We start from the raw sequence: 56,019 nt of genomic DNA, 5'->3' as shown, positions 1-56,019 counted from the left end.
AATTCCAATGTCGGCATGGCAAGCTTGCGCGCCCGCGCATGGCAATTCGGTCCTCCCACCCTGGAACCTTCATGAGCGCCCTGTTCTCTCCCTTCAAGCTGCGCGACCTCACGCTGCCGAACCGCATCGTCATTGCGCCGATGTGCCAGTATTCTGCCGAAGATGGCCGCGCCACCGACTGGCACATGATCCATCTCGGCAATATGGCCCTGTCGGGCGCCGCGATGCTGGTGATCGAAGCGACCGCCGTGGAAGCCATCGGCCGCATCACACCCGGCGATCTCGGCCTCTATAATGACGCGACCGAAGCCGCGTTGAAGCCTGTGCTGGCGGCGATACGCAAACATTCGAACATTGCCGTTGGCATGCAGATCGCCCATGCAGGCCGAAAGGCGTCGAGTCACGCCCCATGGGATGGCGGCCAGCAGGTCCCGCTCGACAAAGGCGGCTGGGTCGCCCAGGCGCCGTCCGCCATTCCGCAGAAGTCCGGCGAATTGCCGCCGCAGGAGATCGATGCCGCGGGCCTCGTGCGCATCCGCGACGCCTTTGTCGCGACCGCGAAGCGGGCTGAACGGCTTGGTATCGATGCGCTTGAGATCCACGCGGCGCACGGCTATCTGCTGCACGAATTCCTGTCGCCGATCTCCAACCAGCGCACCGACAATTATGGCGGCTCCCTGGAGAACCGGATCCGGTTTCCAATCGAAGTGTTCGACGCGGTACGCGCGGCTTTTCCCGCGCACAAGCCTGTGGGCGTCCGCGTATCGGCCTCGGACTGGGTCGAGGGCGGCTGGGATGTCGCGCAGACCATCGTGTTCGCCAATGAGTTGAAGAAGCGCGGCGTCGATTGGATGGATGTTTCGTCCGGCGGTGTCTCGCCGCAGCAGAAGATCGCGCTCGGGCCGGGTTATCAGGTGCCGTTCGCCGAAGCCGTGAAAGCGGCGACGGGACTGCCGACAATTGCGGTAGGGTTGATCACCGACGCGCAGCAGGCTGAAGATATCGTGGCCTCCGGCAAGGCCGATCTGGTCGCCATCGCACGTGGCATTCTCTACGACCCGCGCTGGCCGTGGCACGCGGCGGCGCAGCTCGGCGGCCAGGTGCAGGCGCCGCCGCAATACTGGCGCTCGCAGCCATCGACCCAAAAGGCGCTGTTCGGCGATACGACGTTCGGCGGCCGCTAAACCACTTCAAGACGCCTCACTTTCAACACCCACACATTGTCCCGCAAGGCCGGTGCGATGTGTGGGTGTTTGTCGTTGCTGCGCGTCCACTCCGCGAATGGCAGCCCTGCGGCAGCATCGTGTTTACATGACAGAATGTCGCACCTACACAGCGCGAAATTCTGCGCCGTAAAATAATCGTGGCATCCGGCGCTGCCCGCCTATCGAGAGGAGCCCCGCCATGGCCCGCCATTTCCTATGGCTTCTGCTGATCCCCTTCGTCGGCCTGCTCTGGGTCCCGTTCTACAACTTTCATGATCCGGTGCTGTTCGGCTTTCCGTTCTTCTACTGGTACCAGCTCGCCTGGGTGCCGATGACCGCCTTTCTGACCTGGCTCGCTTACCGGACCTACCCCAATGAAGACTGAGCTCGATATTCCCGCCGTTGCGGTCTTTCTGTTTTTCTTCGCGCTCGTCACCGTGATGGGCTTCGTCGCCTCGCGTTGGCGCCGCCCGAAAACGCTGGCCAGCCTCGACGAATGGGGCCTCGGTGGCCGCCAGTTCGGCACCTGGATCACCTGGTTTCTGGTCGGCGGCGATTTCTATACCGCCTATACTGTGATCGCCGTGCCGGCACTGGTCTATTCGGTCGGTGCTTATGGTTTCTTCGCGCTGCCTTACACGATCCTGGTCTATCCCATCGTGTTCATGGTGATGCCAAGGCTGTGGCAGGTCGCCAAGGACAACGGCTATGTCACTGCCGCCGACGTTGTGCATGGCCGCTATGGTTCGCGCATGCTGGAAGCAGCGGTCGCCATCACCGGTGTCGTCGCCACGATGCCCTATATCGCGCTGCAGCTGATCGGTATGGCCACGGCTGTGAAGGCGCTTGGTTTCGAAGGCGAACTGCCGCTGATCGCGGCCTTTGTCGTGCTGGCGCTCTACACCTACTCGTCGGGCCTGCGTGCCCCAGCGCTGATCGCTTTCGTCAAGGATATCATGATCTATATCGCCGTCATCGCGGCAGTGTCGGTGATCCCCGGCAAGCTCGGCGGCTATGCCGCAGTGTTCGACGCCGCCGATCAGGCATTCAAGGCCAAGGGCTCGGGGAGCATCTTGCTGCAACCCGGTCAATATGTAGCCTATGCCACCCTGGCGCTCGGTTCGGCGCTCGCGGCCTTCATGTATCCGCATACGCTCACGGGCATTTTTGCCAGCAAGAGCGCCACGACCATCCGCAAGAATGCGGTGCTGTTGCCGGCCTATACGCTGATGCTCGGCCTGTTGGCGCTGCTCGGCTATATGGGCCACGCGGCCAAGTTGAAGCTTGCCAGCAATAATGACGTGGTGCCGGCGCTGTTCCAGACGCTGTTTCCGAGCTGGTTCGCTGGCTTCGCCTTTGCGGCGATCGCCATCGGCGCGCTGGTCCCTGCGGCCGTGATGAGCATTGGTGCTGCCAATCTCTTCACCCGCAATTTCTGGAAGGCCTATGTCAATCCGCAGGTCGATTCAGCGGGCGAAGCCGCGGTGGCAAAGATCGCGTCGCTGGTGGTCAAGGTCGGTGCGCTGCTGGTGATCATCTATCTGCCCACGCAGTTCGCGCTCGATCTTCAGCTTCTCGGAGGCCTGTGGATTCTGCAGACGCTGCCGGCTCTGATCTTCGGCCTGTTCACCCGCTGGTTCACCGCGCCGGCATTGCTGACCGGATGGGTGGTCGGCCTGTTCGGCGGCACATATCTGGCCTGGACGGACGGCCTCAAGCCGCTGCACATGCTGTCGATCGGTAGCTTCCAGGCGACGGTCTATGTCGGCCTGATTGCCCTCGTCGCGAATATTGTGGTCGCAATGCTGGTCAATCTCGTGGTGCCGAAGCCGGTGGTAACGGCCGAGGCGGCGGGCACTTAACGGCCTCCTTGTAAAGCCCGCGCGCGCATTGTTTCCGGCGCGCGCTGGCTTTATTGTCCGCGCCAATGCCCGCCATCCCTGTGCGGGACCGCCGGATGGAGCTTGCCTGAGTGACTGAATCGATGCGCATCGGCACGCGCAAAAGCACAATGGCGCTGGCCCAGACCGAAGAGATCGCGCGCCGGTTGGCGGTGGTCGCGCCGGAACTGGCCGTCGAGATCGTGAAATTCGAGCCGGTCGGCGACCGTGACCAGACCAGCAATCTCCTGAAGCATGGCGGCAAGGGCGGCGCCTTTGTCGGCGAAATTCGCGCGGCCGTGCTCAAGGGCACGCTGCATGCGGCGATGCATTCGCTGAAGGATATGCCGGGCAACGAGGACACGCCGGGTCTCGTGATCGCCGCCACGCTGGTGCGCGATCCGCCGACCGATGCACTGGTACTGCGCGAAGGCGTCAGCCTCGACGATCTCAAGCGCACCCATGGCAAGGGCTTCAAGATCGGCACCAATGCGGTACGCCGTGCCGCCTATATCCGCCGGCTGTTTCCCGAGATTGAGGTGATCCACTTTCGCGGGGCCGCCGATACGCGCGTGCGCAAACTCGACAATGGTGAGATGCAGCGGCTGCCTGATGGCGGCGAGGTCGGCCCCGCCGATGCGCTGATCATGGCGCGCTCGGGGCTGGAGCGCGTTGGACTGGCCAATCGCATTGCCCGTGATTTCACGCCGCACGAGATGCTGCCGGCCGTGGGGCAGGGCATCGTCGCTGTCGAATGCGCGGCGCATGACTGGGTCTCGCGGCGTTATCTCTCGCTGATCGACGACCCCGCCGCGCATCTGTCCTGCGATGCCGAGCGCGAGGTGCTTTGGGTGCTGAACGGCCACTGCAATTCGCCGATCGCCGGTTATTCGGTGATCTCAGGACACGAGATGTCGCTGACCGCATCGGTGCTGGATGAAGCCGGCGGGCAGTTCATCGAAGTGACGCGCGTCGGGCCGGCAGATCGGCCGCGCGAGCTGGGGCGCGCTGTCGGGCTGGAGCTGCTCGACAAGGGCGCCGGCGCGCTGATCGAGGCCAATCGGCCGGAGCACTAGACCATTCGATACGACACTTTGCCCTCTCCACGTCATGCCCGGGCTTGACCCGGGCATCCATCTTTGGATGTACGACAGTGAAGTTGGATGGCCGCGTCAGGCCCGGTCATGACGGAGTGTGTGGCAACTACCCCTCCGCCATCCCCACCGACCATAGTGCGAACGCATAGACGATCGCGATTTCATCCAGTCGGTTGAATCGTCCGGACGCGCCGCCATGGCCGGCACCCATGTTGGTGCGTAACAGCACCGGGCCTCCACCCGTCATCGTCGCGCGCAGCCGTGCGATCCATTTCGCCGGCTCCCAATAGGTGACACGCGGATCGGTGAGGCCGCCCATCGCGAGGATCTTCGGATAGTTCCTGGCGGCGACCTGATCGTAAGGCGAATAGGACAGGATGGTCTTGAAATCCGCGGCGCTTTCAATCGGATTGCCCCATTCCGGCCATTCGGGCGGCGTCAACGGCAGCGTGTCGTCGAGCATGGTGTTGAGCACATCGACGAATGGCACTTCGGCAACGATGCCCGAGAACAATTCCCCAGAGCGGTTGGCGACCGCGCCCATCAACATGCCGCCGGCGCTGCCACCGTGGCCGACGATGTTTTTCTCCGAGGTATATTTCGCGGCGATCAGCGCCCGGGCACTCGCGGCAAAGTCGTCGAATGAGTTGGTCTTCTTGTCGCGCTTGCCGTCGAGATACCAGCCCCAGCCCTTGTCGGCGCCGCCGCGGATATGCGCGATGGCATAGACGAAGCCGCGATCGACCAGTGACAGCCGGTTCGCAGAGAACGACGCAGGCATCGCCATCCCATAGGAGCCGTAGCCATAGAGCAGCAGCGGCGCCTTGCCGTCCTGTTTGAGATCTTTGCGATGCAGGATCGACACCGGCACTTCGGCGCCGTCATGGGCCTTGGCCATGATGCGCGTGGTGACATAGTCGGCGGGGTTGTGGCCGGACGGGATCTCCTGACGCTTGCGCAAGGTCCGCTCGCGCGTCGCCATGTCGTAATCATAGACTTCCGACGGCGTCGTCATCGAGGAATAGGCGAAGCGAAGCGTGGTCGTGTCGAATTCGTAGCCGCCCATGGTGTCGAGCGAATAGGCGGCTTCGTCGAAGGCGATGGCGTGTTCTTCCCTGTTGGTGAGATCGCAGATGATGATCGAGGGCAGCGCGTTGGCGCGTTCCAGACGGACGAGGTGACCGGCCGTGAGGTCCATGTCGATGACATAGATACCCTCGCGATAGGGGATCAGGTCGGTCCAGTTGGCGCGCTCAGGCGCGGCCAGCGGCGCGGTGACGATCTTGAAGTCGATGGCGCGGTCGGCATTGGTCAGGATGAACAATTCATCGCCGCGATCGGCCAGCGAATACTGCACACCGTTTTCACGCCTTGCCACCAGGCGAGGCGGCGCGTCTGGCGTGGCGAGGTCGATCAACTGCTGTTCGGAGGTCTCATGATCGCCGCCGGCGATGACGCAGAAGCGGCCGCTGGCGCTTTCATGGATATGGGTGAACCAGCCGGAATCCTGCTCCTCGAAGATCAACCTGTCGTCGGCCTGCTTGCTGCCGAGCCTGTGTAGCCAGACCTGCATCGGGCGATGGTTGTCGTCGAGCTTCACATAGAAGAAGGCCTTGCAGTCGAGCGTCCACACCACGCCGCCATCGGTCTCCTCGACCACGTCGTCGAGATCGTTGCCGGTGGCCCAGTCACGCACACGAATGGTGAAATATTCCGAACCCTTGACGTCGGCGCTCCAGGCTTCCAGCGCGTGATCGGGCGAGTGGCGGGCGCCGCCAAATTTGAAATATTTGTGATCGGCGGCGAGCTTGTCGCCGTCGAGAATGATGGTGGCCTCGCCGCCGTCCCGCGGCATGCGGCCGAACAATTCGTGCTGGCCGCCCTCGCGGAATTTCCGCAAGTAAGCATAGGGACCGTCCGGCGACGGCACGCTGGAATCGTCTTCCTTGATGCGACCGCGCATTTCCGCAACCAGCTTGGTTTGCAGCGCCGCCGTTCCGCCAAGCAGGCTCTCGGTATAGGCGTTCTCGGCCTCGAGATAGGTGCGGATCTCCGGCTCCAGCACGCTCGGGTCGCGCAGCACCTCCTGCCATTTGGCGTCTTTCAACCAGGCGTAATCATCTGACACGGTGATGCCGTGGGTCGTGAAGGAATGCGGATGACGCGGCGCAACCGGCGCGGGCATGGAGGATGTCTGCTTTGTCATGAACGCTCTTTTCGCGGAAGCCTGATCGGATATGATTGCGTTACACGCGCGTATCGGCGCCCGCCCCGCATATTGGATATTCCATGGATATAGAGATTATCGACCGCCTTGCCATCCGCGATCTCATTGAAAACTGGGTAGTCTGGCGCGATGCTGGCGATTGGGACCGCTTCCGTACCGTCTGGTTCGACGATGGCCGCATGGTGGCGACCTGGACCCAGGGCACCGCGGACGAATTCATCGCCATGAGCAAGGCCGGCTGGGCCAAGGGCGTCTCGATCATGCATTTCCTCGGCGCGCAGTCGATCGATCTCGCAGGCACCCGCGCAATTTCGCAGACCAAGATGACCATCGCCCAGCGCGCGCTGGTGCACGGCGTCAATGTCGACGTAATGCTGACCGGGCGGTTCTATGATTTCCTCGAAAAGCGCGACGGAAAATGGGGCATGGTCCTGCGCCAGCCGATCTACGAGAAGGATCGCATGGATCCCGTGGTGCCCGGCGCGCCGCTGAAGCTTGACGCGGATCTGCTCGCCAGCTTCCCGGAAGGCTATCGCCATCTTGCTTATCTGCAGAGCCAGATCGGCTATCAGATCAAGCCCGATATGCCGGGGTTGCGCGGCGATGCGGTGGAGGCGCTTTATGCCAGCGGCAAGAAGTGGCTGAACGGCGAAGAGCTGGACCGGTAGCTCTCTGACCTCCCCTGAAGAGGGGAGGTCAAGCAAAGATAATCAAGTAAGAACAAAAAGAGGAAACGCATGCCCGACTTCATCACCCTCGATGCTTTGGTCCATAACACGGCCGTGTCGAAGCCTGACAAGATCGCCGTGATCGATGCCGATCGCCAGATCGACTACGCCGCCTTCGACGCACTGATCGACCGTATCGCCGCGTCATTGCAGGCCAGCGGTCTCAAGCCGCGCGATGCGATTTCGATCTGCGCGCTGTCGTCGATCGAATATGCCGCCGTGTTTCTCGGTGCGCTGCGCGTCGGCGTGGCGGTGGCGCCGCTGGCGCCGTCATCGACGCCGACGGATTTCGCCGCAATGGTGAAGGATGCAGCGGCAAAAATCCTGTTCATGGATGATGCGACGGCGGCCTCCTTTGCGGATGCTGCGATCGATCCCTCGGTCCAGCGCATTGCGCTCGATGGCGGCAAGGCCGGGAAACCGTTTGCGCAATGGCTGGCGCCGGAAGGCGTGAAGCCCACGCCGGTGGCAATCGATCCGGAATGGGTCTTCAACATTATCTATTCCTCGGGAACGACCGGTACGCCGAAAGGCATCATCCACACCTGCTGGATGCGCTGGCGGCAATATGGTCAGCTCGATCCGCTCGGCTACGGGCCGGACGCCATCACCGTGCTGTCGACGCCGCTTTATTCCAACACCACGCTGGTCTGTTTCAATCCGACCCTCGCCGGCGGTGGCACGCTGGTGCTGATGAAGAAGTTCGATGCGCGAGGATTTCTTGAACTGAGCGCAAAGCATCGTGCGACCCACGCGATGCTGGTGCCGGTGCAGTATCGTCGCATTATGGCCGTTGAGGATTTCGACAGTTTCGATCTCAGGTCTTTCGTGATGAAGTTCTCGACCTCGGCGCCATTCGGCGGCGCGCTGAAGGCCGATGTGTTGAAACGCTGGCCGGGCGGGCTGACCGAATATTACGGGATGACCGAGGGTGGCGGCACCTGCGTGTTGCTTGCGCATGAACACCCGACCAAGCTGCACACGGTCGGCCAGCCGGCGCCGGATCACGACATTCGCCTGATCGACGAGGATGGCAATTTCGTAGCTCAGGGCGAAATCGGCGAAGTGGTTGGGCATTCGCCCGTCATCATGCAGGGCTATCTCAATCAACCCGGCAAGACCGCGGAGACGTTCTGGCACGACGCTTCCGGAAAGCGCTATGTCCGGACCGGCGATGTCGGGCGCTTTGATGAAGACGGCTTTCTGCAGCTGATGGACCGCAAGAAGGACATGATCATTTCCGGCGGTTTCAACATCTATCCGAGCGATCTGGAAGCGGTGCTGACGAAACACGACGACGTGCTTGAAGCCGCTGTCGTGGCCATGCCGTCGGAAGAGTGGGGTGAGACACCGGTTGCCTTCGTGGTGATGAAAGCGGGTGCCTCAGTCGATGCGCCGGGGCTGAAGGCCTGGACGAATGAGCGTGTCGGCAAGTTCCAGCGACTTAATGATGTCGTGCTGGTCGATGTGTTGCCGCGTAGCGCCATCGGCAAGGTGCTGAAGCGCGAGTTGCGAGACCGGAAATTGGCGGCGGATTTGTCGGCTTAGGCTGCTTGTGTTCCCCTCTCCCCTTGTGGGAGAGGGTGGATCGACCGCGGAGCGGTCGAGACGGGTGAGGGGTACCGCAAGCTCCGAGCCCGCTGTACTCCTCATCCGGCTTCGCTGCGCGAAGCCACCTTCTCCCACAAGGGGAGAAGGAAGAATGCCCTCAATAATGCGGCGGAGGTTCATTCCGCGGCGCACCGCTGTTGCTTTCGGCTTCCTGCAGCCGCTCGCCGAGCGTGGCGACCTGCCGCGTCAGCATGTCGATCTGTTTCCACTGGGCGGTGATCGTCGCATTCAGCGTCTCGATCGTGTCGTCCTGATAGGCGACGCGGGTTTCGAGTGCGTCGATACGTTCGCGCAAGCCTGTCAGGTCTTTTGCGGTCTCACTCATCGGATGCGCGCTCCCGCAGCATCGCAAAATCTTCCGAATTGATCGGCAAGTCAGGCTTGATCGACCGGCTTTCGACGAGGCCATGACCGAGCGCGACGCGCTGGTCGAACACGAAGCATTCGCCGCGCCAGCGGCTCGCGGCCTCAGGGATCTCCTCGAGATATTTCAGGATGCCACCCTTGAGGTGATAGACGTCGGCGAAGCCGCGCGACAACAGATACGAACTCGCCTTCTCGCAGCGGATGCCGCCGGTGCAGAACATTGCGATCTTCTTGTGCTTCTCGGGATCGAGCGTGCGTGCGACGAAATCCTTGAACTGGCCGAAGCTTGCGATCTCCGGATCGACCGCGCCCTCGAACGTGCCCATCGCCACTTCGAAAGCGTTGCGCGTGTCGAGCACCAGTGTGTTCTCGTCGGCGATCAGCTCGTTCCAGTCGGCGGCATCCACATAGGTGCCGACGGTCTTGGTCGGATCGGTCCGGGGATCGCCGAGGGTGACGATCTCCTTCTTCAGCCGCACCTTCATGTGCAGGAACGGCATCAGGCTGGCGCGGGAAAATTTCAACTCGAGATGGTTCAGCCGGTCGCTGAACATCACGCCGGTTTCAAGTTCGCGCACCAGCGTGTCGATGGCAGCGTCGGTGCCTGCCACGGTTCCGTTGATGCCTTCCTCGGCGAGCAGGATCGAGCCTTTGATGCCGAGATTGACGCAGAATGCGCGCAGCGGCTCGCGCAATTGCCGGAAATCCGGCAGCGCGGCGAATTGATAGAGGGCGGCGACCTTGAACATGGCGGGGGTTTACCAGCCGGACCAGCCAGGGGGAAGTCCGGGAACTCGCCGAAATATCGTGCCCTCAGGGCTTGCGGCCGGATGCTCGCCTGCGCAGGTATTGACCTATGTCATTACCGGGCCTGTTGGCGTAACGAGCCGACTGACAGCAAAAACCGGCCCCTCTTGGGACCGGCTTCTTTTGCAGCGTCACCTGCGACCGACGGAGGAGTCAAAACTCCGCCGGTTGGAATTGGTTAAAGTTTGCGGTGTGCTAAGTCCGACGCCTTGTCGGCGGCGTCCTTGGCGGCCTGCTTGGCATCGCCGACGGCCTTCTGCGCGTGGCCCTTGCCTTCCTGGATCAGACCTTCGCCCTGCAGGCGGTCGGAGCCGGTCGCTTCACCGATGCCCTGCTTGGCCTTGCCGATGGCTTCGTTCGCGGTTCCCTTGATCTTGTCTGCGGTGGCACCCATGGGATACTCCTGTCATGTTGCAGACGCAGTTCCGAGACCATTCTCGATATGCGCTGCTTGAGCTTCGCAGGGATAATTGCCAGCTCAATTGAATGTTCCTCACTCCCGGGGGCGTGATGCCGCATGCGGTGGCAGCATTTCTTCGGAACCCAAGAAGGCATTGAAATGTCCGGTCACGGCCACGATCACACTCATCCGCACGATCATGATCCAGATCGCTGGAAGCACGACGGCATTCGCGTCATTCCCGCCGACAACCTCGATACCAACGTGCCATCGACCAAAGGCATGGACCGCGCGGCGGCCATCAATTTCGCGCGCGTGGGTGCGCAGAAACTTTGGGCTGGCACCGTGTCGATCCAGCCGGATGCCAAGACCGGTGCGCATCATCACGGCCATCTCGAAAGCGTCATCTATGTGGTGAAGGGCAAGGCTCGGATGCGGTGGGGCGATCGCCTGCAATTTACCGCGGAGGCCGGTCCTGGCGATTTCATCTTCGTGCCGCCTTACGTGCCTCATCAGGAGATCAACGCCAGCGCTGACGAAGTGCTCGAATGCGTGCTGGTGCGCAGCGACGGCGAAGCGGTCGCTATCAATATCGATATCGAACCGGTGGAGAAGCCGGAGACGGTGCTGTGGGTCGATCCCACACATCCTGATGGCGCGGTGAAGAAGTAAACATCGAGCTGAGGCCCTCGCCCGAGATTGGGCGAGGGCCTTCTGCTATTTGATCTCGGGCAATCCCGGCGAGAACGCCAGCGCGCTCTCGATCCACTTCGCAACACGCAGTGTGCGCAAGTCGTTCAGATAGGGGCCGACCACCTGCAGGCCGAGCGGCAGATGGTTCTTGCCGAATCCGGCGGGCAGCGACAGCGCGGGCACGCCGATCAGGGTCCATGGCGCGCAATATTCGGCGTCGCCAGTGTAGCTCAGCCCTTCCGGTGCTTCGCCATAGGCCGGCAGTGTCAGCACAGCGTCGTAGTTCGCCATCTGCGCCGTGAAGTCCGCGCGCAGCTTCGTCTGCAACGCCTTGGCTTTGAGATAGGCAGTGGCGCTGACGGCGCTGCCGGTTTCCACCAGATTCTTCAGGTGATCGCTGGTCTTGTCGGGATAGCGCGCGACGAGTTCGCCGAAGATCACCGCGCCTTCGGCCGCGAGAATCGTATTGATCGCGTCCCAGTTGCTGCGATCCAGTTCGGGCAGTTCAAGTTCCTCGATCGACGCGCCGGCGCTGCGAAGTCGCGCGACAGAGGCCTCGAACAGCTGTTGCTGTTCGCTCTCCGCCTTGGCGAATTTGGCAAAGCGCACCACCGCAAGACGCGGCGACGGCAGCGGTGGCACGCCGCGCTCAACGGAGATTTCAAAGGCCGGCACCGGCGCGCCATGCGGATCGCTGTTGCTGGTGCCGGCAATGAGTGACAGCGCATAGGCCACGTCGTCGACCTTGCGCGCGAAGAAGCCGATGTGGTCGAGCGACTGGCTGAGATGATGCGCGCCGGTGCGGGGGATAGCGCCGAAGCTCGGCTTGAAGCCGACGACGCCGTTGAAGGCGGCGGGACGGATGATGGAGCCCAGCGTCTGCGTTCCCAGCGCCAGCGGTACGATGCCGGCGGCCACGGACGCCGCCGAGCCGGAAGACGAGCCGCCCGGCGTGTGCTTGCAGTTCCATGGATTGGTGGTTGGGCCGGGATGCCGCCAGGCGAATTCGGTGGAGACCGTCTTGCCGAAAATGGTGGCGCCGAGATTGCGCAACCGTTCGACGACCCATGCATCGGCCGATGGCACGTGATCGGCATACACGGCAGAGCCGTTGGTAGTCGGCATGTCGGTGGTGGCGATGATGTCCTTGACGGCGACGGGAATGCCGGAGAGCGGCCCCGGCTTGCGCACGGTGTCGGTGGGGAGGACCTCAAAGGCCTTCAGTATGGGCTCGGCAGCCTTGGCCTGTGCGAGCCGCTCCGATGCGTAATGGTCCGCCGCAGATGTGTTGCCCTTGAACAGCCGCAGCAGGTCCAGAACCCCCGCGCCAGATGTTGCAGTGCGCGCGGTTGCATTCGTCATGTCGTGTCGTCCTGAACGTTTCTTCTGGGATCAAGAGAGGTGCGCAGCCGCGAGGCTGCGCACCTTCTATATTACTTCATCGCCAATGCGGGCTCGATATATTTCTTCACGACAAACTTGTCATAGTCGGGCTGGGCCGCGAGATTGCCGAGCGCGATCTGGGTGTCCATGGAGATTTTCAGCGAGGGCGCAGAAATATCGACGCTGTCGGGATAGACGCCGTCGGCCAACATGCGCTTGACGGCGGATTCGATCACGGCCGGATCCAGCGTTGGAAATTCCTTCTGCGCAATGGCCACGGTCTTGGCAGGATCTTTCTTCATGAAGCGCATCGCCATTTCCATGCCGTTGGTGACGCGCTGCGCCAGATCCGGATTGACGTCGTTGCGTGCGGTCACCGACGAAAATGCGTAGGCGCCGTAGCTCTTCGGGAAGCCGTAGACCACCTTCATGCCCTTGGCGACGACCTGATCCAGGCCAGGTTCATACATCACGGCGACGTCAGCCTGCTTGGCGAGGAACGGACCCGGTTCGCTGCCGATTGCGACGGGGATCATCTCCACATCGGTCTTGCCGTCCATGCCGTTCTCCTTCAGCAGCTTCAGGAACAGCGACGTGCTGGTGGTTGGCATGGTGCCGACGACCACTTTCTGGCCCTTCAGGCTCTTGACGTCGGTGAAATTGAAATCCGGCGCGGTGGCGATCCACACCGCGGCGCCGTTGACGACATTGGCGATGATGCCGACCGGCGCGCCCTTGGAGGCCGCAATGGCAGTCCATTCCGGGCCATGGATCGAGAACTGTGCGCTGCCGGAGATCACCGCCGAGAGTGCGACCGTGGGCGAGCCTGCGGTTTCCTTAGTGAGGTCGAGGCCCTGCGCGGTGAAGAAGCCCTCATTGATGGCGACATAGAGCGGCAAATACAGCATCGACTGGAAGGCCTGCGACAACACCACCTTCTTGTTCTGCGCCATCGCTGGCGTGGCGAGCAGGACTCCAGCCAGCGCGACCGCGCCGGTGATACGCTTCAACAACGACATAGAACGTCTCCGTTATGGTGGAAAGAGAGGGATTAAACTTGGACCTGATGTGAGATGGTCGCCTGCTTCCACGGCAGCGAGGTGCGCTCGATGATGTCGATGACGTAATAGAGCACGAAGCCGAGAATCATCAGCGTGAACAGCCCGACCCAGACTGAGTTGAGGTCGTACAGGCTGGAGGCCAGGAAGATCATGTGGCCGAGGCCGCGCTGCGACGAGATGAACTCGCCGACAACGGCGCCGACCAGGCCGAAACCGATATTGATGCGGAAGGTGGCGATGATCGACGGCAGTGTGGATGGCACCACGGCCTTCCAGAACACCTGATGCTTGTCGGCGCCCATGGAGATCATCAGCGACTGCAGATCGACGTCGGCATCCTTGGCCGCCTGATAAGCGGCGATCAGCGCTACCAGTGCAGTGAGTGAAACGGCGAGTGCGACCTTCGATATCAGGCCGGTGCCGAACCACAGCACCACGATGGGCGCGAGCGCGATCTTCGGCACGGAATTGATGGCAACGATGAAGGGCTCGACCAGCTTCGCGACGAACACCGAATACCACAGCGCCAGACCGAACAGCGACCCGAAGATGGTGCCGATGATGAAGCCCAAAATAGCCTCGAACAGCGTGTACCAGGAATCCGACAGCAGTTCGCCGCTCAGGACCAGCTTGTAGAACGTGGCGAAGATGCCAGATGGCGACCCCATCAAAAATGCCGAGATATAGCCGGCATGGACGCCGAGCTCCCATAGCGCGAAGAACACTGCGACGGCGAGCAATTGCAACACGGCGCGGCCGAGCGTGGTGTCGAAGGTCGATCGCTTTTTGCGGGACTTGCGTGGTGCGGTCTTCTTGCGCGCGGATGTGCCGGACATCACGAGGCTCATGACGTTGTCTCCGTCTGGATATCGAGTTCGGCGCAAAGCGTCTTGAAGTAAGTCGAGAATTTCACGTCGTTGCGCGCGGTGATGGGTGAGGTTGCCTCGATGTCGATCTCATGCACGACCTTCACCCGTGCCGGGCGGCCGGACAGCACGACGACGCGCTTCGACAGCGCCACGGCTTCGTCGATATCGTGGGTCACGAGGATAACGGTCTTGTTGAATTTCTGGACGGCGTCCTTCAGCACGCCTTCGAGATAGAGCCGTGTCTGGTAATCAAGCGCCGAGAACGGCTCGTCGAGCAGCAGGATGTCAGGATCCATGATCAGCGTACGGATCAGCGCCACGCGCTGGCGCATGCCGCCGGACAGGGTCTTGGGATAGGCATTCTCGAAGCCGGCGAGACCGAACTGCTTGAGATATTCGCGCGCCTTCTCCTCGGCCTCCTTCTGGTCGACGCCGCGCGTCTCCAGCCCGAGCAACACATTGCCCATCACCGTGCGCCACGGAAACAGCAGGTCTTTCTGCATCATGTAACCGACGCGGCCGCGCAGGCTTTCGATTTCCTTGCCGCGATAGGTGATAGTGCCGCCATCGGGCTCCAGCAGGCCGGCGATGATGTTGAAGATGGTCGTCTTGCCGCAGCCGCTGGGGCCAATAATGCTGACGAAATCGCGCTCGTTGATGGTGAAGGAGAGGTCGTCGAGCACATTGACGTCGCCGCCCTTGCCGGCAAACGACTTGCTGATGTTCTGGACGGTGAGCTGAACTTGTTTCGGCGGCATGATGCGGTTTCCTGGGTACCGCACATACGCAAGCTGCGTGCCACCTTGAGCGCGAAAAAGCCTCAAGCAATCGCGCAGGTTTTCTGCGGATAGCTTGAGGCTTGAAGTGTTTTGCCCCGGCTTTGGGCAGGCTGGATTATTCTCGGCGAGAAATTGAGCAGAGCCGCGGAAGTGTATTTTTACCGAACACTTTGTGCCTCAGCCCGTGACGGCCATCACCGCTTCCCTGATCTTCGCCAGCGCGTAGTTGCCAACCATGGCGGCGTCGATATGCGGCAGGTTCGGGATCTCGTCAGCGGCGACCACGCAATCGACAATTGCCGGCCCGTCGCAGGCCAGTGCATCGGCGATGGCCTTTTCGAGGTCACCCGGCTGCTTGGCCGTGAAGCCCTGCGCGCCGCAGGCGCGCGCCAGCGCGGCGAAATCCGGATTGGGAAATTCGATGGCCTCGCGGAACGGCGCCAAGCCGATGCTTTCTGCTTCCAGCGTGATCAGGCCCAGGGCCGAATTGTTGTAGACGATCACCTTGATGGGCAGTTTGTGCTGCACGGCCGTCATGAACTCGCCCATCAGCATGTTGAAGCCGCCATCGCCGGTCAGCACGATGACCTGCTTGCTGCGATCGAGGATCTGCACGCCGTTGCCCTGGCCGACGGACGTGCCGACCGCGGCATTGTTGAACGAGCCGATGATGCGCTGGGTGCCGTTCTGGCGGATCCAGTTGGCCGACCACAGCGTGTTCAGACCGGTGTCGAACACGAAGATTGCATCGGGACGTGCGAGGTCGCTGGCGATGCGTGCGACGGCCTGCGGGTGGATCTTGTTCTTGCTGCGGGCCGGGTCGGCCTGCTTGTCGAGCATCTCGTCCCACTTCTTGCGGGCATGGCTGGTTGTCTCGAAGAACTTGCCGTCGGTCTTGGTCTGCACTTTGTCGAGCAGCATCTTCAGAGCGGGGCGTGCCGAGCCGATCACACCAAGGCTCGTCGGCGTGCGCCGTCCGAGCGCTTCGGCGCGCACATCGATCTGGATGACATTGCCCTTGCGTGGCAGAAAGTTCGAATAGGGATAGTCGGTGCCGACCATCACCAGAAGGTCGCAATCATGCACGGCATTGTAGACGGCCTTGGTGCCGATCATGCCGAGACCGCCCATCCAGCGTGGATCGTCGAATGCCATGATTTCCTTGCCGCGCACCGAATGCATGAGCGGTGCTTTCAGCTTGTCGCTCAAGGCTCGTAGCAATTCGGCGGTGCCGATGGCGCCATGGCCGCACATGATGACAACGCTGCCGGCTTCGTCGATGCGGCGGGCGGCTTCCTGTATGGCGGCATCATTCGGCAGAATCTCGCCGCGCGGCACCAGCGTGGCAAGGCTCGCCGTCGCCCCTTCGGCTTTCGACGACAGCACGTCGACAGGCAGCGTCAGATGCGCGACGCCAGGGCCGGCATAGGCGGTGGAGATCGCCTGATGGATCACACCGGGCGCCTGCGCCGCGGTGGTGATGGTCTGGGTGTAGAGCGCGACGTCGCGAAACAGCAGGTCCGGTTCGGTGGTCTGGAAGAAGTCGACGCCTTTTGCTGCCCGCGCCATTTCGCCCGAGAGTGCCAGCACCGGGGCGTGATCGCGCGCCGCTTCATAGAGGCCGGCGACGAGATGCGTGCTGCCGGGCCCGGTGGAGCCGGCGCAAACGCCGAGCTTGCCGGTGAGCTTGGCCTGGCCCGCGGCAGCGAGTGCCGCGCCTTCCTCATGACGGACGCCGACCCATTCGATCTTACTGCGCCGGACCGAGTCCGCCAAAGGATTAAGCGAGTCGGCGATCAGGCCGAAAATCTGCTGTACGCCAATCGTCTCAAGCACATGGACAATCTCATCCGCGACAGTTTTCGACATGGGAGCTCCGATTTCTAGAATTGGCTCTCCGCCGGGAGGCGGGCTGATGCAGCGATGCTTTCGGTCCAACTGTGATTGGAACCGAATGGTCGCACTGCAGCAATAGCTGAACCGCGAAACGGTTTCATGATGGTCAATTATGTTTGCGCAATGCTTGGAGAAATGCGCGATGTGTTGAACGTTTGTTACCTGTATCGGAAGATCGGATCGCCATAGTCGATGGTCGGAAATACGTCCTTGTCGCTCCAGTAGTCTTGGTTGTGCTGCCACTCCTGCTTGTCGCCGCGCTTCGGCAGCAGATGCATGCCGCGCATGATGTAGCCGGGGTTGAAATCCTCGGGGTCGATCCACGGTAGCAACGGCATGTCGAGGTCTTCCGGCCGCAGTTGTGGCGTGACGGTCGCGGCGCCGGTCGCTTCCATATGCTTCAACAGCCCGCAGACGAAGTCGGCGACGAGGTCGACACGCAATGTCCAGCTGGCACGGAGATAGCCGAAGATCCACACCATGTTCGGCACGCCGGTGAACATCATGCCGCGATAGGTCACGGTATCCGAGAAATTCAGCGGTGCGTCATCGATGGAGAACGTGATATCGCCGAGCACATTGAGATTGAAGCCGGTGGCGGTGACGACGACGTCGGCGTCGATCGTCCTGCCTGATTTCAGCGTGATCCCGCCTTCGGTGAAAGTCTCGATCTCGTTGGTGACCACGGTCGCCCTGCCGGCCTTGATGCTCTGGAACAGGTCGCCGTCGGGAATGAAGGCGATGCGCTGCCGCCACGGCCGGTAGCGGGGCGTGAAATGTGTGGCGATGTCGTAGTCCTTGCCGAGATAGGCCTGGACGCCCTTCAGCAGTTCCTCTTTTACCACCTCCGGTTCACTGTTGGTGCGTTTGGTGAAGGCCTGCTGATCGAACAGGATCTTGCGGCGGACGATCTCGTGGACCCATTCTTCGTCGACATCCAGCTCGCGGAGCGTCTCTGCCAGAGCGTTGGCATTGCGGCCGGTGATGAAGAAGGTCGGCGAGCGCTGCAGCATGGTGACTTCGGCGCATTTGTCGGCAATGGCCGGCACCAAGGTCGCCGCGGTGGCACCGGAGCCGATCACGACGACTTTCTTGCCGGTGACATCGAGATCCTCCGGCCAGGTCTGCGGATGCACCAGGCGGCCCTTGAACCGGGTCATGCCCGGCCACTGCGGTGTGTATCCCTGATTGTGATTGTAATAGCCCTGACACATCCAGAGAAAACGCGTGGTGAAGAACAGCGTTTCGCCGGTGTCGTGGCGGACGACAGTCAGCGTCCAGAGCTTGTCGTCATTCGACCAGTTGGCGGATAGGATCTTGTGCTTGTAGCGGATATGCGCGTCGAGGCCGTTCTCCGTGATGACGTCGCCCATATAGCGCAGGATTTCCGCGGCGGTGGCGATGGGTGCCGAGGTCCATGGCTTGAAGCGATAACCGAACGTATGCAGGTCGCTGTCGGAGCGAATGCCGGGATAGCGATGGGTGTGCCAGGTGCCGCCGAAACTGTCCTGGGTTTCCAGAATCAGAAAACGCGTATCCGGATTCTGCTTTGTGAGATGATAGGCGGCGCCGATACCGGAGATGCCGGCGCCGACGACGATGACATCGACATGTTCGGCAGCGTTTTCGACGGATGGATCTGTGGCGATCTTTCCCTGGACGTTCATGGGCTCCCGATCTTTTTTGGCTCTCGCGCTTGGTGCGCGGATGCTTTTATGCGGCGATCCCCGGCCTTAGGCCGGGGATCGCCGCGATCGGTATCATTGACGATCGCAGGGAATGCGCAAGCGGGAATTGCGCCGGGGCGGCGTCAGGTTTCCGTTGCAGGGGCCGCCGCGGGTGGCTGTGTGCGTCTCGAGAACAGGATACGCTGATACAGCCAGCCGATGGCTACCAGCACGAGGCCGAGGCACATGAAGGACAGTGCGCGGTAGACGCCGGTGAGCGACGACATGTCGACCAGGAACGCCTTGAGGATCGTCAATGCGATGACCACGGCCGAGGCGAGGCGTGCGCGCTGCGAGTTGAACAGGATGCCGATGCCGAGCAGCACGACGCCAAAGCCGAGCCACGCGATCGACAGCGTATATTGCTCGGCATCGGTGATCGAGGCGTTGTAGAAAATCGGGCCGTGATAGATGCGGCGGATTTCCAGCGTCACATACATCAGGGCCAGCACCAGCGCTCCACCGGCGATGGTGTTGCCATAGGCCGGCTTGCGACGGCCGGCTACGGCGTAGGACAGCAACAGGGCGAGCACGGCGGGCAGGGCGTAACCGAGCAGCAGCAGGTTGAAGATCACGCCGCCAACGTCGATGCGCCAGATCGCCGGGTTGGTGAGGAATAGCAATCCGCCGAGCGTCGCAATGCCTGCGAACAGCGTGAGGAGCACCGCACTGACATTATGCACGATACTGCCGCTGCGGATGCGCAGCCGTTCCAACCCGATGGCCATGGCGAGCGCGACGCAGACCTGCAATGCGACTTCTGTGAGGTCCGACGACGACCGATAGACGTTGCCGCCATTGACGAGGTGACGAATTTCCATGAAGGCCAGCAGCACCGTGAACAGGATCGCGGCGGATTCCACCATGCGCAGCGGCGCATCATCGCCGCGGCGGCGCATCAGGATGCTGGCGGCCCAGAACGAGGCAGCCGGCACGCCGTAACCCCACAGCAGCCAGTTGAAGATCGGCGTGGTGCCGACGAGATCTCCGACCACGCGCGGCTCCCAGCCCATCCGGGCGACGACAATGCCGGCGAGGATGGCCGCGAGCCAGCGCAGGAACGGGATCGGCCGCTGCATGGAGATCCAGGCGGTGCCCAGCGCCATCAGCGACAGTGCGATGGTGAGCCAGCCTTTCTCCAGTGCAAAGGTCAGCCCCAACGCCAGCGCACCGAGCGTGCCGGTGGCGAACAGCGCGGTGGAGATCGCGAGACCCGGACGTGGCTCGCGCTTGCCGAGTAGTTCGGTGGCGGCCGCGAAGGCTGCGCCGATGATGACGGCGAGAATGGCGAAGGGGATCGAGCGATCGAGATGCGCGATGCGGGCATAGAGTGCAATCAACAGTGCCAGCGGCGTGAACACCGCGGCGCCCGACCAGATCAACGGAATAACAGCGCTGACGGAGCGGCCCTGGGCGAGGAAGCCGAGCGCGCCGAAGCCGAGCGCGAAAATCGCCGCGGATACGAGATGCAGCGTCACCGAGCTTTCAACCGGGCTGGCACCGATGCCGGCCAGCGGCCCGCCGGGCAGTACCAGCATGTCCAAATTGCCCTGGATGGCCCATTCCAGAAAAACGACTGCGACGAAGCCAGCGGCCACGGCAACCGCCGCGGTGGCCGCCTGTGCGTACCAGGCGACGAACAGCGTGCCGGCGACGACGAGCGCGAATGTCACCATGGCCATGTCGGCATGGAAGCTGGAGAGCACGACCAGCGTCGCGCTGAGCAAGCTCGCACTGAGTGCGCCCGATGAGATGCCTTCGATGCGGCCTTCTTCAGCCGGCGGGCCGTACAGGAAGCCGCATACGACCAGCAGCGAGGCAAGCAGGAAGCCGGCGAGGACGTGGAATGTATGCGGTGCTAGGGATGGCGTGCCAGCGTCGAGGCCCGGCAGGGTCCACAGCGTGGCGAAGGCGATGGTGGTTAGCGCCAGCCAGCGCCACAGCCGGATACGCGCGAGGCTGAAGGCGGCCGCCATAACGATAGCGAGATAGATATACAGCGCCCAGTAATCCGGCTTGCCGGACGACACCAAAACCGGCGTGACGAAGGCGGCGGCAATGCCGAGGCCCGCGAGCGCCGGGCCGTGCAGCAATGCCGCGGCCATGGTGCACATGGCGACGATGCCGAGCAGGGCGAAGGCCGTGCCGGGGACGAGGAAGTTATACAGCGCATAGGCGGCATAGACTGTCGCAAAGGCGACGGCAGTGCCGGCCGCTGTGAGAATCGCCGGAATATTGGCGATGGGCAGCGGTGCAATCGCAGACAGGCTTTCCTTGCGGCGCGCAAATTCGCCGACGGCGAGCAGTGCCAGGGCGAACAGGCCGCCGAGCAGCACGCGGACTTCGGGGCCGAGCAGGCCGGCCTCGATGGAATAGCGCACCATGAAGAAGCCGCCGAGTGCCAGCGTGAGGCCGCCGACCCAGACCACCCAGCGCGTGCCGATGCGTTCCTCGAAGCCGGGGCCAGCCGCAGGGGCTTCCATAGGCGCGGCGGGTTCGGGCGCAGTGTGAGCAGGGACATCCGGCTGGATCGAGGGTGCGGCTTCGCGGATTACCTCGGTCGATGTCTCTGAGAGAGCAGGTGCGGATGCAATGTCCGGTGCGGTCGCTGTGAGGTCCGGTGTTGCTGCGGCGGTCGTGGTGGCCACACGCGGTGTCGCCTCATAGGCGTCGAGTCGGGCGCGAAGCACCTTCACCTCATTGCGCGCCTTGCGCGCGAAGATGAAGGCAACGATAGCAATCACCAGCGTGACGAAACCGAAATCATCGAACATCGACTATCAAACCTTCAGGACACAGGGCACACGCCAATCATGCCCCGGAACAGCGCCCGGGGACATGGCCATCGGTATGTGTTGTCGTGGAGAACTTTAGTTCACGCGCCGCGTGCAATTGCTGGAATTAATCCAGATCGAGGCGAAACGGCTTGCCGATCACGGTCAGATTGCCGGGGCCCATCTCGTCGAGCGCGCGGACCATGCGGCCGCCGCGGCCCAGCGCCTTGTCGGCGAGGGTCACGAGCAGGCGGTTGGGGGATGCGATCGGGGAGGCCGCGCGGATGCGCAGCGCAATGTCGCGCTCGTCGCGGTCCGGATTGAGCATGCAGGCGGCGGCAAAGGCGCTGGCGGTGGAGCGGGAGATGCCGGCATAGCAATGGATCACCAGCGGCGAGGCGCGGTCCCAGCCGCGGACGAAGTCCAGCACCTGCGCGATGTGGCCCTCGTTCGGCGCGACAAATCCGTCCATGGCCTCGGTGATGTCGTCGACCTGAACCCTGAGATGATTGACCTCGCTGATCGACGGCGGCCGCTGCACCTGCGCGACATTGGCCATGATGGTGAGCACGTGGCTCGCGGCCGTGTCCTTCACGGTGGGATGCAGATCGGCGAGCGAGCAGACGTGGATCATCGGGGAACCTTTTGTTGAGCGTCGTTATAACGCTCCGTTCTCTCCACGTCATGCCCGGGCATGACCGAGTTTAAATTACGCCAGCAGCGCCTCAAACCTTGCCAGATACCGCTTCTCAGCCTTCCCCGCCGACCACGGCGTCAGGTAATCTTCCACCATGGCTTCCGAGAGGCCGGGATCCTTGCCGAACAGTCGCTTGGCCTCGGCTTCCTTGAAACCCGCAAGCCGTGTGGCTTCCAGATAGGCGGCGCCCATATCGGCGGCCTTGATCTGCTTGGTGATCCCGGGCTCCAGCACCGGCGGCAGGCCGAAGCGGATGTGGATGGCGCCGAGCAGGCGATTCTCGATCACCTTGTAGTCGCCGCCGATCACCGCCTTGAACGGCGAGATCATATCGCCGATGACATATTCCGGCGCGTCATGCAGCAGGGCCGCGAGCCGTACGCGCTCATCAGCGCGCGGCATTTGCTCGCGCAACACAGCTTCCACGAGAAGCGTGTGCTGTGCCACCGAGAAAATATGTGTGCCATGGGTCTGCCCGTTCCAGCGCGCTACGCGCGCGAGCCCGTGGGCAATATCGGCAATTTCGATATCCAGCGGCGAGGGATCGAGCAGATCAAGCCGCCGGCCCGACAGCATGCGTTGCCAGGCGCGGGTGGCGACGTCAGTGGAGAATTTCGATTTGGCCATCGGTTCTTGTTCTTGAGTTTCTTGCTGCTACTTCGCCTTGAGGCGCGGCTTGCGCTTCAGGCCCATGCAGGCCTCGTGGCAAAAGCAGGTCACGAGATGATCGTTGACCATGCCTGTGGCCTCCATAAAGGCATAGACGATGGTCGGGCCGACGAATTTGAAGCCGCGCCCCTGCAGATCCTTGGAGATCTTGGCCGATAGCGGTGTCGAGGCAGGCACGCTGCCATGGGTCTTGAAATTATTGACCAGTGGCTTGCCGTCCACGAAGTCCCACAGATATTTCGAGAAGCCGGCGCCTTCTTCCATGATTTTCAGATAGCCTTTGGCGCTGAGGATCGCGCCTTCTATCTTGGCGCGGTTGCGCACGATGCCGGCATCGTTCATCAGCGCGTGAACTTTTTTCTCGCTGTAGCGCGCGATTTTTTCCGGCTGAAAGTCATCGAATGCTTTGCGGAAATTGTCGCGCTTGCGCAAGATGGTGATCCAGGAGAGGCCGGCCTGGAAGCCATCGAGGATCAGCTTCTCGTAGAGCGCGCGGTCGTCATATTCCGGAACGCCCCATTCGGTGTCGTGATAGGCGACATAGAATGGATCTTCGCCCGGCCACGGGCAGCGCGTCCTGCCGTCGGCATGCGTGATCGCGGGCTTGTTCATGCGGGGGTCTTCTTCGTGGCCAGCGCGCGTACGGCAGCGGCGTCGGCGAGATGAATGGCGATGTCGCCGGCCAGGAAAGCGGCATCGGCATCGAGCGCATCACTGGCGCGGTCGGTGCGGATCATGGCGAGGCCACGGCCATCGGCAGACGAGCCCATGGTGCCGATCGGCTTGTCCGCAGCGCGGATTTCGGTGCCGGCGGCCGGCGCCGGGCCATCCAGCGTGATGCCGACGATGCGCGTGCGCGCCGTACCGCGATGCTGCATGCGGGAGACGACCTCCTGGCCGATGTAACAACCCTTGTCGAAGTCGACGCCGGCGAGCTTGTCCATATTGGCTTCGTGCGGGAACGCATCGCCATAGGCGAAATCAGCTCCGCCGCGTGGCACGCCGAGCCTGATGCGGTGCGCTTCATAGGCTGATGCATCGACCAGTTCGGCACCGACCAGCGCGGCCGTCTTCGGGACCAGATCGGGCGGCACGAGGATGCGATAGCCGAGCGCGCCGTCGCGCGGGTCGGCGAAGGCGAGGTCCGGTTTCATGCCGGGCTCGCCGTCCCACGCCGCGAGTACGCCGAGCGCATCGGAGAGATTTTCCACCGTCACTTTGGCGCGCAGCTTGTAGAAGCCTAGCTTGGTGGCCAGCGGTTGTGCCAGTTCGCGCGGGCAGTCGATCAGCAGCCCGCCGCCATGGCCGGCCGGTGCTTCGGTGATGAGGAAGTCGGCGATGATCTTGCCCTGCGGCGTCAGCAGCGCGGCGAACCGCGCGGTGCCCGGCGTCACCACCTCAAGCTCGGAAGTCACGAGGTTGTTGAGGAAACCGCGGGCGTCGTTGCCGGCGATTTTCACCACACCCCGATTGGGGAGAAGCGCTGCTTTCATTGGGAAAATCTCGAAAAATCCAATAAACGAGCCAGGAAACGAGGGTGAATCACGGCTGGCGGATATGACAGCTAAAGTTAAGCCGCTAAGATGCCGACAACAAGGCCCGCGCTCATCCTGCGCGGCATTCACAGGCTGTGACAAGACCAGATGACCCAGACATTCGATACGATTTTGAAGAACGGCACCGTCGTCAATCAGGACGGCGAGGGCGCGCGCGATATCGGCATCCGCAATGGCCGAATCGCCGCCATCGGATCGCTCGGCGCGGCCTCGGCCGCGGAGGTGATCGACTGCAAGGGGCTGCACATCCTGCCCGGCGTGATCGACACCCAGGTGCATTTCCGCGAGCCGGGTCTGGAACAGAAGGAAGATCTGGAGACCGGATCGAAGAGTGCCGTGATGGGCGGCGTCACCGGCGTGTTCGAAATGCCGAATACCAATCCGCTGACCATCGACGAAGCCACTTTCACCGACAAGGTGAAGCGCGGCCATCATCGCATGCATTGCGATTACGCCTTCTTCATCGGCGGGACCCGCGAGAACGTGCAGGACCTGCCGGAGCTCGAACGCGCGCCCGGCTGCGCCGGCGTGAAAGTATTCATCGGCTCATCCACCGGCGCGCTGCTGGTCGAGGATGACGACAGTCTCCGCCGCATCTTCCAGGTCATCAAGCGCCGCGCCGCCTTCCATGCCGAGGACGAATATCGCCTCAACGAGCGCAAGAACCTGCGCATTGAAGGCGACACCCGTTCGCACCCGGTGTGGCGGGACGAGACTGCGGCGCTGATGGCGACGCAGCGGCTGGTCAACCTTGCGCGCGAGACCGGCAAGCGCATCCATGTGCTGCATATCTCGACGAAAGAAGAGATCGAATATTTGCGCGACCACAAGGACGTCGCGTCCTGCGAGGCGACACCGCATCACCTGACCATGGCGGCGCCGGAATGCTATGAGCGCCTCGGCACGCTGGCGCAGATGAATCCGCCGGTGCGCGATGCCAGCCATCGCGACGGCATCTGGAACGGCATCAGTCAGGGCATCATTGATGTGCTCGGCTCCGACCACGCGCCGCACACGCTCGAGGAAAAGAAGAAAATCTATCCGGCGTCGCCCTCGGGAATGACCGGCGTGCAGACGCTGGTGCCGATCATGCTGGATCACGTCAATGCCGGCCGCCTGTCGCTGGCACGCTTCGTCGATCTGTCGAGTGCAGGTCCCGCGCGGCTCTACAACATCGCCATGAAGGGCCGCATCGCGGCGGGCTATGACGCCGACTTCACCATCGTGGATCTGAAACGCACCGAGACCATCACCAATGACTGGGTAGCCTCGAAGGCGGGCTGGACGCCCTATGACGGTGTGAAAGTCACCGGCTGGCCCGTGGGCACATTCGTGCGCGGCAACCGCGTGATGTGGCAGGGCGAGCTTGTCACGCCGTCACAGGGCGAGACGGTGAAGTTCCTGGAGACGTTGAAAGCGTAAGGTATCTCAGGCTGGATCGCCCGCGGAAGCGGGCGACGACAGTCAGAGCTATGTGACTACTGCCGTGCCAGTGTCAGCGAGAACTCGCCATTGCGCACGCGGCCCGGAAGACCCTCGACAAACTTCGCCACGGCGTCCTCGCCATAGGTGCCGACGAGTTCGGCAAAGGCTGCGAACAGGCTGGCCTGCGCGAGGCAATCGCCATCGACGCCGTCATGTCGTGCTTCCGCCCAGGCTTCGTTGAGATAGCTCAGCGCGGCCTGCTTCTGTTCCTGATCCGGTAGCGGATCGCGGGCGGGGCGGTACGACAATGATCTCGCTCATGAAATTCCCAAAACGGTCTTCGGCGCTCATCAAAGCGAAGCGCGCCTCGCAAGTTCGAATCGAGATTTACCACGCGGAGCAGGTTCCGCGAGCGACATCTTTAAGAAAGGTTAACGACAGTGACTCACATTGTCCGACATTATGTTAACAGCGGGAACCGGCCATCTTGACCGGTTGAGGAAGCCTATGGACGCAAACAGTTTTTCGTCTTTCGCGAGTCCCGGCGACGCTGCGCGCGCAGCAGAGCTGCGACGCGTGAAGGCGATCGCCGCACTGGTGCTGGCGAGCTGTCTGGTGGTGTTCATAGCGGCAAAAATCCTGCTGCCGATTCATCCCGTGTTCGGATTCGTTGCGGCCTTCGCGGAAGCGGCCACCATTGGCGGATTGGCGGACTGGTACGCCGTTGTCGCGCTGTTCCGTCGGCCGCTGGGTCTGCCGATTCCGCACACCGCGATCATCCAGGCGAATCAAAATCGCATTGCCGACAAGCTGGGTGAATTCATCGAGGTGCATTTCCTCGAAGCCGGGCCGGTCGAGGCCAAATTACGTGAGGTGGATTTTGCGAGTTTCGTTGCAGACTGGCTGAGCGACAAGAAGCGTAGCGCCGATCTCGCGAGTTTCTTGCTGCGGCTGTTGCCGGAGGTGATGTCGGCGACGGAAACGTCTGGTCTCAAAACCTTCATCACACGCCGTGTGATGACCCAGCTGCAGTCGGTTGATCTCGCGCCCATCGCTGCCGGCACCATGCGGGGCTTCATCAGGGATGGTCGCCATCAGGGCCTGCTCGACAATCTGCTCGGCGCCATGCATGGCGCGCTGACCGAGCCGGACACGCTAGCCGTCATCAAGAACAAGATTCGCGACGAGCTGCCGACGTTGCTCAAACTCTACCGCGCCGATGCGTTCCTGCTGAAGCGCATCGTCGCGTCGGCCACGACCTTCTTCGACGATGTACGCAAGGATCCTGCGCATCCGTTCCGTGGCGAGTTCGACCGCATGCTGCTGTCCTTCGTCGATCGGCTGGAGACCGAGCCCGGCTTCACCGGCCGTATCGATGGGTTGAAGCGCGATCTGCTGGCGCGCTCCGAGCTTGCCGAACTAGGACGTAATCTCTGGAACAATGCGCGCAGCTTCATCGAGCGCAGTGCATCAGGTGAAAGCAATGTACTGGCACATCATCTGGCCAATGTATTCGTCGAGGCCGGCGCAGCGCTGCGCGCGGATGCCGAGATGCGCGGCGAGATCAACCAGGGCATCGTCGTGGTGTTGCGCACGTTCATCGCCGATCAGAAAAGCGGCGTGTCGAGTTTTATCGCCGACCAGGTGAAGGGCTGGGACATGCAGCAGCTGATCGGTGTCATCGAAGTCAATATAGGCCGCGATCTGCAATATATCCGCTTCAACGGTTCGCTGATCGGCGGGCTCGCCGGGCTGGCGCTCTACACGATCGAATATCTGTTGCGACTGCTGTGAGAGCAGTTCCGCATTGCGGAAAAGTGAGGCGCCGGGGGTATCGGGATGCGCTTGAACTGCCACAAACCCGACCTTAACTTGAGTGAACTGATAGTTGCTTCGGTGCGTTGTGTGATTCCCTCCTGTGAGGCTGCTTTCAAATCAATCGATATGACCGGCCAACGCGCCGGCGAGAGGAAATCAGATGTCGGCTACGGCCCAGGCGCAGCGTCCCCCATCGAAAACCCTGATGTTTCTTGAAGGCCGTGCGGTCCACGAATTCGGCGCGTTTCTGGGTGCGCTGCCGCTGCTGAATCTCGCGCCGCGTGGCGATGGTCATCCGGTACTGGTACTGCCGGGCCTTGTGGCCTCTGATGTTTCGACAGGTCCGCTCCGCACCTTCCTCAAGGGCCGCGGCTATGCCGTCAGCGGCTGGAAGCAGGGCCGCAATCTCGGTTTGCGCGACGGTGTGCAGGGCAGCATGGTCGAATTGCTGAAAGAGATGAACGAGACCCACGGCCGCAAGGTGAGTCTGGTCGGCTGGAGTCTCGGCGGCCTTTACGCACGCCAGCTCGCCAAGATGATGCCGGACCGCGTCCGTTCGGTGATCACGCTGGGCAGCCCGTTTGCCGGCCATCCGAAATCCACCAATGCCTGGCGTGTCTATGAATTCGCCAGCGGCAAACGCGCCGACGACACCGACGACGATTTCGGTGGCTCGCTCGCCGATACGCCGCCGGTCCCGACCACCGCGATCTACAGCCGCACCGACGGCGTCTGTGCCTGGCAGGGCTGCGTAGAGAAGCCGTCGGCGATGTCGGAGAGCATCGAGGTCGAGAGCAGCCATTGCGGGATGGGGCATCACCCCGCTGTCGTCTATGCAGTGGCGGAGCGTCTCGCGCAGAAGGAAGGCGCGTGGGCGCCGTTCGATCGCTCTGGCTGGCGCAGCCTGGTCTATCCGGACCCTAATAGGTAAAGGCGCGTCAGCGACACGCTTACTCTGCTGCTGTCGTCACGATCCTGATCTCAGATGTTAGTGTCCGGTGTACCGGGCACTTGTCAGCGATCTCCATGAGCTTTGCGCGCTGCTCGGCGTTGAGTTTGCCGTCGATCGTGATGACGCGCTCGATCTGATCGAGCATGCCGTCCTTGGTCTCGCATTCCTCGCAATCCCTGGCGTAGATCTTCTTGTGGTTCAGCGTCACCGTGACGTGGTCCATCGGTAATGTCTTGCGTTCGGCATAGAGCCGCATGGTCATCGCGGTGCAGGCGCCGAGCGCGCTGAGCAGCAGATCATATGGACCGGGTCCGGTGTCCTCGCCTCCGGCGGCGATCGGCTCGTCGGCGAGTATCTGATGCGGGCCGACAGTGATGACCTGCTGGAATTTGCTGGCGCGCGTCTCGCTCACCACCACCTTGCGTGGCTCATCGGGCAGGCTCGCTACGGGCGCGATGGCGACCGCATTGAGATAGCGCCCGGCCCAGGCCGCGATGACATCGGCGACATAGATCGCGTCATGCTTTTGCGTGAGCAGGTGATCGGCACCGGCCAGCGAGACGAAGCTCTTGGGATGTTTGGCAGCGACGAAAATCCTTGTGGCGTTGTCAATGCCCACTGTGTCGTCGGTGGGCGCATGCATGATCAGCAGCGCCTTGTGGAGCCTGGTCACCTTGGCCATCAGATTGTGCTCGGCGATATCGTCGAGGAACTCACGCTTGATGCTGAATGGCCGACCGGCGAGCTTGACCTCGACCTCGCCTTTTTCGCGGATCGCGTCGACATGTTCGGAGAACATGTCGGTGACATGCGCGGGATCGGAGGGCGCCGCGATGGTGACAACGGCCTTGGCTTCCGGCACCTGTTCAGCGGCGGAGAGGATCGCTGCGCCGCCGAGGCTGTGGCCGATCAGGATTGCCGGTGCCTGGCGTATTTCCCGCAAATGGTCGGCGGCTTTTACGAGATCGGCGACATTCGACGAGAAGGTGCTATTGGCGAAATCGCCCTCGCTGGAGCCGAGGCCAGTGAAGTCGAAGCGCAGAACGGCGATGCCCTTGAGCGTCAGCGCCGCGGAGATACGCCGCGCCGCGAGCACATCCTTGCCGCAAGTGAAGCAATGCGCGAACAGCGCGTACGCGTGGACATCGCCATCGGGCAGGTCGAGCGCCGCCGCCAGCATATGGCCGGCCGCGCCGGGGAATTGAAAGCGTTCAGTTGGCACGGTGGGCTCCTGTCGTGACAGATGTCTCTCTCTACACCGATTCCAACCAATCAATCAGCGGGTACCCAACACCCCTGCGAAAATGAGGCCGAGATGCCGCTCTCTTCGCGCTGCACCTCGGGTTGAACTTTAGTTCTGCGCGGCCGCTCGAGCACGCGCTTGCCGGCCTCCGATGTCGGTGCTAGATGTCGGGTCATCGTACAACTTTTGGGGTGCGCTGCCGATACAAGCTGATGGACGGCGGGCCGGCACGCTTCTAGAATTGTGACAAGATCGACCCCGCAAAGGGGCGAACCAGAATAATGGCCAACGCGCCGCATCGGGAAATTCACAGGGAGGATTTCGTCCATGAAGAGAAGAGATGTCGTCAAAGGCGGACTGGCCGCGCTCGCGGTTGGCGCTACCGGTCTCGGGCGGTTCACGCCTGCGCAGGCGCAGGCCAAGATGGTCCTCAAGGCCTCTGACGTCCACCCGCTCGGCTACCCCACGGTCGAATCCGTGGTCCGCATGGGCAAGAAGCTGGATGCCGCCACAAGCGGCCGGCTCACCATCCAGATGTTTCCCTCCATGCAGCTTGGCGGCGAGAAGGAAGCCATCGAGCAGGCCCAGGTCGGCGCTCTGCAGATCGCCCGTATCTCTGTCGGTGCGGTCGGCCCCGTGGTCGATGACGTCAACGTCTTCAACATGCCGTTCGTGTTTCGCGATTCCAAGCACATGGAAGCGGTCCTCGATGGCGAGATCGGCACCGAGCTGCTGAACAAGATCACGACTAATGAAAAAACCGGTCTGGTCGCGCTTGGCTGGATGAATGCCGGCTCGCGCAACATCTACAACAGCAAACGCCCGATCAAGACGCTCGCCGATCTCAAGGGTCTCAAGATCCGGATGATCGGTAATCCCTTGTTTATCGACACCATGAATGCGCTAGGTGGCAACGGCGTCGCCATGGGCTTCGATCAGGTGTTTAGTGCCATGCAGACCGGCGTCGTCGATGGGGCCGAGAACAATCTGCCATCCTTCGTGGCGCAGAACCATTTCCAGGTCGCCAAGTATTTCTCGATGACTGAGCATCTGATCATTCCGGAATTGCTGGTGTTCTCGAAAGCGTCATGGGCGAAGCTCACGCCGGACGATCAGGCGCTGCTGAAGAAATTCGGCCGGGAAGCGCAGCTCGAGCAGCGCGTGCTCTGGTATGAGGCGGAGAAGACCGCGCTGGACAAGATGAAGGAAGTCGGCACCGACATCGTCACGTCCATCGACAAACAGCCGTTCCGCGATGCCGTGAAGCCGGTGTGGGACAAATACGGTGCGAAATACGCCGAGATGACCAAGCGCATTGCTGCGGTGAGCTAGCGGCATGCTCTCAATGTGTCGTCCCCGCCTTCGCGGGGACGACAGGATAGGCCAGCGCTTCCGTTGCGTTACCTGAGGTCTTCATGTCTGACGTTATTTCCAAACTGCCGGCTGCATCCAATCATCACGCAGATACGGCCAGCCATGGTGCGGCTTACGCGTTCCGCCGCGCCATGAACGCACTGTACTGGTCCGGTGCCGTGTTTTCTTGCCTGGCGCTTGTGCTGATCTCCGCAATTATCCCTTGGGCTGTTTACACCCGTTACATTTTGAACAGCGCGGCGTCGTGGCCAGAGCCGCTGGCGGTGTTGCTGACCATCGCGGTGACGTTTATTGGCGCTGCCAACTGCTATCGCCAACGCATCCACATGAACATGACAGTAGGGACCAACCTGCTGCCGCCTCACGCGCGTGTCGTAGCTGCTTTCATCAGCGAGTTGCTGATGGCTGCGGTGGCACTGTTCATGGTGATCTGGGGCATGAAGCTGGTGATGACCACCTGGGGCAATTCGGTGGATGAATTTCCCTGGTTGTCCGTCGGGATCACCTACATGCCGATCCCCGTTTCCGGCGCGATGATGTTTCTCTTTGTCGTCGAACGACTGACCATCGGTCCGCCGCCGCAGGATGGCAGCGACGCACACATACCTCTCGACTAGCTTCGCCGATCAGCTCCAGCCATAACAAAGAAAATCCGACATGGACATCGCCGTTCTTCTGCTCAGCATGTGTCTGTTCTTCGCCGTCGGCATGCCGATCGCCTTCGCGCTGGCGCTTTCCGCGCTGGTCGGCGCACTGTGGATCGATCTGCCCGTTGCAGCTGTGATGCAGCAACTCTCCAGCGGCGTTGGCAAGGTGTCGATGCTGACCGTGCCGTTCTTCGTGCTGGCCGGCGCCATCATGGCAGAAGGCGGCATGGCGCGAAGGCTGGTGGATTTTGCAGCCGTCGTGGTCGGCTTCACGCGCATCCGCGGCGGCCTCTCCCAGGTCAATATTTTGGCTACGACTATCATGTCCGGGATCTCCGGCTCGTCGGTCGCGGATACGTCGGCGATTGGCTCGGTAATGATCCCGCAGATGGCTGCGAAAGGCTATCCACGTGTGTTCGCCACCAATGTGACGATCTCCGCTTCGGTCCAGGCGATCCTGGTGCCGCCGAGCCACAATGCGGTGATCTATTCGCTGGCGACCGGCGGCGTAGTCTCGATCACCAGCCTGTTCCTGGCAGGTATCGTGCCCGGGCTACTGCTTGGCTTCGCGATCATGCTGTTGTGTCTCTACTTTGCCTATCGCGATGGTCATCCGAAGGGCGAGCCGGTGCCAGTGAAGCAGGCGCTGAAGATGCTGGGGGATGCCACCTGGGGCATCGTCACGCTGGTGATCGTGCTCGGTGGCATTCTTACAGGCGTGTTCACGCCGATCGAGGCTGGCGCTGTGGCGTGCGTCTGGGCCTTCTTCGTCACGATGTTTATCTATCGCGATTACAAATGGTCCGAGCTGCCGATGCTGACCTACCGGACGCTCCAGACGGTAGCGATGGTGCTGACGCTGGTCGCGACCGCGTCATGCTTCGGCTATGTCGCTGCGATGATGCGGATGCCGGCGCATATGACCGAGTTCTTCGTCGCGATCTCGTCGAACAAATATGTGCTGCTGATGTGGCTCAATATCATGCTGCTGATCCTCGGCACGGCGCTCGATCTCGCGCCACTGCTGCTGATCTGCACGCCGATCCTGCTGCCGGTGGTGAAGAGTTTCGGGATCGACCCCGTGCATTTCGGCATCGTGATGCTGCTCAATCTCGGCATCGGCCTGCTGACGCCGCCGGTCGGTACCACGCTGTTCGTCGGCTGTGCCATCGGCAAGGTCTCGGTGGACGAGGTGATGCGCGGGATCTGGCCGTTTTACTGGGTGATGTTCGCCGTGTTGATGCTGGTGACTTACGTGCCGTGGTTCTCGATGGCACTGCCGCACGCATTCGGCTTCAGGTGAGCTACTGGACCGGATCGACTGACAGCTGCTTGTAGCGTTCCTTGCCGTTCAGCAAATGCCGGCGCATCGCATCGCGAGCCTTGCGCGGCGAACGGGCGCTGATCGCATTGACGATGACTTGGTGCTCCTTCTCGATGCTCTCGAGATAGCGCTTCTGCAATTCGACCTTGCCATCGAAGGTGCGGATGCTCTGGCGCGGGATGATGAGGCCGCCGAGGAATTCCAGAAAACCGACGAAGCGCGCATTCTGCGTGGCGACAGCAATGGCGAAGTGGAAGTCGAAATCCTCCTTCACCGCACGGTCGCCATTGGCGATCGCGCGGCTGAAGGTAGCCGCGGCTTTGGCAATGGCTCGGATCTGGGCAGCGGTGGCGCGCTCGCTGGCTATAGCCGCGGCCTCCATCTCGACGGCCGTGCGCAGTTCAAGAATTTCGATCACGCTGCCAAGTGAGCCCAGGCCGTCGGGGTCGATGGCATAAGGCTGCTGATCGGGCTCGCTGTTGACGAAGGCACCGGCGCCTTGCCGGGTGGTTACAAGACCCCGGGCGCGGAGTGCCGCAATCGCCTCTCGAACGACTGTGCGGCTGACGCCCATGGCCGCCATCATGGCCTGCTCGGTCGGCAGGCGCGCGCCTGCGGGCAAGCGGCCTTCGATGATCTGGGCAGCGATGCGCTCGACGACTTCCTCAGTACGGCGGCGCACGGGATTGAGCGGTCGCAGCAAAGGCGTGCCTGCGGCCCCATTGGTTGTCTTGCGCCTGGTGCGTGGCTTAGCTTGTCCGGTCATCGTACAACCGGGCTATCATTGCCGATGTCGCTGCGCAAGCTTGCGGCACGCGTCATTGCGCTGCACGCTCTTACATTGTTTCGAGTTCGGGCAGCCTGAGATCGCATTCGACCCAGGCGCCGTTAATGGTGAAGCGCTGGAACGGCGAGTTGGGCACCGGAGCCTGCAATGGGGCGAGGAATTGCGCGTCGGCGGGGCTGCGGAGGTGAAACTGGATATGGCTGGCGGAAAGGGCGTTGCGCGACAGCCAGATCATGCCGGAAAACAGCTCGATCAGCAGTTGTCCGTATTTATCGAGACCGGCACTCCCGAAGTCGTAGGTCGGCGACACGGTCATGAAACGGCAACGCAGCACGGGACCTTCGAATTTGGGCATCAGAAGTTTGCTGACCTGACAGAAGGCCTGCGGAACGGTGCCGTCGTAGAGACCGTACAACCCACCCTTGCCGCCCTGCATGACAGGGTCCAAAGCCGCGAAAATACCTTGGGTGTAAGTGGAGAAGTCTTCCTCGGCTGCCTCGGCAGCCTTACGCCACTGTGACTTCAGCGAAGCCCAGCTTCTGTCGGCGTCGGTGATCGGCACGAGCCGCATCTCGAGGTCCCCCCGCCGATTTACACACGGCCGGATGCAACCCTAGCTATATACCCTCAAGATTTTGATAACGCGGGAACTTGGCGCCAGCGGCGTTTGCTCGCCAGCGGACGGCTACAGCGCTCGTTCAGGCGCCAGCGGACTGTAGTCCGGCTGCAGCTGCGGCCACGATCGACGCCACCACCTGCTTCCAGGTCTTCGACGACTGCGGGCGATGAGACGGGGCTTTGAAGCGCATGGTCCTTGTCCGGTTGGGCCGCACATATTGCTGCGCAGCCGAGCGTCCTCAGGGACGACACCCGGAAAATCGTGCCTTGCGCGGGGGAAGTCGATCCCCCGACAAAAATAGCAATACCCGCACTGCTCTCGCGCCGGACGGCGGTTGGCTTATTCTCTGCCGGCATTGAACGGCAGTGAATTATTCTCGCTGCCTCAACCCCTCGCGGGAGCTTGCTCCTGCACTGCTGCCGGCTCCTGGCAAACATCGACCCAGCTGGCCCCAGTCAGTTCGGCCATCCGTGCCGGGGACATCCGTATCGAACTGTTGACCGAGCCCGCCGCCGGCCATACCTCGGCGAATTCCTTCAGCGACACGTCGCAGTAGACTTGCAATGGCGTTGCCAGGCCGAACGGGCAGACGCCGCCGACCGGATGGCCGGTGAGAGCAACGACCTCGTCGGCCCCCAGCATGCGGGGCTTGCCGCCAAGTGCATCGCGTGCCTTCTTATTGTCGAGCCGCGCTGTACCCTTGGTCACCACCAGCACCACCCGGTCGCCGACCCGCACCGACAGCGTCTTGGCGATTTGGCCGGGTTCGACGCCCAACGCCTCGGCGGCGAGAAGGACCGTGGCCGAGCTTTTGTCGGTAACGGTGACGGATAATTCGGGGGCGTGGGCGGTGAGAAAGGCGCGGACGGACTCAAGGCTCATGATGCGGTCTCGGTGACATACCGCCACGCCCTCTCACATGTCGCCGGCAAAGTGAAGTCACATCCGTGCATTGGGGAACTGGGGCGGCGCTGCCGCGCCATTCCCTCACGCCGGTTTTGACCTTATACGGGCTCTTGTCTGGCTGACCGTGCCGGGCGATGTTCTGGAGCCTACCCCTCGATGCTGCCGGCCTATGTGATCCATGCCAAGTCGTTGCCCGAGCGCACGGAGCATATCCAGCGCGAGCTCGACCGTGCGGGCATCAAGTTCGAGTGGGTGCTGGATTTCGATGCCGACGAGATCACCTCCGATGTCGATCGGGCTTATTTCGCCGAAGGCGCTGACCTAACGTTGAGGCAGAAATCCTGTTCCTTGAAGCACATCGTCGCCATGCAGCGCATCCGCGAGCGCGGCCAGGATCTGGCGCTGATCTTCGAGGATGACGCATTGCTGGTGACGGATTTCTGCGACCAGTTGAAGCGCGTGCTCGACGAAGCCGAAAAGTGGCCGCGGCCGCGCATTCTGCATCTTGGCGCAGCGACCAATTTTTACACACCGGCGTCGGAGTTGCGCCCGGGCCAAATCGTCTATCCCGGCAATCGCGTGCGCAATATGGAAGCCTATGTGCTGGGTGCGCCCGAGGCCTCGGCGCGACTTGACTGGATCGCGCGGCATCCGATGCATGAGCCTATCGACATCGCCTTCAACACCGGCGATCCCGCCATGGGCATCCCGTTCCTGTGGCCAGAACCGCCGCTGGCGGAGCAAGGCTCGCTCAACGGCGTGTTCAAGAGCTCGCTCGATCGCAAAGGGCATGCGCAATTGCAGCTGCGCATACAGTTTGCCGTGCAGAAATTCAGGCGGCGTTATTTGAAGCGGTGGCTGAAGCTGAAGTAGTTATCGCTTTCCGGCCGGCCATTCCGAATGCGCATTGCGCACCAACGCGCCCAGCAATCCCACTGCCAGACAGTACAGCATCCCTTGCGTCACCGCCGAGATGTGGCTGTTGAATAGAGAGCCAATCACGTTCTGCAACACGACCGCTTGGCCGAGGATGCTCGCATAATCGCGCGCGAGAAAAAGCCGTGCATGCGCGATCCACATGGCCCATAGCAGCAGCCCGCCGATCAGGCCGACCTGCAGCACGGTATGAAGCGTTTGATTGTGCGGGTCGGGCGTGGCGTGGCCGTAAGGCGACGGCTTCGTCGCCTCCATGCTCTGATACAGCGGCTTGATGCTCCCGGTGCCGTGACCGACGATGGGCGAGGCCTTCACGAAGCCGACTGCCTTGCTCCAGAAATCCAGCCGCGATGCCGTCGAAACTGTTTCGCCGCCAGCGGTCTGGCCGCTATTGGCGTTGATGTCCGAATTGATCTCTGCAATCCGGCGCTGGGCTTGTGGCGAGGTCAGCAGTGCGATGCCGATCACGATCATGGCTGCGACCGCGACTATGGAAGAGCGCCGCCAGCCGCCGGCATGGATGACGAACAAACCGAGCAATGCGGTGGCCATGATTGCGCCGGTCTTCGACACATAGATCAGGAAAATGTCGGCAAAGAACAGAAGCGCGAGCACGATCATCGCAATGGCGCGGCGGGTGTCCTGCACCCAGATACGCATCGCGCCGATCGCCAGAGCGAAGGCACAAAGTGCGAAGCAGCCGGATTGAACCGCATTGTCCTTGAAGGGCACACCGGGCGCCTTGAACCAGCCCCACGGTCCCGTGGGCCACAGGAACGCAGCCCATGACAGGGCGAGAAGACATATACAGGCGGCAAGAAAGCCATAAGCGATTTGTAACGCCTGTTTGGGCGTAAATGCCGTTGCCATCACCAATGGGATCAGCAGCAGCTTGGCGTAGGGACCAACCCATCTGATCGCGCCGCTGAGCGGCTGCATCGACCAGATTACGCCGACCAGGATCAGCGCGAACAGCGCGACCGGCAGATAGGCCGCCGGCCTCCGCAACGTGGCGATGAAACGATCGCGGTCGAGTGTCAGCAGCGCGAGCACTGCAAAGATCGACACCGCGATAGCCTGACCGCTGGTCGAGAACGGCAGCGAGAAGCCGGTGGCAATGGCAGCGATCTGCCGGGCATCCGCAAGTTTGCGCGGCAGATCGTTGTTCGTCATATGCCCAGGAGTTTCCGTGCGTTGTTCTTCAGGACCTTCGGACGCACCTCGTCGCGAATGTCGAGCTTGGCGAAATCGGCCATCCAGCGATCCGGCATGATCACCGGCCAGTCGGAGCCGAACAGCATCTTATCCTGCAGGATCGAATTGATGTAGCGCACCAGGATCGGCGGGAAGTATTTCGGCGACCAGCCGGACAGGTCGATATACACGTTGGGCTTGTGGGTCGCGACCGACAGCGCCTCTTCCTGCCAGGGGAAGGAGGGATGCGCCAGAATGATCTTCATGTCGGGGAAATCGACCGCAACATCGTCCATATACATCGGGTTGGAATATTTCAGCCGCATCCCCATGCCGCCCGGCATACCGGAGCCGACGCCGGTTTGGCCGGTATGGAACAGCGCGATCGCGCCGCCTTCCTGGATCGCCTCATAGAGCGGATAGGCCATGCGGTCATTGGCGTAGAAGCCCTGCATGGTCGGGTGGAACTTGAAACCCTTCACACCGTATTCGGAGATCAGCTTGCGCGCCTCGCGCACGCCGAGCTTGCCCTTGTGCGGATCGATCGACGCGAACGGGATCAGTACGTCGGCGTTTTCTTTGGCGATCTCCAGCATCTCGTAATTGTTGTAGCGGCGGAAGCCGGTCTCGCGCTCGGCGTCGACCGGGAAGATCACCGCGGCGATCTTCTTGTCGCGGTAATAGGCGGCGGTTTCCTCGACGGTCGGCGGATGCTTGTGCGGCGACTTGAAATACTCGGCCATGCGGGCCTGGAAATCATCATAGCCGTCGTCGGCGTGGCAGCCGCATGGCTCTTCCGCATGGGTGTGGATGTCGATGGCGACCAGGTCGTCCGGATTGAGCAATTTCATGTCCCGCGTCTCCCGCACTTTCATCATTATCGTTGGCGGTTGCTCTAGCAAACCGGCCTGCTGAATGAAAGGCGCGGAACGCTGCCGACCTAGCCGGTGGAGAAGGACTGTGTCCGGATATCCTGCGCGGTGCGGCGGAGTGGGATCAGGTATTTCTCCTTTGCCGTCGCCTCGTCCATTGTGCCCGAGATGGCATTCACGCTGATCGCCGCGACGACCCGGCCGCCGTGGTCGCGGACGGGGACGGCGATACCGCAGATGGCTGGATCGAGCTCGCCATCGACCCAGCCATAGCCTTCGGCCTCGACGCGTTCGAGCTCGCGTTCCAGCAGCACGGGATCGGTGATGGTGCGTGGGGTGATCTGCTTGAATTCGGTGGTGGCGAGATAGTGCGCGCGCTGGTCCGGCGGCTGGGCCGCCAGCAGGACGCGGCCGAGTGACACCACATGGGCGGGCAGGCGGCTGCCGACGGCGAGGTTGGCCGAGAGAATGCGCTGCGCCGGCAATCGCAGCGCATAGACGATCTCGGTCTCGTCCAGCACGGCCAGCGAGCAGGATTCGCCGATTTCGTTGCGCAGGTCTTCCAAAGCGCGTTGCGCATAGCCCCAGTAAGGCAGTGCATTGAGGTAGGAAAGGCCAAGCCCCAGCGCCCGCGGGCGTAGGCTGAAATAGCGGCCATCGGCTTCGCAATATTTCATCACGATCAATGTCGCGAGCATGCGGCGCGCCGTCGCGCGGCTGAGGCCCGCGATCGCGGCGACTTCCGAGAGCGTGTGCCGGCCCGGTGGGCGACCCAGCGCTTCGACGGCCGCAAAACCACGGGCGATCGCCCGAACGAAACCGTCACTGTCTTTGGCCATGCACCATCCTACCGGTTCGGACTTGTCAGTCTCGGGAAACCGCGCCTATAGTTGTTCGTAAGGCGGCCATAAAGTTCGCCTGGTGAACGTTAGTGGAGAAGGCGCTATGGCGCAAGCGGAAGTTTTTGAAACCGATTTCTGGAAGGACGCGAACCTGCGCAAGGTCTGGGACGAGATCGTCCCCGGCGAGCCACGCAAGACGCTGCCTTATGTCCTGACGAGGGAGGCGATCCAGCTCTATTGCCGCTCGGTTGGCGAGAACCACCCATTGTATTTCGATGAGGCTTACGCGAAGGCGTCGCCCTATGGCGGTCTGATCGCGCCGCCATCGATCCACATCCTGCTGATGTTCTCCTGCACGCCGGCCGACGACTGGATGCGCACACCTGGCACCGTCAATGCTGGCCAGTCCTGGAGCTACAACATCCCGGCACGGCCCGGAGACACCATCACCCTGCAGGCCCGCGCGCTCGACAAGTTCATCAAGCGTGAGCGGCTGTTCGTGATCCACGACAACGTGTTCTTCAACCAGCGCGGCGACGTCATCTGTTCTGGCCGCGGCCAGACCATCCGCCCGATGTGAGTGTGGCAAGGAGATCAATCATGACAACCAGCTTTGACAAACTCTCCACCGGCGACACCATCGACGGTCCGAGCTTCGCAGTGTCGCGCGAATCGATCCGGCTCTTCTGCGACGGATCGCTCGACTACAATCCGCTGCATCTCGACGACAACTACATGAAGAACTCGTTCGGCAAGACCAATTTCGGCGGCATCATCATGCATGGCATGAATAATTTCGGACTGATCACCCGGATGCTGACCGACTGGGCCTATCCTGCGGGTGCAATCCATCGCCGTCTCGAAACGCGATGGGTCAAGCCAGTGAAGCCCGGCGACACGATCCAGCCGGTTGGCATCATCAAGGCCAAGCAGACCACCGAAAAGTCGCGCTGGGTGCTGATCGACGTGCTGGTGAAGAACCAGAACGACGAGAAGGTCGCTGTCGGCGAGGCGATGGTTGAATTTCCGCTGACAGCCTAGTGGCTCAATACAACGGCGTGCGGCATAGTCCGCACGCCGGACAAGAACGGGCAAGGGATCGAAATGAAGAAGCTCACGAGGCTCGCCCTGTCGTGTCTGGCGATGACTTTTGTCATGTTGTCGGGCGCGCTGGCGCAGAATTTTCCAGTCAGTCAAATCAAGATCATCGTGCCGTTTCCAGCGGGAGGCACGACGGACATCCTTGCGCGGTTCGTCGCGCAATATCTGGGCGAGAAGCTCGGCGTCACCACGATCGTCGAGAACCGGCCCGGCGCATCGGGCACGATCGGTTCGGAAGTTGTGGTGAAGTCGCCCGCCGATGGCAGCGTGTTGTTGGTCACGGCCACGCATCACGTGATCAATCCGAGCCTGCGCAAGAGTCTGCCTTACGAGACACAAAAGGACTTCTCGCCGATCGCCCTGATCGCGACGGCGCCAAATGCGCTTGTTGTGACCAGGGACTTTCCGGCGAAGTCGGTCGCCGAGTTGATCGAGTTGGCGAAGAAGCAGCCCGGCAAGCTGTCCTTTGGGTCGGCCGGTGTCGGCGGCGCCAATCATCTGTCGGGCGAACTGTTCAAGCAGATGGCTGGAATCAATATCGAGCACATCCCTTACAAGGGCGCCGCGCCGGCGATGAACGACCTGATCGGCGGCCATATTCCGATCATGTTCGATACGTTGCCGACTGTTTTGCCTGCTGCCGAGGCGGGCAACATCCGTGTGCTCGCGGTCACCAGCCTGACCCGAGCGGCCTCGCTCCCCAATGCCCCGACCCTCGATGAGGCCGGCGTAAAGGGGTTCGAGGCGACCGCCTGGTTCGGCGTGTATATGCCGCAGGCCAATGGCAGCCCGGCCTATACGAAGCTGGTCGCGGCCATGAAGGAGATCCTGGCGGCACCCGCGACCCGCGAGAAATTCGCCACCCAGGGCGTCGAGCCGGGCAAGCTGACGGGGGCTGAATTCACGGCTTTCGTCGATTCGGAGATCAAGAAGTGGGGCGCGGTGGTGAAAGCCGCGAATGTTCCGCAAGAGTGATCCACACGGGTGGAGGGTCCGGCGGCTGTTCCCGGACCCTCAAACCACCAAAATACCTGCAAATATCGATCCGGTGGTCGCCACATGCCCGGATCGGATTGACAGTCCGGCGCTCGATGGCTTAGAAACCGCGGGTCCCGGGCGACTTGGTCGCCAGCGGGTTCAAGCTCATTTTCGCTGATTTCGGCCTGCTGCGCACGGCCTTTGACGTCAGTATCGCAAGCTATCAGGATTGACCGATGAAAGTCCGTAACTCGTTGAAATCGCTGCGTGGTCGTCACCGCGACAACCGCCTGGTCCGCCGCAAGGGCCGCGTCTACGTGATCAACAAGACCCAGCGCCGTTTCAAGGCTCGCCAGGGTTGAGTTGCTGAGCCGCCGGCATTTTGCCGGCTGGCCTCACGACATCACAGGTGTTTGACGCGCTGCTGCTTTGCAGCGCGTTTTTTCGTGTCTAGACTTGCGGCATGGCATTGAGAATCCCGGCCGCAGGTTTTGGAATTCTGTTGAGCGCACTTCTGGGCGCAGCACCCGTCTATGCGCAGGTCAAAGATCCGCAGATCGTGACCCCGGATGCGCCGAAGAAGCTTCCCGAGCCACCCGCCAAACTACCGAAGGTCAACGCCGACAAGACACGCGGCCTTGATTTCCTGTTTGGTGCGCTGAAAGCGGCACCGGACGAAGCCAGCGCCAAACACGTCGAAGGCCGGATCTGGGCCCTGTGGTCTCAGACCACGAGCGATACAACCGCCCTGCTGATGACCCGTGCCAAGACGGCGCTGGACGCCAAGCAGGTTGATCTGTCGCTGCAATTGTTAAGCGCGGTGGTGAAGCTGCGCCCCGATTACGTTGAGGGCTGGAATCGGCGCGCCACGCTGTATTACCTGCAGAACGATTACACCCGGTCGCTGCAGGATATCGAGCAGGTGTTGATACGCGAACCCCGGCATTTCGGTGCTCTGGCAGGGCTTGGCATGATCATGCAGGAGCTGGGCGACGACAAGCGTGCGCTTGATGCGTTCCGCAAGGCACTTGCGGTCAATCCGCATCTCGAAAAGGTGCCGGAGCTGGTCAAGACCCTGACCGAGAAGGTCGAAGGCCGCGATATCTGAAATCCCTTGAAAGTCTGGGCGTTCGCGGGACATCGCAGGAACATGGCCCCGCTTTGACGCATCCCTGCTGCCCGCAATGGAAAAACAAGACATCGTCGCCGGGGAATCAAACTTCTGACACAGGAAACGGGCGAAAAGGGGCGTTTTCCAAGCCTCGGGAAGGGACACCTTTTGGCGCCGAAGTCATTTCCGCTATTCGCTTTGCTATGTGTGTTGATGGCCGCACCGATGGCTGCTGTGACCAGCCCTGCGCTGGCGCAGAAAGCTGATGCGCCGCCGGCGCCTGCAGCTTCGACGCTGTCCCCCGATCAGGCCAAGGCTGCGCTCGACACGTTGCAGGACGACGCCAAGCGCAAGGAAATGATCGATACGCTGCGCGCGATCGCCGCGGCGACACCCGCACCGCCGGAGAAGAAGCCGGCCATTCCACTCGACGCCGACAGCCTTGGCGCGCAATTACTCGTGACGATTTCCGATCAGCTCGGCGATATTACGCGCGAAGTCTCGACAGCCGTGCAATCGGTCACGCGCTTTCCGGCGCTATGGTACTGGCTGCAGCGCAGCGCCAACGATCCCGGTACCTATCATCTCCTGTTCGACATCGCCTGGAAACTTGTTGTCGTATTCGGCGGTGCGCTGGCGGCGGAATGGCTCATGGTCTGGCTGCTGCGGAGGCCGCAGGCGGCGCTCGAAGCGCGCATTCCCTTTGTCGCCCGTGCGCCATCCTCGCTCATCGAACGTGCCGACCCACCGTCGTCCACGGCCGACTTCACCGAGGCGCCTGATCTCAACAAACGGCGGCGCAGCCTGACCCGAGCGTGGCAATCGCTGCTGCGGCTTCCCTATGTCGTTGGGCGTCTTCTCCTCGAATTGTTTCCGATTTTCGTCTTCACCGGCACGGTATCGCTGCTGCTCGGCACCCAGATCGGCGATGCCGGGATCACGCGCCTCGCGATCCTTGCGATCGTAAACAGCTATGTGGTGGCGCGCGCCATCATCTGTGCGATGCGCGCGTTGTTCGGGCCGCTCGCTCTGTTCAGGGTGAAGGAGGAGACCGCAGCCTATCTCGAAATCTGGACGCGTCGCATCGTCGGCGTCGGCGCCACCGGCATCGCAATCGCCAATGTTGCCCTGATGATGGGCCTCTATCGCTCGGCGCATTTCGCGCTGATCAAGCTCGTGATGCTGGTCGTGCATCTGTTTGTCGTCGTCATCGTGCTGCAGTGCCGGAAGCCCGTTGCCGATGCACTCCGCGCGCCGATCGGCGCCACGGGCTTCCTGAGCGCGATGCGCAATCGCCTCGCCAGCCTCTGGCATGTGCTGGCGATCGTCGTCGTGATGGCGGCTTGGACCATCTGGGCGCTCAATATCCAGAACGGTTATGCATTGCTGCTGCGATACATTGTCGGCACGATCATTGTCGCGCTGGTGGCCCGGCTCGTCTCGATGATTGCGCTGAGTCTCATCGATCGCGGTTTCCGCATCAAACCGGAAATCCTGCAGCGCTTTCCGGGTCTTGAGACGCGTGCCAATCGTTATCTGCCGCTGTTGCGCAAGGTCGTCGCAACGATCATCGCCGTGATCGGCCTGGTTGCCTTGCTGGAAGTGTGGGGCGTCAATGCCGTTGTCTGGTTCTATGGCGGCCAGATCGGCAGTCGGGTCGTCTCGGCTGTCATCACCGTCGGCATCGCTGCCATTGTCGCTGCGGTTGTGTGGGAAGGTAGCAATGCGCTGATGGAGCGTCAGCTCGCGGCGCTGACGCGCGATGCTCATTTCGCCCGCGCGGCGCGTCTGCGCACGTTCCAGCCGATGCTGCGCACGACATTGCTCGGTGTAATCATCGCGGTGGTTGCGCTCACCGCGCTGAGCGAGATCGGTGTCAATGTTGCGCCGCTGCTCGCCGGTGCCGGCATCCTCGGTATCGCTATCGGCTTCGGTTCGCAGAAGCTGGTGCAGGACGTGATTACCGGCCTGTTTCTGCTGCTGGAAAGCACTGTGCAGGTTGGAGACAACGTCACGGTGTCGGGCCTGTCGGGTGTGGTGGAGAACGTCTCGATCCGTACCATCCGGCTGCGTGCCGGCGATGGTTCGGTTCACATCATTCCCTTCAGCGCGGTGACCACCATCACCAATGCCAGCCGCGGTGCAGGCAACGCGGCCGTCAGCGTCAGCGTGGCTTACAAGGAAGATACCGACCGCGCCGGCCAGTTGCTGAAGGACATCGTCGAGCAGATGCGCAATGAGGCAGCTTTCAAGCCGCTGATCCGTAGCGATCTCGAATTGTGGGGCGTCGACAAGGTCGATGGTTCGATGGCGACGATCGTCGGGCAGATCCGGTGTACCGATTCCGGCCGCTGGGCGGTGCAGCGCGAATTCAATCGCCGCATGAAAATCCGCTTCCAGGAAGAAGGTATCGAGATCGCATCACCCGGACAGACCGTCCTGGTGCAGTTGCCTCCGCCGACCACTGAAGCTGCAGAGGACAATGACGCAGATATCCAGCAGAGCAAGTCAGCGCAGCGCCGCGCCGGCTAGTCATTATCGCTGCCTTTCGACGACGCGGCTGCTCCTTAGCCAAGTTGCGGCTACGCGGGGCGCAATGGCGCGAGTTCAATACGCGCACGCGTTCCACCATTCCACAATGTCCGAAAGTGGAAGACAAAGACGAGCCGTAAGAGAAGGACGATCCAGAATAGGTGCGTCTGTCGATCTAGTGCAGGACGTTATTGCCGGGCCGGATAGCACCGAACTGGGGTGAAGCGGCATAGAGTTGCTGCAATTCCGCTTCCAGTTGCTCGTTGACCATCAGCAAAGCCTTAAGCGCGCCGCGCAAGTCGCCATTACAGGTAGAAATGATTTCATCGATCACAGCATCGGTGGGGCGGGGCGTCATGGAACTATCTCCAGTTCAGATCATGGCGTCAGTCCGCCGCCTGATCATGGCGATAACCGGGCGGGAACGAATGCGTTCCTGTGGATAGTGTGGACAGTTCTTGCTGGCCATTCATCGCGGCCGCCGTGGCAAAGCGGCAAACTGCCCCCATATCCACAACATTAACTCCCTCCACGGGCCTTTCCTCGGTGAGAAAATTTGTGATTGTCCTGCTCGCGCTTCTCGTCGCTCCCATCGTTGTGTCGGCAGCCAGATACTGGATGGGTGATCGCTCGGTAGACTGGCAGAGCGCGGATCGTTCAAGCGCCGGCCTGTTGCCGCCGCCCGCCGCGCATCCCGAGGCACTGGTGCGCGTCTTCGCGGCGCGGACCGTGCGCTGGCGCGGTATCTTTGCGGTCCATAGCTGGATCGTATTCAAGGAACAGGGCGCGTCGCGTTATACCCGCTATGATTATACGGCATGGGGCGAGCCGATCCGCCTGAATGGTTTTGCCGCTGACGGCCGCTGGTTCGGTGACGTGCCGAGCGCCATCGCATCCGCCGATGGTGACGCGGCCACGGCGATGATCCCGAAGATTCAGGCGGCGATCGCCGGCTACTCCTGGCGCTCTTACGGCGACTATCGGGCATGGCCGGGGCCGAACTCCAACACATTCGTCGCGGCCGTTCTGGCCGCCGTGCCCGAATTGCAGGTGGCATTGCCGCCCACCGCCATCGGCAAGGATTTTCCCTATGCGGGCAATGCCTTTGGCTGGACACCCTCGGGCACCGGCGTACGCGCCACGCTGGGCGGCTATCTCGGTGTCACCGCAGGCTGGGTCGAAGGGGTCGAGCTCAATCTGCTCGGTGCCGTATTCGGCCTCGACATCCGCCGGCCTGCGATCAAACTGCCGGGTATTGGTCGTCTTGGCGTCAGCGCATAAGTGGCGCGCGGCGCGAAACCCTCAGGGTATCGTCGCGTAGCTGGATCGTGCACAAAAATCCCCGGATATTGGCGATGATCTCAGTCACTGTGATGGTCGCGCTATGCTTGCTGGCCGTGGCCACACAGGTTGGCGTGCTCGTATTCGAGCGTAAATATCCGCCAACGGGTGAGCTTGTCGACGTCACGGGCGGCCGTCTGCATGTGGTGCAGATCGGACCACGCGATGCATCAGGCCCGCCGATTGTCCTCATCCATGGCGCCACGTCGAATATGGAAACCATGCGGCTGCCGCTCGGCAATATGCTGGCAGAAAAACACCGCGTCATCCTGATCGACCGTCCCGGCTTTGGCTGGAGCTTGCGTGACGATCTGTCGAACTCTTCTCCGGCGATGCAGGCGAGGATGATCGACGAAGCGCTCGAAAAACTCGGTGTTGATCAGGCGATCGTCGTGGTGCATTCGCTTGCCGGTGCATTGGGCGCGCTGATGGCGCTGGACTATCCGCAGCGTGTCGCAGGACTGATCATGCTGGCGGGTGTCACTCATCCCTGGCCCGGTGGCGTTGGCATCTATAACAAGGTCGTCACCACACCGATGATCGGCAAGCTGCTGGCCTATACGATCACGCTGCCGCTTGGCTATTTCCTGACGGATGCGGGCGGACGTGCAGTGTTCGCACCGGAGATCATGCCCGAAGGCTACATCTCGCAGACGGCAACGCAGTTGGTGTTGCGACCGCGCAACTTCCTCGCCAATGCCTGGGATCTGGTCACGTTGAAATCCGCCGTCGTGGCGCAGGCATCGCGCTATGTCGATATAAAAGCCCCGACCGCGGTGATCGCAGGCTCAGCCGATACCATCGTATCGCCGGAGATTCATTCACGTCATTTTGCGAAAACTGTGCCAGGCGCCAAACTAATCGTGCTGCCGAGCGTTGGTCACATGGTGCAAAATGCTGCACCTGATCTTATCATGGGGGAGATCGAGGGCATGATCTTGGCCGCTGACACAAAAGCGAAGGCCGCCTTGCGCTAATCTCCCGTTCGATCGACTTCAACCCAAATTGAGGAGAATTGCATGACCACGACTTTCGGTTCGGCCAAATGGCAGGGTGGCATCAAGGACGGCAAGGGATCGATTTCCACCAAGAGCGGTGCGCTCAGCGATTATCCGTATGGTTTCGCCAGCCGCTTCGAAGGCAAGCCGGGCTCCAATCCCGAAGAGCTGATCGGCGCGGCCCATGCCGCCTGTTTTACCATGGCGCTGTCGCTGATCCTTGGTGAAGCAGGGTTCAAAGCCGACAATATGGAAACCAAGGCCGATGTGACGCTGGAGAAGCAGGGTGACGGCTTCGCCATTACCAAAGTGCACCTCACGCTCTCGGCCTCTATTCCCGGCGCCGACAAGGCGAAGTTCGATGAACTCACCGCCATGGCCAAGGCCGGCTGCCCGGTGTCGAAGGTGCTGAACGCCGAGATCACGCTCGACGCGACGCTGGTGGGCTAAGCCTCAGGCGGTGGACACAATCTCTCCCCGCCATCGCGGGAAGAGATTGTATCAGTGAACTACATATCCGCGTCGTTCGGCCCGACATAAGCGATGCGAACCATGTTGGTCGCACCTGGTGTGCCGAGCGGCACGCCAGCGACAATGATGACCCGCTGGCCGGCTTTGGCGAAGCCGTCACGGAAAGCGATGCGTCCGGCGCGATCGACCATGTCGTCGAGGTCCTTCGCATCCTCCGCCACCACGCAGTGTACGCCCCACACGACCGAGAGCTTGCGACCGGCGGCGAGGTTCGGCGTGATCGCTACCACCGGCGGCTTCGGCCGTTCACGGGCGACGCGGACGGCGGTGGATCCTGAGCTGGTCCAGCAAATGATCGCAGACAGGTCCAGCGTTTCTGCGATCTGTCGTGCGGCGTCCGCAATGGCGTCACCGACGGTCGGCTCAGGTTCGGGGCGCTGGGCCATCAGTACGGTGCGATAGGTCGGATCGCGCTCTACTTCCTCGCCGATGCGGTTCATCGTCGAGACGGCTTCGACCGGGAATTTGCCGGCGGCGGATTCGGCTGACAGCATGACGGCGTCCGCGCCTTCATAGATGGCCGTCGCCACGTCGGAGACTTCAGCACGAGTCGGCACCGGGCTCTGGATCATCGACTCCAGCATCTGCGTAGCGACCACGACCGGTTTGCCGGCGCGGCGCGCCATGCGCGTCATGCGCTTTTGTAGACTTGGTACCCGTTCCAGCGGCAGTTCGACGCCGAGATCGCCGCGCGCCACCATCAGTGCGTCGGACGCTTCCAGAATGGAATCGAGACGATCGATCGCCTGCGGCTTCTCGATCTTCGACATGATGGATGCGCGGCCGCGCACCAGCCGCTTGGCTTCATGAACGTCTTCGGCGCGCTGCACGAAGGACAAGGCGACCCAGTCGATGCCGGTTTCCAGCGCGGCCTCGAGATCGGCGCGGTCCTTCGGCGTCATGGCCGAGACCGGCAGGTCGGTGTCGGGCAGGCTGACGCCCTTGCGGTCCGAGATGCGGCCACCGACCACGACACGGGTCAATGCGCGCTCGCTGGTGGTTTCCTCGGCAATCAGCCGCAGCTTGCCGTCGTCGATCAGCAGCGCATGGCCCGGGCGAAGTGCTGCGAGAATTTCCGGATGCGGCAGGTGCACGCGAGTGGCGTCGCCGGGCGCGGGATCGGAATCCAGCACGAAGCTCTCGCCGTTCTTGAGCTGCACGCCGCCTTCGGCAAAGGCGCCGACGCGCAGCTTCGGGCCCTGCAGATCGACCAGAATGCCGATCGGGCGGCCATAGCTGCTCTCGACATTGCGGATGGTCTTCACCAGCTCGCGCATCTTGTCATGCGACGTGTGGCTCATATTGATGCGGAACACGTCGGCACCAGCCTCGAACAGCTTGCGGATCATCGCGCTGTCGGAGGAGGCAGGGCCGAGCGTGGCCAGAATCTTGATGCGGCGTTGACGTCTCATTGTTTGCCTCCCGGCGGTACTGATGGCGGCAGGGTCGTTGACCCGCCCGGGGGCGCGCCACCTGGCGTGTTGGGCAGACCGGGGAAGCCCGCGCCGGGGGCGCCCGGAGGCGGTCCGGTCGGCCCCGGAATGCCCGGCAGCTTCGGCGGTTGTTCGTTGGTTTCGGTCAGTTGCACCGTCCAGGCACGCTGTTCGCCGGTATCGACCTCAAAAAAACCGGTCCGGTCAAAGCCGCGCGCGAGGCAGTTTTCAGTGCCCTTGATAGTGAATTCCTTGTCGCGGGAGCACATGAAGGCCTGACCCGACCACTCACCGCCCCGGTCGTAATCGAGTGCGTAGATATAATAATACCGCGCAACCAGGGTTCCGCGCAGGAGGGTCTCACAGGCCCGCGATGAGACGTTCCACCAGCCCTCGGTGGTCCAGCCTTCGGCATCCTTGTAGCCCAGCGCGATCCCGACCCGGCTCGAGGTGTTGTTGCACAGCCGGAAATCAGCCGCCGCCGGGCTCGCCCACAGGCACGACAGGGCCAGCGCCAGCACCGGCAACAGGCCGGCGAGGGGGACGCGTCGAAAGGATCGGGAATGGGAATCTCTTGCGGTCATGCGGCGAAGCTATCTCAATTCGTTGACGATTTCGCGTGACCGGGCGGGCCTGTCAACGGTCGCGGAACCAATTCTGCCCCGCCAGGCGGTTTGTGGTGTGATATGGCAAAATCTGTGACAGCGCCCATGTTACACGAAGACGACAGGCCGGTATCGAGTGCAACAGCGAGACCATTTCATGGCGATTGACGACAAGATCCAGACCGAACTTGAGGCCGCCGCCTTTCGCCGGCTGGTTGACCATTTGCGCGGTCGCACCGATGTGCAGAATATCGACCTGATGAATCTGGCCGGCTTCTGCCGGAACTGCCTGTCAAACTGGTTGAAGGACGCTGCCGACGCCAAGGGCGTGGCGATGACCAAAGACGAGAGCCGCGAAGCGATTTACGGCATGCCTTATGAGACTTGGAAATCGCTGCATCAGGCCGAGGCCAAACCCGAACAAATTGAGGCCATGAAGAAAGCGCACAGTGGACATTGAGGTTTTCTGGTCTTTTTCAGCCAAGAAAATCAAAGCTGTGGGGGCGCTGTGGATGACCGCGAAGTCGCCTTGACGCAGGGCGCCGTGGTCATGAGTGTCATTTCCTTAAGATTAATGCGCGCATAACGCTGCGCACTCAAACCCACCCCATATCCGCTTCAAGCAACATCAGTTCACCAGGAGTTTTCGATGGCCACCTCTGCTGCGTCCGTGCTGGACGATCAGGCGACACATTCTTTCGCCAAGGATCAGCTCAAGGCTATCGTCGAGCGTATCGAGCGCCTTGAAGAAGAAAAGAAGACGATCTCCGACGACATCAAGGACGTCTATGGCGAAGCCAAAGGCAACGGCTACGACGTGAAGGCGCTGCGCACCATCATCCGCATGCGCAAGCAGGACGCTAACGAGCGTGCGGAGCAGGAGACAATCCTCGAGACCTATCTGCAGGCCTTGGGAATGCTGTAAGGCGCTTAGCGCGCCAATACTCAGCCAAACACTCAGGTGTCATACGCGGGCAAAAGCGCGAAGCGCGTCTTCGCGCTAGACGACCCGCGTATCCAGCTAGCCACAAAAATAACGATGGATGGCCGGGTCAAACCCGGCCATGACACCATTATAGTCTGAGAAATTCGCGCTCTTAACGCAGCGATGCCGTGCGCATCACAAACGCGGTCGTCGCCAGCGAGGCCGTTGCCGAGCCAGTGAAGCGGTCGCAGACCAGACCGAGCTGCGGATCATCCGAGAAAGTCATCGCCACCACCGCCTGCGGTTTGACGAAGTGTGCGCGCAGGATGGTCATGTCGCCGTCGCCCATCACTGAGGCCGACATCGATGTGGTGGCGCTCGGCGCCAGGATCATCGCGCGCATCCAGACATGATTGTCAGGAATGGCAGCGGCAGTGAGGCGGGTCGCGACTGCAATAGTGCTGCTCTGGCCCTGTGCGCCCTTCGCAACCACGGTGGTGATGTTGTTCACCGCCATCGGGTTCTTGGCCACGGAGGCCGGACGCATGCTACGTGGGATCGGCGCGCTGGCGGCAACGACATTGGCGCGATCGACCGGGGAGTTAGCCGGCGGCGCATAGGCCATCGCCTTGGCGAAGCTGGACTCGGTGGCGGCCGGCTGCGGATCGACCACATTGGCCAAGGCCTGGCGCGCGGTGATCGCGGCGACCTGCTGCGGCGTGGCCTGTTTCGGCGCCGGCATATCATCCCAGAAGCCGCGGGCATTGATAATATCGGCCGGCGTCTGCGGCCGGTTGTCGGCCTTGGCCGCTGGCGCCGGAATCGGTGCCTTCGGGCGCGGTACCGGAACGGTCTCGGTGTCAGCCGATGCGAGCTGATAGGTTGCCGCTGCGGCCGGTTTGGAGCGGGGCATCGGGACGGGGTCCGAGGACTTCGCCTCAGCCAGCTTCGTTTCGGCCTGCTTCGTATCGATCGGTTTCGCAGGCATCGCGGCGGCCATCATGCCGACAGGCGATGGCTTGGCGGGTGCGATCGCGGCTGCTGCGCTCTCGTCTTCGTCGTCATTCGACTTGCCGCCACGGAACAGCGAGGCGAACAAGCCCGGCTTGCTCTTGGAAAAGGCTGCGCTGTCGCCATCGCCGCGCTTCTCGATCTCAGCCATCGCCAGCTGATAGCCAGCCAACGGCCGGCCGTCGGTGGGGAGATGCACGGTGCGGCCGTCGGGGAAGACGCGCGCCAGCTGGTCATGCGTCATGCGCGGCCAGTGACGGATGCTGCCGGTGTCGAGATGCACGAAAGGCGAGCCGGAGGTCGGATAGAAGCCGACGCCGCCGCGTTGCAGGCGCAAACCGGCAAAGCGGATCTTTTCCAGCGCCACGCCGGGAATGAAGAAGTCCATCGCATGGCCGAGCATATGCTGGCTGGCGCGAGCGACGCCGGACGAGCGGCGGCGGAGCATGGCGTTGGTGGCGGGAGAGCGATAGGCGGAGATGATCTGGATCGGCGCCTTGCCGTCGACGTCGCGATAGACCTCCCAGAGGATGTCGAACAGGCGACGATCCATATTGGTCTGGTCCTGGCTGCGCCAGTCGCGGAGGAAGTAGTTGATCTTCTTCATCCCGTCGTCGTCATAGCGACCATTGCGCTTGAACGTGACGGTGAGGTCTTCGCCGGAATGGGTGTGGTGGAACGAGAGGGTGCGGGTTTCGTCGAGAGCGGTGGCGTTATGGACGGAGCTGGCGCCTGCCATCAGCAGAACTGAAGCGAGGCCGGCATGAAAGCCAGCGCGCGATGTCCGCAATCTCGTTTTGCGTGCGAAACCGCTCAGCACGTATGAACCCACCCAAGTCGACAACTCTCTCGCTACCCCATGCGGCGACAGAGAGTGAACGTACTCTTAAAACGGGAGGGTTAACCGAGATTTACAACCCATCCCCCCAAGCGGGCTTTTCAGCCAGCCATTAAACTTAACCCATTGAGTATGGCGAAAAATAGCCCGCTGCCGGGTTCCAGGTGGACGATGGTTAATCTGGATAAAGGGCGAAACGTAAAAAGGGCTCCACCGGAAGGTGAAGCCCTTGATAAGTCTTTCGAATTTTGACGCCGGATGCCGCTTTTAGCGGGTCACCGTGCGGCGCGGCTTCTGGCCGGGTGCCACCGGTTGAGGTGCCGGGGCACCGCCGCCGAACAGGCGCTCGAAGAAGGACAGGCCGCCATTGCTGGCCATGCGCGAGCCGTTGTCGTTGAAGGCCACGCCCTGCGGGATATCCGCGCGCGGGCGCGAATAGCTCGGCTGGGCCCGGGCGACGACCTGTTCCAGATCCTTGTTCTTGCCGCCGCGGAGCAACTGCATCATCTGCGCGTCACGGCCGTAGATGTCCTTGCGCAGCTGCAGCTTGCCGGCGTCATCGACGAAGGCAGTCTGGTAAGTGATGTTCACCGGGATAGGCGTCGGGAATTTCAGGTCAATCTCGCTGCGGCCATACATGCCGCGAACCTTCTCCGGCGTGTAGTGCTCGTTCGGCATCGTGATATTCAGCAGCGTCGCGGCGTATTGATCCGGATTCTGCACGCGCATGCAGCCGTGGCTGAAGGCGCGCTCGTCGCGACCGAACAGGTTCTTGTCCGGTGTATCGTGCTGATAGACGAGGAACTTGTTCGGGAAGTTGAAGCGGATGCGGCCCAGCGCGTTGGCTTCACCGGGGGGCTGCGCAATGTGGATGCTGCCGTCGGAATTGCGCGTCAGCTTGAGGCCCATGCGGTCAAGCACCGTCGGGTCCTGCTGCAGAGCGGGCAGGTATTCGTTGTAGATGATCGACGGCGGCACGTTCCAGGTCGGGTTGACCGTGATGTACTTCATCGTCTCGGTCATCAGCGGCGTGGCGTGATTGCCCGGCTTGCCGACGACGACGCGTGTGGTCCAGACCTGCGCGCCGTTCTGCATCACTTTCAGCGTATAGTCCGGGATGTTCAGCATCACATAGGCATTGCCGACTGCGGACGCGCCGAGCTGGCGTGGCAGCCAGCGCCAACGCTCCATGTTGACCAGCACCGTATCGATGTGGCGATCGCGCTTCGGCGAATTCATCGCGCGCACGGTGGCCTCGTCCAGCACGCCGGTGGCCTTCAGGTCATTGCTGGCCTGATACTTGCGAACGGCCTCGGCGGCGGCAGCGTCGTATTTGGTCTCGGCCGGACTCTCGACATTGAGGCGAGCGCGCAGCAACGGCACGCGCGGGTCGTCCATCACGGTCGGGTTCGGATTTTTCTTCGTGGCCTTGGCGAAACGCAGCGCCGGGCCTTCGCCGATCGGCTGTACCGGCGTTGCGGTTTCGCCGCGCAGTTCAGCGAGCTTCTTCTTCAGCTCCTGATAGCCCTTGTGCGGCGGGTTGTAGGCGTCGAGGGCTGCCGAAGCGTTCTTCGCCGTCGAGATATGGGCGAGCACTTCCGCCGGATCGGTCGGATGCTCCGGATACATGATGTCGCCAGTCACCTGCGACCAGTGCATGCGGCCGCTCTGCGCCTGACGGGCATAGTCGAGCATGCTGGCGGTGAGCTTCAGCTCCGCCTCGGCGAGCGCATCGGGCGTATTCGCCGCGGTGAAATCCGGCACCGGATAATCGGCGGCGTCGAGGCCGTCAGAAGCGGCGTCCTTGAGGCGCGCAATGACGCCCTTGGCGGCAGGAGTCGCCGCGCCAGCCTGCGTCCAGATCGGCGCGAAGTCACGTGCGGTGTAGAACTTCTCGACCGCGGCGCGCTCGCCCTTGCGGTCGAAATAGCGCGTGGACTTGGCGCCGAACATATCGCGCAGTTTCTCGGCGACCGGCTGATCACTGGACGCAACGGTGGTCGCGGGCTTGGCGATGTCCTTGGCGACATCCTTCGGCGGCTCGGCTGCGGGAGGTGCGACGGCAGTCGCGGCAGGCGGTGTGGCAGCGGCGGGCGCGGTTACAGCCTCGCTCGGCTTCACATCCGCAGGCGCTTGCGCGGCCTCGGTTGCCTTTGGCGTATCGGTCGAGGTCGAGCCGATGGTTTTCTCGGACGTCCGGGTCGCGTCCGGCACGGACGCGGTGGTCTCGGCCTTCGGTGCATCGGCCTTGAAGTCGGCGGCGGTCGGCGGGGCTACGTTGGCGGGTTCCGGGCGCGGCACCGCCGCATCGATGGCGAGTTCGGAGACACTGTCGCGGGGCGCTGCGCTCTGGGCAGCAGCTGCGGCACCAGCGGAAACCGTCAGGAACGTAGCGGCCACGGCCATCAGCACGCGGTCGAATCCCGAGCGGCCCTTGGAATAGTCTCGCATTCTCGCACCTCGTTAGGTGAGCTGTTCCGGCATGGAACAGTTCTAGTCTGACGTCATCAGCTTCGGTTGAAGCAGTCGCGCTGTTTTGCCTGCTCGCTCCGATTCAGAGCGCTTCCTGTGCAGACGATACACGCGCCCGGCACAAGCGCTAGCGCTTGTCGGACAAGTCACAACAAACTGACCTCAACCTTCCCGGTTTGCAACGCATACCGAGGTTTCACCGATGCTTTTGACTTTGTGTGTCACCAGACCGCAACGGTTCAAGTTCCATAGCGATCGCAACAACATGTTCAATCGCGTGGGAGGCGAGAAGTTCAGTTCGACGGTGCGGAATCCGCAATCGATGAATCTTTCTCCGCTGCCTCATCGAGCTTGCGGTAGAGCGTCGACCGGCCGATTTTGAGGCGCCGTGCGACTTCCGACATCTGGCCGCGATAATGCGCGATGGCAAAGCGGATGATCTCGGATTCGAGCTCTTCCAGTGCCCTTACCTCGTTCTCGGCTGTCAGCATGGACAGGCTTCCGGCGGCGAGCGATATCGGGGCTGCGTCGATGCCCGGTACCATGGTCGGCGCCATCGTGTGGAAGACGGAGTCTACAATCAGCGGCGCGACCGCCGATGCCACGATCGAGGGAGTGTGCGCGGTCGTTTGCGGGAAGTCGGCCAGTCCGAGTTGATCGCCTTCGCTCATCACCACGGCGCGGTAGATGGCATTTTCCAGCTGCCGGATATTGCCCGGCCAGTCGAGCTGCGTGAGCATCGTCATGGCGTCGCCGGCGATGCTGGTAATCGGTCTGTT

General features: G+C 62.0%; 54 protein-coding genes (1 of these 54 only partly in view). 25 read left to right on the top strand and 29 right to left on the bottom strand.

Annotated elements, in window-relative coordinates; all coding sequences use genetic code 11:
- Positions 1-71: 71 nt before the first annotated feature.
- The 4 genes from RSO67_RS13705 (at position 72) to hemC (ending at position 4,161) form a co-directional block, all read left to right on the top strand.
- Positions 72-1,184 carry an NADH:flavin oxidoreductase/NADH oxidase gene (locus RSO67_RS13705; RefSeq protein WP_315843897.1) on the top strand — a complete coding sequence of 371 codons (1,113 nt, stop codon included), beginning with the start codon at positions 72-74 and terminating at the stop codon, positions 1,182-1,184.
- 220 nt (positions 1,185-1,404) lie between these two features.
- Complete coding sequence (locus RSO67_RS13700; protein ID WP_092145849.1) at positions 1,405-1,590, top strand: DUF3311 domain-containing protein; 186 nt, start codon at positions 1,405-1,407, stop codon at positions 1,588-1,590.
- Positions 1,580-3,067: a monocarboxylate uptake permease MctP gene (gene mctP / locus RSO67_RS13695; RefSeq protein WP_315843896.1), complete on the top strand. Its 1,488-nt coding sequence runs from the start codon at positions 1,580-1,582 to the stop codon at positions 3,065-3,067. Before RSO67_RS13700 ends, mctP begins: the two co-directional genes overlap by 11 nt.
- Before the next feature lie 110 nt (positions 3,068-3,177).
- Positions 3,178-4,161 carry a hydroxymethylbilane synthase gene (hemC, locus tag RSO67_RS13690; protein ID WP_315843895.1) on the top strand — a complete coding sequence of 328 codons (984 nt, stop codon included), beginning with the start codon at positions 3,178-3,180 and terminating at the stop codon, positions 4,159-4,161.
- 127 nt (positions 4,162-4,288) lie between these two features.
- Here the strand turns inward: hemC and RSO67_RS13685 are convergent, their stop codons facing one another.
- Positions 4,289-6,388 carry a S9 family peptidase gene (locus tag RSO67_RS13685; RefSeq protein ID WP_315843894.1) on the bottom strand — a complete coding sequence of 700 codons (2,100 nt, stop codon included), beginning with the start codon at positions 6,386-6,388 and terminating at the stop codon, positions 4,289-4,291.
- 83 nt (positions 6,389-6,471) lie between these two features.
- Here RSO67_RS13685 and RSO67_RS13680 point away from each other — a divergent pair, with 83 nt between their 5' ends.
- Together RSO67_RS13680 and RSO67_RS13675 are read left to right on the top strand one after the other, a co-directional pair.
- Positions 6,472-7,077, top strand: a complete 606-nt coding sequence (locus tag RSO67_RS13680; RefSeq protein WP_315843893.1) for a nuclear transport factor 2 family protein — start codon at positions 6,472-6,474, stop codon at positions 7,075-7,077.
- 69 nt (positions 7,078-7,146) lie between these two features.
- Positions 7,147-8,685 carry a class I adenylate-forming enzyme family protein gene (locus RSO67_RS13675; protein WP_315843892.1) on the top strand — a complete coding sequence of 513 codons (1,539 nt, stop codon included), beginning with the start codon at positions 7,147-7,149 and terminating at the stop codon, positions 8,683-8,685.
- Positions 8,686-8,845: 160 nt separating this feature from the next.
- On the opposite strand, the gene RSO67_RS13670 is transcribed toward RSO67_RS13675, so the two are convergent.
- The 3 genes from RSO67_RS13670 to RSO67_RS13660 all read right to left on the bottom strand — a co-directional run bounded on the left by RSO67_RS13670 (position 8,846) and on the right by RSO67_RS13660 (position 10,315).
- A complete protein-coding gene (locus RSO67_RS13670; protein ID WP_068728893.1) occupies positions 8,846-9,073 on the bottom strand; it encodes a SlyX family protein in 228 nt (75 codons plus the stop codon).
- A complete protein-coding gene (locus RSO67_RS13665) occupies positions 9,066-9,863 on the bottom strand; it encodes a rhodanese-related sulfurtransferase (RefSeq protein ID WP_315843891.1) in 798 nt (265 codons plus the stop codon). The genes RSO67_RS13670 and RSO67_RS13665 overlap by 8 nt, the downstream gene beginning before the upstream one ends.
- Positions 9,864-10,099: 236 nt before the next feature.
- Complete coding sequence (locus RSO67_RS13660; RefSeq protein WP_315843890.1) at positions 10,100-10,315, bottom strand: CsbD family protein; 216 nt, start codon at positions 10,313-10,315, stop codon at positions 10,100-10,102.
- Positions 10,316-10,480: 165 nt separating this feature from the next.
- On the opposite strand from RSO67_RS13660, the gene RSO67_RS13655 reads away from it, so the two are divergent.
- Complete coding sequence (locus RSO67_RS13655) at positions 10,481-10,993, top strand: cupin domain-containing protein (RefSeq protein ID WP_315843889.1); 513 nt, start codon at positions 10,481-10,483, stop codon at positions 10,991-10,993.
- A gap of 45 nt (positions 10,994-11,038) precedes the next feature.
- On the opposite strand, the gene RSO67_RS13650 is transcribed toward RSO67_RS13655, so the two are convergent.
- From RSO67_RS13650 to RSO67_RS13600, 11 genes are all read right to left on the bottom strand, one after another.
- The gene (locus RSO67_RS13650) at positions 11,039-12,376 is read right to left on the bottom strand and encodes an amidase (RefSeq protein ID WP_315843888.1); all 1,338 of its coding nucleotides are present in this window, start codon (positions 12,374-12,376) and stop codon (positions 11,039-11,041) included.
- Between the two features lie 71 nt (positions 12,377-12,447).
- Positions 12,448-13,416, bottom strand: coding sequence for an ABC transporter substrate-binding protein (locus tag RSO67_RS13645; protein WP_315843887.1), 969 nt, complete (start codon positions 13,414-13,416; stop codon positions 12,448-12,450).
- A 32-nt stretch (positions 13,417-13,448) separates the two neighbouring features.
- Complete coding sequence (locus tag RSO67_RS13640) at positions 13,449-14,306, bottom strand: ABC transporter permease (protein WP_315843886.1); 858 nt, start codon at positions 14,304-14,306, stop codon at positions 13,449-13,451.
- Entirely contained in the window at positions 14,303-15,085 is a 783-nt protein-coding gene (locus RSO67_RS13635; RefSeq protein WP_089265846.1) for an ABC transporter ATP-binding protein, read from the bottom strand. Before RSO67_RS13635 ends, RSO67_RS13640 begins: the two co-directional genes overlap by 4 nt.
- 198 nt (positions 15,086-15,283) lie before the next feature.
- Positions 15,284-16,975 carry a thiamine pyrophosphate-dependent enzyme gene (locus tag RSO67_RS13630; RefSeq protein WP_315843885.1) on the bottom strand — a complete coding sequence of 564 codons (1,692 nt, stop codon included), beginning with the start codon at positions 16,973-16,975 and terminating at the stop codon, positions 15,284-15,286.
- 185 nt (positions 16,976-17,160) lie between these two features.
- A complete protein-coding gene (locus RSO67_RS13625; RefSeq protein WP_315843884.1) occupies positions 17,161-18,669 on the bottom strand; it encodes an NAD(P)/FAD-dependent oxidoreductase in 1,509 nt (502 codons plus the stop codon).
- 143 nt (positions 18,670-18,812) lie between these two features.
- Positions 18,813-21,503 carry a DUF2339 domain-containing protein gene (locus tag RSO67_RS13620; protein ID WP_315843883.1) on the bottom strand — a complete coding sequence of 897 codons (2,691 nt, stop codon included), beginning with the start codon at positions 21,501-21,503 and terminating at the stop codon, positions 18,813-18,815.
- Between the two features lie 127 nt (positions 21,504-21,630).
- Positions 21,631-22,137: a protein tyrosine phosphatase gene (locus RSO67_RS13615; protein ID WP_315843882.1), complete on the bottom strand. Its 507-nt coding sequence runs from the start codon at positions 22,135-22,137 to the stop codon at positions 21,631-21,633.
- 75 nt (positions 22,138-22,212) lie between these two features.
- A complete protein-coding gene (locus tag RSO67_RS13610) occupies positions 22,213-22,827 on the bottom strand; it encodes an HD family hydrolase (protein WP_315843881.1) in 615 nt (204 codons plus the stop codon).
- A gap of 27 nt (positions 22,828-22,854) precedes the next feature.
- A complete protein-coding gene (locus RSO67_RS13605; RefSeq protein ID WP_315843880.1) occupies positions 22,855-23,481 on the bottom strand; it encodes a DNA-3-methyladenine glycosylase I in 627 nt (208 codons plus the stop codon).
- A complete protein-coding gene (locus RSO67_RS13600; RefSeq protein WP_315843879.1) occupies positions 23,478-24,362 on the bottom strand; it encodes a folate-binding protein in 885 nt (294 codons plus the stop codon). Before RSO67_RS13600 ends, RSO67_RS13605 begins: the two co-directional genes overlap by 4 nt.
- 150 nt (positions 24,363-24,512) lie before the next feature.
- Between RSO67_RS13600 and RSO67_RS13595 the strand changes: the two genes are divergently transcribed.
- Positions 24,513-25,847, top strand: a complete 1,335-nt coding sequence (locus RSO67_RS13595) for a dihydroorotase (protein WP_315843878.1) — start codon at positions 24,513-24,515, stop codon at positions 25,845-25,847.
- A gap of 56 nt (positions 25,848-25,903) precedes the next feature.
- Here RSO67_RS13595 and RSO67_RS13590 read toward each other — a convergent pair whose 3' ends face one another.
- Complete coding sequence (locus RSO67_RS13590; protein ID WP_184512031.1) at positions 25,904-26,158, bottom strand: hypothetical protein; 255 nt, start codon at positions 26,156-26,158, stop codon at positions 25,904-25,906.
- A gap of 199 nt (positions 26,159-26,357) precedes the next feature.
- Here RSO67_RS13590 and RSO67_RS13585 point away from each other — a divergent pair, with 199 nt between their 5' ends.
- Together RSO67_RS13585 and RSO67_RS13580 are read left to right on the top strand one after the other, a co-directional pair.
- Positions 26,358-27,644: a DUF445 domain-containing protein gene (locus RSO67_RS13585; RefSeq protein WP_315843877.1), complete on the top strand. Its 1,287-nt coding sequence runs from the start codon at positions 26,358-26,360 to the stop codon at positions 27,642-27,644.
- A gap of 184 nt (positions 27,645-27,828) precedes the next feature.
- Positions 27,829-28,599: an alpha/beta hydrolase gene (locus tag RSO67_RS13580; RefSeq protein ID WP_315843876.1), complete on the top strand. Its 771-nt coding sequence runs from the start codon at positions 27,829-27,831 to the stop codon at positions 28,597-28,599.
- A 19-nt stretch (positions 28,600-28,618) separates the two neighbouring features.
- On the opposite strand, the gene RSO67_RS13575 is transcribed toward RSO67_RS13580, so the two are convergent.
- On the bottom strand, positions 28,619-29,842 hold the full coding sequence (locus RSO67_RS13575) for a bifunctional alpha/beta hydrolase/OsmC family protein (protein WP_315843875.1): 1,224 nt from the start codon (positions 29,840-29,842) through the stop codon (positions 28,619-28,621).
- Positions 29,843-30,190: 348 nt separating this feature from the next.
- Here RSO67_RS13575 and RSO67_RS13570 point away from each other — a divergent pair, with 348 nt between their 5' ends.
- From RSO67_RS13570 to RSO67_RS13560, 3 genes are all read left to right on the top strand, one after another.
- Positions 30,191-31,195 carry a TRAP transporter substrate-binding protein gene (locus tag RSO67_RS13570; protein WP_315843874.1) on the top strand — a complete coding sequence of 335 codons (1,005 nt, stop codon included), beginning with the start codon at positions 30,191-30,193 and terminating at the stop codon, positions 31,193-31,195.
- An 83-nt stretch (positions 31,196-31,278) separates the two neighbouring features.
- A complete protein-coding gene (locus RSO67_RS13565) occupies positions 31,279-31,854 on the top strand; it encodes a TRAP transporter small permease (RefSeq protein WP_315843873.1) in 576 nt (191 codons plus the stop codon).
- Positions 31,855-31,894: 40 nt separating this feature from the next.
- On the top strand, positions 31,895-33,187 hold the full coding sequence (locus tag RSO67_RS13560) for a TRAP transporter large permease (RefSeq protein WP_089265860.1): 1,293 nt from the start codon (positions 31,895-31,897) through the stop codon (positions 33,185-33,187).
- Between the two features lies 1 nt (position 33,188).
- On the opposite strand, the gene RSO67_RS13555 is transcribed toward RSO67_RS13560, so the two are convergent.
- The 3 genes from RSO67_RS13555 to RSO67_RS13545 all read right to left on the bottom strand — a co-directional run bounded on the left by RSO67_RS13555 (position 33,189) and on the right by RSO67_RS13545 (position 35,496).
- The gene (locus tag RSO67_RS13555; RefSeq protein ID WP_315843872.1) at positions 33,189-33,974 is read right to left on the bottom strand and encodes a FadR/GntR family transcriptional regulator; all 786 of its coding nucleotides are present in this window, start codon (positions 33,972-33,974) and stop codon (positions 33,189-33,191) included.
- Positions 33,975-34,044: 70 nt separating this feature from the next.
- A complete protein-coding gene (locus tag RSO67_RS13550) occupies positions 34,045-34,566 on the bottom strand; it encodes a hypothetical protein (protein WP_315843871.1) in 522 nt (173 codons plus the stop codon).
- 432 nt (positions 34,567-34,998) lie between these two features.
- Entirely contained in the window at positions 34,999-35,496 is a 498-nt protein-coding gene (locus tag RSO67_RS13545; protein ID WP_315843870.1) for a YbaK/EbsC family protein, read from the bottom strand.
- 180 nt (positions 35,497-35,676) lie between these two features.
- Here RSO67_RS13545 and RSO67_RS13540 point away from each other — a divergent pair, with 180 nt between their 5' ends.
- Entirely contained in the window at positions 35,677-36,393 is a 717-nt protein-coding gene (locus RSO67_RS13540; RefSeq protein WP_315843869.1) for a glycosyltransferase family 25 protein, read from the top strand.
- On the opposite strand, the gene RSO67_RS13535 is transcribed toward RSO67_RS13540, so the two are convergent.
- The 3 genes from RSO67_RS13535 to RSO67_RS13525 all read right to left on the bottom strand — a co-directional run bounded on the left by RSO67_RS13535 (position 36,394) and on the right by RSO67_RS13525 (position 39,361).
- Complete coding sequence (locus RSO67_RS13535; RefSeq protein WP_315843868.1) at positions 36,394-37,629, bottom strand: O-antigen ligase family protein; 1,236 nt, start codon at positions 37,627-37,629, stop codon at positions 36,394-36,396.
- On the bottom strand, positions 37,626-38,501 hold the full coding sequence (locus RSO67_RS13530) for an amidohydrolase family protein (protein ID WP_093757365.1): 876 nt from the start codon (positions 38,499-38,501) through the stop codon (positions 37,626-37,628). The genes RSO67_RS13535 and RSO67_RS13530 overlap by 4 nt, the downstream gene beginning before the upstream one ends.
- An 89-nt stretch (positions 38,502-38,590) precedes the next feature.
- On the bottom strand, positions 38,591-39,361 hold the full coding sequence (locus RSO67_RS13525) for an IclR family transcriptional regulator C-terminal domain-containing protein (protein ID WP_315843867.1): 771 nt from the start codon (positions 39,359-39,361) through the stop codon (positions 38,591-38,593).
- 106 nt (positions 39,362-39,467) lie between these two features.
- Here RSO67_RS13525 and RSO67_RS13520 point away from each other — a divergent pair, with 106 nt between their 5' ends.
- From RSO67_RS13520 to RSO67_RS13495, 6 genes are all read left to right on the top strand, one after another.
- On the top strand, positions 39,468-39,944 hold the full coding sequence (locus RSO67_RS13520; RefSeq protein WP_315843866.1) for a MaoC family dehydratase: 477 nt from the start codon (positions 39,468-39,470) through the stop codon (positions 39,942-39,944).
- A gap of 20 nt (positions 39,945-39,964) precedes the next feature.
- Positions 39,965-40,405 (top strand): MaoC family dehydratase, encoded by a 441-nt coding sequence (locus RSO67_RS13515; protein ID WP_068728848.1) that lies wholly within the window; start codon positions 39,965-39,967, stop codon positions 40,403-40,405.
- Between the two features lie 63 nt (positions 40,406-40,468).
- Positions 40,469-41,440, top strand: a complete 972-nt coding sequence (locus RSO67_RS13510; protein WP_315843865.1) for a tripartite tricarboxylate transporter substrate binding protein — start codon at positions 40,469-40,471, stop codon at positions 41,438-41,440.
- A gap of 239 nt (positions 41,441-41,679) precedes the next feature.
- Positions 41,680-41,805, top strand: coding sequence for a type B 50S ribosomal protein L36 (gene ykgO, locus RSO67_RS13505; protein WP_055038661.1), 126 nt, complete (start codon positions 41,680-41,682; stop codon positions 41,803-41,805).
- A gap of 101 nt (positions 41,806-41,906) precedes the next feature.
- Entirely contained in the window at positions 41,907-42,551 is a 645-nt protein-coding gene (locus tag RSO67_RS13500) for a tetratricopeptide repeat protein (RefSeq protein ID WP_315843864.1), read from the top strand.
- A 216-nt stretch (positions 42,552-42,767) separates the two neighbouring features.
- Positions 42,768-45,086, top strand: coding sequence for a mechanosensitive ion channel domain-containing protein (locus RSO67_RS13495; RefSeq protein WP_410001852.1), 2,319 nt, complete (start codon positions 42,768-42,770; stop codon positions 45,084-45,086).
- Between the two features lie 175 nt (positions 45,087-45,261).
- Here RSO67_RS13495 and RSO67_RS13490 read toward each other — a convergent pair whose 3' ends face one another.
- Positions 45,262-45,444 carry a hypothetical protein gene (locus RSO67_RS13490; protein WP_231079223.1) on the bottom strand — a complete coding sequence of 61 codons (183 nt, stop codon included), beginning with the start codon at positions 45,442-45,444 and terminating at the stop codon, positions 45,262-45,264.
- Between the two features lie 200 nt (positions 45,445-45,644).
- Between RSO67_RS13490 and RSO67_RS13485 the strand changes: the two genes are divergently transcribed.
- The 3 genes from RSO67_RS13485 to RSO67_RS13475 all read left to right on the top strand — a co-directional run bounded on the left by RSO67_RS13485 (position 45,645) and on the right by RSO67_RS13475 (position 47,875).
- Positions 45,645-46,367, top strand: a complete 723-nt coding sequence (locus RSO67_RS13485; RefSeq protein WP_315843863.1) for a DUF3750 domain-containing protein — start codon at positions 45,645-45,647, stop codon at positions 46,365-46,367.
- Positions 46,368-46,441: 74 nt separating this feature from the next.
- Positions 46,442-47,404 carry an alpha/beta hydrolase gene (locus RSO67_RS13480; RefSeq protein ID WP_315843862.1) on the top strand — a complete coding sequence of 321 codons (963 nt, stop codon included), beginning with the start codon at positions 46,442-46,444 and terminating at the stop codon, positions 47,402-47,404.
- Between the two features lie 42 nt (positions 47,405-47,446).
- A complete protein-coding gene (locus tag RSO67_RS13475) occupies positions 47,447-47,875 on the top strand; it encodes an OsmC family protein (protein WP_315843861.1) in 429 nt (142 codons plus the stop codon).
- Between the two features lie 59 nt (positions 47,876-47,934).
- On the opposite strand, the gene pyk is transcribed toward RSO67_RS13475, so the two are convergent.
- Positions 47,935-49,368 carry a pyruvate kinase gene (pyk, locus tag RSO67_RS13470; protein WP_315843860.1) on the bottom strand — a complete coding sequence of 478 codons (1,434 nt, stop codon included), beginning with the start codon at positions 49,366-49,368 and terminating at the stop codon, positions 47,935-47,937.
- The gene (locus tag RSO67_RS13465) at positions 49,365-49,973 is read right to left on the bottom strand and encodes a DUF1036 domain-containing protein (protein ID WP_068728834.1); all 609 of its coding nucleotides are present in this window, start codon (positions 49,971-49,973) and stop codon (positions 49,365-49,367) included. The genes pyk and RSO67_RS13465 overlap by 4 nt, the downstream gene beginning before the upstream one ends.
- Positions 49,974-50,151: 178 nt before the next feature.
- Between RSO67_RS13465 and RSO67_RS13460 the strand changes: the two genes are divergently transcribed.
- Positions 50,152-50,454, top strand: a complete 303-nt coding sequence (locus tag RSO67_RS13460) for a DUF1244 domain-containing protein (RefSeq protein ID WP_068728832.1) — start codon at positions 50,152-50,154, stop codon at positions 50,452-50,454.
- 189 nt (positions 50,455-50,643) lie between these two features.
- A complete protein-coding gene (locus RSO67_RS13455; protein WP_068728829.1) occupies positions 50,644-50,919 on the top strand; it encodes a DUF2312 domain-containing protein in 276 nt (91 codons plus the stop codon).
- A gap of 172 nt (positions 50,920-51,091) precedes the next feature.
- On the opposite strand, the gene RSO67_RS13450 is transcribed toward RSO67_RS13455, so the two are convergent.
- The 3 genes from RSO67_RS13450 to RSO67_RS13440 form a co-directional block, all read right to left on the bottom strand.
- Positions 51,092-52,750 carry a DUF882 domain-containing protein gene (locus RSO67_RS13450; protein WP_410001851.1) on the bottom strand — a complete coding sequence of 553 codons (1,659 nt, stop codon included), beginning with the start codon at positions 52,748-52,750 and terminating at the stop codon, positions 51,092-51,094.
- Between the two features lie 285 nt (positions 52,751-53,035).
- Complete coding sequence (locus tag RSO67_RS13445; RefSeq protein ID WP_315843858.1) at positions 53,036-55,219, bottom strand: murein L,D-transpeptidase; 2,184 nt, start codon at positions 55,217-55,219, stop codon at positions 53,036-53,038.
- 314 nt (positions 55,220-55,533) lie between these two features.
- A protein-coding gene (locus RSO67_RS13440; protein WP_315843857.1) for a sigma-54 dependent transcriptional regulator crosses the window boundary here: on the bottom strand, positions 55,534-56,019 show its 3' portion. It continues 1,017 nt past the right edge of the window; only the last 486 of its 1,503 coding nucleotides appear in the window; its start codon lies beyond the right edge, outside the window; the stop codon is at positions 55,534-55,536.

Source organism: Tardiphaga sp. 709, assembly GCF_032401055.1.
GTDB lineage: Bacteria > Pseudomonadota > Alphaproteobacteria > Rhizobiales > Xanthobacteraceae > Tardiphaga.
This window is presented reverse-complemented; position numbering and strand designations above follow the sequence as displayed.

What these genes read in the sequence shown, in the direction of transcription:
- RSO67_RS13705 (WP_315843897.1), top strand. Translation starts at nt 72, where the DNA reads ATGAGCGCCCTGTTCTCTCCCTTCAAGCTGCGCGACCTCACGCTGCCG.
- RSO67_RS13700 (WP_092145849.1), top strand. Translation starts at nt 1,405, where the DNA reads ATGGCCCGCCATTTCCTATGGCTTCTGCTGATCCCCTTCGTCGGCCTG.
- mctP (WP_315843896.1), top strand. Translation starts at nt 1,580, where the DNA reads ATGAAGACTGAGCTCGATATTCCCGCCGTTGCGGTCTTTCTGTTTTTC.
- RSO67_RS13685 (WP_315843894.1), bottom strand. Translation starts at nt 6,388, where the DNA reads ATGACAAAGCAGACATCCTCCATGCCCGCGCCGGTTGCGCCGCGTCAT.
- RSO67_RS13680 (WP_315843893.1), top strand. Translation starts at nt 6,472, where the DNA reads ATGGATATAGAGATTATCGACCGCCTTGCCATCCGCGATCTCATTGAA.
- RSO67_RS13675 (WP_315843892.1), top strand. Translation starts at nt 7,147, where the DNA reads ATGCCCGACTTCATCACCCTCGATGCTTTGGTCCATAACACGGCCGTG.
- RSO67_RS13670 (WP_068728893.1), bottom strand. Translation starts at nt 9,073, where the DNA reads ATGAGTGAGACCGCAAAAGACCTGACAGGCTTGCGCGAACGTATCGAC.
- RSO67_RS13665 (WP_315843891.1), bottom strand. Translation starts at nt 9,863, where the DNA reads ATGTTCAAGGTCGCCGCCCTCTATCAATTCGCCGCGCTGCCGGATTTC.
- RSO67_RS13660 (WP_315843890.1), bottom strand. Translation starts at nt 10,315, where the DNA reads ATGGGTGCCACCGCAGACAAGATCAAGGGAACCGCGAACGAAGCCATC.
- RSO67_RS13655 (WP_315843889.1), top strand. Translation starts at nt 10,481, where the DNA reads ATGTCCGGTCACGGCCACGATCACACTCATCCGCACGATCATGATCCA.
- RSO67_RS13650 (WP_315843888.1), bottom strand. Translation starts at nt 12,376, where the DNA reads ATGACGAATGCAACCGCGCGCACTGCAACATCTGGCGCGGGGGTTCTG.
- RSO67_RS13645 (WP_315843887.1), bottom strand. Translation starts at nt 13,416, where the DNA reads ATGTCGTTGTTGAAGCGTATCACCGGCGCGGTCGCGCTGGCTGGAGTC.
- RSO67_RS13640 (WP_315843886.1), bottom strand. Translation starts at nt 14,306, where the DNA reads ATGAGCCTCGTGATGTCCGGCACATCCGCGCGCAAGAAGACCGCACCA.
- RSO67_RS13635 (WP_089265846.1), bottom strand. Translation starts at nt 15,085, where the DNA reads ATGCCGCCGAAACAAGTTCAGCTCACCGTCCAGAACATCAGCAAGTCG.
- RSO67_RS13630 (WP_315843885.1), bottom strand. Translation starts at nt 16,975, where the DNA reads ATGTCGAAAACTGTCGCGGATGAGATTGTCCATGTGCTTGAGACGATT.
- RSO67_RS13625 (WP_315843884.1), bottom strand. Translation starts at nt 18,669, where the DNA reads ATGAACGTCCAGGGAAAGATCGCCACAGATCCATCCGTCGAAAACGCT.
- RSO67_RS13620 (WP_315843883.1), bottom strand. Translation starts at nt 21,503, where the DNA reads ATGTTCGATGATTTCGGTTTCGTCACGCTGGTGATTGCTATCGTTGCC.
- RSO67_RS13615 (WP_315843882.1), bottom strand. Translation starts at nt 22,137, where the DNA reads ATGATCCACGTCTGCTCGCTCGCCGATCTGCATCCCACCGTGAAGGAC.
- RSO67_RS13610 (WP_315843881.1), bottom strand. Translation starts at nt 22,827, where the DNA reads ATGGCCAAATCGAAATTCTCCACTGACGTCGCCACCCGCGCCTGGCAA.
- RSO67_RS13605 (WP_315843880.1), bottom strand. Translation starts at nt 23,481, where the DNA reads ATGAACAAGCCCGCGATCACGCATGCCGACGGCAGGACGCGCTGCCCG.
- RSO67_RS13600 (WP_315843879.1), bottom strand. Translation starts at nt 24,362, where the DNA reads ATGAAAGCAGCGCTTCTCCCCAATCGGGGTGTGGTGAAAATCGCCGGC.
- RSO67_RS13595 (WP_315843878.1), top strand. Translation starts at nt 24,513, where the DNA reads ATGACCCAGACATTCGATACGATTTTGAAGAACGGCACCGTCGTCAAT.
- RSO67_RS13585 (WP_315843877.1), top strand. Translation starts at nt 26,358, where the DNA reads ATGGACGCAAACAGTTTTTCGTCTTTCGCGAGTCCCGGCGACGCTGCG.
- RSO67_RS13580 (WP_315843876.1), top strand. Translation starts at nt 27,829, where the DNA reads ATGTCGGCTACGGCCCAGGCGCAGCGTCCCCCATCGAAAACCCTGATG.
- RSO67_RS13570 (WP_315843874.1), top strand. Translation starts at nt 30,191, where the DNA reads ATGAAGAGAAGAGATGTCGTCAAAGGCGGACTGGCCGCGCTCGCGGTT.
- RSO67_RS13565 (WP_315843873.1), top strand. Translation starts at nt 31,279, where the DNA reads ATGTCTGACGTTATTTCCAAACTGCCGGCTGCATCCAATCATCACGCA.
- RSO67_RS13560 (WP_089265860.1), top strand. Translation starts at nt 31,895, where the DNA reads ATGGACATCGCCGTTCTTCTGCTCAGCATGTGTCTGTTCTTCGCCGTC.
- RSO67_RS13555 (WP_315843872.1), bottom strand. Translation starts at nt 33,974, where the DNA reads ATGACCGGACAAGCTAAGCCACGCACCAGGCGCAAGACAACCAATGGG.
- RSO67_RS13550 (WP_315843871.1), bottom strand. Translation starts at nt 34,566, where the DNA reads ATGCGGCTCGTGCCGATCACCGACGCCGACAGAAGCTGGGCTTCGCTG.
- RSO67_RS13545 (WP_315843870.1), bottom strand. Translation starts at nt 35,496, where the DNA reads ATGAGCCTTGAGTCCGTCCGCGCCTTTCTCACCGCCCACGCCCCCGAA.
- RSO67_RS13540 (WP_315843869.1), top strand. Translation starts at nt 35,677, where the DNA reads ATGCTGCCGGCCTATGTGATCCATGCCAAGTCGTTGCCCGAGCGCACG.
- RSO67_RS13535 (WP_315843868.1), bottom strand. Translation starts at nt 37,629, where the DNA reads ATGACGAACAACGATCTGCCGCGCAAACTTGCGGATGCCCGGCAGATC.
- RSO67_RS13530 (WP_093757365.1), bottom strand. Translation starts at nt 38,501, where the DNA reads ATGAAATTGCTCAATCCGGACGACCTGGTCGCCATCGACATCCACACC.
- RSO67_RS13525 (WP_315843867.1), bottom strand. Translation starts at nt 39,361, where the DNA reads ATGGCCAAAGACAGTGACGGTTTCGTTCGGGCGATCGCCCGTGGTTTT.
- RSO67_RS13520 (WP_315843866.1), top strand. Translation starts at nt 39,468, where the DNA reads ATGGCGCAAGCGGAAGTTTTTGAAACCGATTTCTGGAAGGACGCGAAC.
- RSO67_RS13515 (WP_068728848.1), top strand. Translation starts at nt 39,965, where the DNA reads ATGACAACCAGCTTTGACAAACTCTCCACCGGCGACACCATCGACGGT.
- RSO67_RS13510 (WP_315843865.1), top strand. Translation starts at nt 40,469, where the DNA reads ATGAAGAAGCTCACGAGGCTCGCCCTGTCGTGTCTGGCGATGACTTTT.
- ykgO (WP_055038661.1), top strand. Translation starts at nt 41,680, where the DNA reads ATGAAAGTCCGTAACTCGTTGAAATCGCTGCGTGGTCGTCACCGCGAC.
- RSO67_RS13500 (WP_315843864.1), top strand. Translation starts at nt 41,907, where the DNA reads ATGGCATTGAGAATCCCGGCCGCAGGTTTTGGAATTCTGTTGAGCGCA.
- RSO67_RS13495 (WP_410001852.1), top strand. Translation starts at nt 42,768, where the DNA reads ATGGCCGCACCGATGGCTGCTGTGACCAGCCCTGCGCTGGCGCAGAAA.
- RSO67_RS13490 (WP_231079223.1), bottom strand. Translation starts at nt 45,444, where the DNA reads ATGACGCCCCGCCCCACCGATGCTGTGATCGATGAAATCATTTCTACC.
- RSO67_RS13480 (WP_315843862.1), top strand. Translation starts at nt 46,442, where the DNA reads ATGATCTCAGTCACTGTGATGGTCGCGCTATGCTTGCTGGCCGTGGCC.
- RSO67_RS13475 (WP_315843861.1), top strand. Translation starts at nt 47,447, where the DNA reads ATGACCACGACTTTCGGTTCGGCCAAATGGCAGGGTGGCATCAAGGAC.
- pyk (WP_315843860.1), bottom strand. Translation starts at nt 49,368, where the DNA reads ATGAGACGTCAACGCCGCATCAAGATTCTGGCCACGCTCGGCCCTGCC.
- RSO67_RS13465 (WP_068728834.1), bottom strand. Translation starts at nt 49,973, where the DNA reads ATGACCGCAAGAGATTCCCATTCCCGATCCTTTCGACGCGTCCCCCTC.
- RSO67_RS13460 (WP_068728832.1), top strand. Translation starts at nt 50,152, where the DNA reads ATGGCGATTGACGACAAGATCCAGACCGAACTTGAGGCCGCCGCCTTT.
- RSO67_RS13455 (WP_068728829.1), top strand. Translation starts at nt 50,644, where the DNA reads ATGGCCACCTCTGCTGCGTCCGTGCTGGACGATCAGGCGACACATTCT.
- RSO67_RS13445 (WP_315843858.1), bottom strand. Translation starts at nt 55,219, where the DNA reads ATGCGAGACTATTCCAAGGGCCGCTCGGGATTCGACCGCGTGCTGATG.